The organism is Micromonospora carbonacea (assembly GCF_014205165.1).
GTDB classification, from domain to species: Bacteria; Actinomycetota; Actinomycetes; order Mycobacteriales; family Micromonosporaceae; genus Micromonospora; species Micromonospora carbonacea.
Genome location: NZ_JACHMZ010000001.1, coordinates 6,771,133 through 6,828,454, shown reverse-complemented (window position 1 = coordinate 6,828,454; position 57,322 = coordinate 6,771,133). Strand labels below are relative to the sequence as shown.

The window sequence follows — 57,322 nt, the reverse complement described above, 5'->3', positions numbered from 1 at the left end:
AGTCCGTGGCGGCCGCTATAAAGCCACCTTGGGCACTGGCGGCACCGACCCAGTCTGCGACATCGCGGCGTGGTGCGAGGTGGGCGGCATGGCAGAGGAGCAGAACCGCGTGGGCTATACCGCGCTTAGGCAGCATCGAGCCGTGCCTTAACATGCGATGCGATAGCCTCCATATCGTCCGAGGCTGCCGGATGTTCGGGCGTGTCATCGTCCTGCTCGGGAAGAGCCACACGCACCAAGCCTGGATCGTCCATTAGCGTGGACAGGGCAGTGATCTTTTCACGCAGTCGGATGTTGACGGTCTCGTCGATGCTTCCCTCGCTGAGGAGCAGTGTAAACCGGGTAGTCACGTTGTCCTTGAGTCCAAGCCGGTGGATGCGGTCTTGGCTTTGCAAAAAGTGGCCAGCGTTGAAGGTCCGGTCGAGGTAGATGGCGTGATGGCACCAGTGGTGCAAGCTGATGCCTTCACCGCAAGCAGCTGGGTTGGCAAGCAGGACGTGGCAGTCTCGGTCGTGTCGGAAGCGATCCAGCTCGGCCTCGCGAGTGAGCGTCCCGTTCGGCGCGCTGTCTCGTGTGGGAATTCCTCCGTGCACGATGGCCGGCTGGAAGCTCTTGAGGTGCGTGGCTAGCGATCGGATGTTGCGTACGAAGGTAGACCAGACGATGACTTTTTCGCCACGTTCGCGCGCTTGCTCGAGCAACGCTTTGACATGCTCATACTTCCAAGGAGTTTCATAGTCGCGGTACCGGGCCAGCAAGTCAGCGAGCGGCTCGCTGCCGTCTAGGGCAAGCGGCGGGTGTATGAATCCAAGCTCATCGGCGTCGTCCGAGCCGGCGACCAACAGCATTGGGTTAGTCGCAGCCTCCAGTAGGTACATGATGACCCTGCCTAGCCTGTCGAACTGCCGACGGGTCGGGCGGTCCAGCTCGAAGTCGCCGCGGTAGCGACCTAGCAGCGCACTATAAATGGCCTGCTGGATAGGGCTCATCATCTGCGTAATGACATCGAAGGTGGTGCTGGGCAGGCCAAGGCGTGACTTGGGCGTGCGGACGAAGTAACGTTGGATCGCGGCGCTGGTCTGGCTCAGCACATCGTCGTCGCGGCCCGCGCGTTCGTTGTAAGCGCTCGCTGGCAGGATCCTTTGGTCTTGTCCTGGATAGAGAAAGCGCATGAGGGCGATTAGGTCGAAGGCACCTTGAGGGGCTGGGGTGCCGGTCAGGATGTCGCGGCGCCGAGCGGCGTAGGCGAGGTCAAGCACCGCGCGGCCGTGCACTCCCTGGGCTCCACGCTTCACCCGGTGCGCTTCGTCGAGTATGACGTGGGTGGGTCGGCGGCCGACGTACCCCCGGATGCGGTCGTAGTCGGAGGCGACGCGGTTATAGCTGGTCAGTAGCAGCTCGACGTCGCTGTCGATCGAGACAGCCCCGGCATGGGTCGCGATGCGGGGCGGCCTCTCGAAGCATGCCGCGGCATCCTCACGCCATGCCTCGAAAGCGGCGAGGGGCGCGATGACGAGAAGCTGCTCAACGTCCTTGCGAGCTCGCATCAGAGTGTAATTGGCCAGCGCGACCGTGGTCTTGCCGGCACCGGGGACGGAGAAGTCCGCGCCGTGCGGGAGCCGCTGGATCAACGCGAGGTTCTCCAGCTGGAAGCCGCGCAAGTGGCGGCGGAAGCCCGCTGCGGCTAGCTGGGCCGCTAGCGTGTCGGGCGACGTCGGATGGGATCCGGCAGCGACGTCCTCGCGGCGCCTTTGGTCGCTGATAAGCGAGCGGATCTGCTCCTGCAGCGTGGGGCCCAGCCGAATCGGCTCCGAGAAGACCGTTCGCACCTCACGCAGCGCCGTTAGTTCAGCCAGAAAGACATCGACGCGCACCTCCATGCGGTCGGCCGACCCGCCGACGATTCCTCGGGACATCGATGCCTGCAGGCGGGCCCAGGCCCCAGCGACGGCTGGGGCCTGGCGGGTGACGACGACGAGCGGGCGGCCTTGCTGATAAAGCTCGGCGACAATCACGCCTGGCGGCCCTCGATTTCATTCAGCAGTCCTTTGATTTCGGCGATCTTAAGACCGAAAGGGTGCTCATCCCACTCAGCCTGAGCCCGAGCTTTTGGGAGATCTTTACCGATTCGCTTAAGTGCGTTGATCGCCTTCTCGGCCTGGGAAAATGGGGCCTTGACTGCTGACTGGTCTGCCGCTTCGTCCGCGGCCTCCTCTGCGGCAGCGACGATTGCGCCACGTAGGGAGGTAAGAACCTGACGGGCGGAGACATTGTCCCCGTTGCCGAGGTTTACGTTCTCGTCGGGTGTCCGAGCAGCAATCAAGCTGAGCAGCTCATTCAGCGGCTGCGCGGGTGGGTCTTCGCCAAGCAGGTCGTTCAGCAGGTCGTCGCCCGGATCGGCAGCCTCGGCGGAACGGGCGGCGTCGAGCACCGGCTTGAGCGCGGGATCGCGCTCAATTTCGCGCTGGATAAGCTGTGCCGCGTCTGCACGTCGGAGATGACGCAGCTTGCGGTACTCCACGTTGGCCAATGTGCCGAGGAAGTATGCCGCCCGCACACTGTCGGCCTCGGCTGCGGGTTTGTTTCGAATATGTCCGGTCAGCTCAGTAAAGGCGGACTCATTGTCGGCGAAATCGACGTGCAGGCGAGCACCCTTCGAAAGGTCAACTAGCTGGTGCACCTGTTGAAGCTTATCGTGCAAATCCCTCACTTTCGCAACGTCGCTATGCATGCGACGGGCGACGCGCCCAAAATCCTTGCCCTCGCGGTCGTAAAGTTCCTCGATGAGGAACGCCTCATTAATCCACGAGTACTCTTGCTTGAAGTCGCGCGCGATCTGCAATTCTGCCTCAAGATCGACGAGCTCGTCGATCTGAGCGTCTTCAGGGAGGACAAGGCATTGGACGTAACGCGCTTTCATCCAGTCGTCGTCCTGGTAAAGCGAGCGCAAGGCGGCGGTACGCCGATTTCCATTGATAAGAACGCCCTCGGCAGTGATGATCGCCGGATCCTGCTGACCGCGATCTTTCAGGTCCGCCTTCAGCTCTTTGAAGCCTTCCTGGCTGGTAAGGATGCGGTACTGCGCCTCCTGGGCGACCGGGCCGAGCGGGTCAGCGGTGAACAGATCAGCTTGGCCAGCGCGGTGAATCTCACGGCGCTGCTCGGCCTTGGTGCGATGGTTGAGCGTGGAAAAACGGACCCAAGCAACCTCAACCTCGATCTGCGGCAGCTCCTTCTGCTCGCGTGGCCAGGCCGGAACCAGCACATGACGCGTTGGGTGACGGTTCCGTAGCAGCACCACGCGATCCTGGTCTAGCATCGGATTGAACAACCGGATCATCTCCTGTAGGTGGTTGAACGGCCGATGCCGAATCTAGCCGAGACGGTGGTTCGGACCTCACCGTTCTTGCGTTGGAAACCGACATGCCCCAGATACGCCGGCAAGGCTTGCTGATCAATCCCGAATAGGCCGAGCAGGATGCCGGGAAAGAAGCGCTGCTGCGTGCCCGCCCAGTTCAAGTCGCGTACATTGGGCTTACTGCTGTCGGGCATGATATAAACGCACGGCGGGGGCACCAGCAGCCCGCCAATTTGCACGGCTCGATCCTGCTTCGGGCAACGACGCTTGGGTGTGCCACATAGGTGATTGTGGAAGATGACGCCATCTACAGTCCGGTCGGCCGGGTCGAGGACGCGGCTGCGCATGCGCTGGATGCCCTTAGCGATGTGCTCACCCGGTTCGGCCTTCATACTGTCGCACAGCCACCAGAGGTACGTCTCGCGTGCCCAATCCGGTACCGACCAGCGAATGCTGCTATGCGCGCCGTCCGGGCAGCCCTTCTGAATGATCGCCACGCTGCCGAACCGGGGGACCGTCAGCCGGTAAACAGTGTCGTCTCCGTACTGGGGTTTGGTGACGCTCTCGACCAACCCCGCCTTCAGCAGCGCCTCTAGGATGTCGAGCAGAAATTGGCGACGGCCGGCGTTGCTCGCGCTCATGCTGCCGCGCGCTGCTTCGATCGCCGCGGGCATAGCGTCGCGATATTCCTCGGCCGTCAGCCCGTACCGGGCCAGCACGTCGGCATCTGTGGCCAAGTTCTGGATCAGGTAGTCCACCCTACGTACGGCATCCGGCGAGGGTGCCCCCGCATGCCGACATGGCGCAGCGTCGTCCGGCAACACTGTCGTTAGCCTCCCTGACGTCCGGCCCCGCCAGTTCACCAAGGCCGTTGGGTGATCGCATAGGTGGTCTCGCTCCAGGCACCTTCATGTTGCTGCGCCCGCTCAGCCCGAAAACCCACAGGCGCGGCCTGAGACCCACCGGCGCGATTGCGGGACCGCAGAATACAGTCTGCTGCCGGCAAAGGGCGAGCACTAGGGTGCCCTGGAAGCCCTTCAGCTTAGTGCTTCCAGCTGCTCGCCGAAAGACGGGAGAGCCTCTGGACCGCGGCCGGCGGCTCGCGCGGCAACGTCAGCTTTTCGGCAACAGCACTGTCTTGGGTCGGGGGCTGCGTCGGCGTGCGTTGGCGGGTTGCGGTCCAGCCGTGATGATCGTGGTGAGGTCGTTGACGGAGAAGCGCCGGTAGCTGCCGGGGAAGGTGCGCGGGATAGGCGGCGGGCGGTGGTGCGGCAGAGCCAAATCCGGCACTCGCAGCTGCGCCGCGGCTTCGGCGGTGTGTAGAGGCGCTGCTCGTTTTGGTCACGGGTCGCCGGCGCGGTGGCTGGAGGGGGATGTCGAATACAGAGCCGCGCTCGACGTCGACGTCGTCGTGGTCGACGGCTCATCGCTGCTTGACCACACTGAAGCCTTCGACCTGTGGGACGCACCTCGGCTGGCAAATGCACATCATCGGCTCACACCCACCTACGAGCCCACCCGACAACTCTGGCAGCATGACCACTATCGCCCTGATCGATAACCGTGCCAAACGCCTCAAGCTGAGTTCACGTGGCCCGGCGACAAGGTTAGACCACATAACTGGCGAAGTGCGCAAATCGGACGCCCCGCAAACCTGAACGATTGGGAGCACCTTGCTCGGAGCGGCTGTCGACCCCGTGCGTCACACCCAAGCCGTCTGGATGCCAGTGGCCGGCCTGTGAGGCGGTGCGCGACCCGCTGAGCCCGATGGCTTGTGGATCAACGTAAGGTTTGTAGTGTAAGAGCCGTGACCCAGCTAGTGTTGATCCCTTCCGATGCCAGCGCTACCAAGCCCACCGCCGGGGAATTTTTCGCCGGCATAGGCCTCGTGCGCCTGGGCCTGGAGGATGCCGGCTTCAAGGTCACCTGGTCGAATGACATCGAACCAGACAAGAAGGAGATGTATGAAGGTCACTTCAGTGACCCGGCTGGCGCGCACACCTACGAGCCCGGCGACATAGCGAACGTCAAGGGCGCTCAGATGCCAGACGACCTGGCGTTGGCCTGGGCGTCATTTCCCTGCACCGACCTATCCTTGGCCGGCGCGCGACGCGGCCTCGCTGGCAGCGAGTCGGGAACATTCTGGCATTTCGTGCGAGTGTTGAAGGAGATGGGCGACCGGCGGCCGCCTGTTGTGGTATTGGAGAACGTCGTGGGCTTGGCGACCAGCCACGGCGGGGAGGACTTGGCCGCTGCGATCGGTGCCCTCAATGATCTCGACTATTCGGTGGATGTCCTCGCGCTCGACGCCCGCCGCTTCGTGCCGCAGTCACGCCCGCGGCTGTTCCTCGTCGGCGCGCTCGAGCCCCCAGCCGATGAGCCCGTCCCCAACAGCGAGCTGCGGCCGGACTGGCTGCAAGCGCCGTTCGGCGATCCGAGCTTGCGCACCCACCGCGCCTTACTGCCGGCACCTCCGCCCCCGATGACCACCGGCTTGACCGAGCTCGCGGACAAGGTGCCGCCGAGCAGCGAACTCTGGTGGGATGAGCAGCGTAAGGGAGCCTTCGTCAGCTCCCTGTCTCCCATCCAGGCCGAGCGGCTGGAAGCCCTGCGCAAGAGTCGCGGGATCTCTCGTCGGACCGCGTATCGGCGTACTCGCGGCGGGAAGCCGACCTGGGAGATCCGTCCCGATGACATCTCCGGCTGCTTGCGCACGGCGCGGGGTGGGTCATCCAAGCAGGCCGTGGTCGAAGCTGGGCAGGGCAAGGTCCGGGTGCGGTGGATGACCCCGCGGGAGTACGCGAAGCTGATGGGTGCCGCTGACTACCGCCTTGACGGGCTACGTACGAATCAGGCCCTGTTTGGCTTTGGCGACGCGGTGTGCGTGCCGGTGGTGTCATGGCTCGGCCGCGAGTATCTGATGCCGCTCGTGCGCGGCGAGCTGCGCTCTGCGGAGTCGCCGCGCCTGGCGGTGGTGGGTGTCTAGCATTCCTCGGCCGGCCCGCAACTCGCTGCCGGCCCCTGCGGTCCGCGACTTCCGGGAGATGCTGGACGCGGCGCTCAACGCACGGGATGAGCATGGCCGGCAGTGGTCAGACGCCCGCTGGGGCTGCTACGCGTTCTACGATTACGACGGTGAGCCCATCTACGTGGGCCAGACCAACGAGCGGCTGCGTGTGCGGGTGCGACGGCACCTGACTAACCAGCGCACTGACGCCGTGGCCATGCGCATTCTCGACGTCTTCGAGGTCGCCGAGATGGAACTGTGGCCGCTGTGGGAGTTCGAAGAGGTCGCCGGTAAACGACACCCGGACTACGCGGCAGCCCAGCAGAAGCTCAACGCGGTCGAGTACACCGCGTACCTGAAGGCAATCCGGGAGAGCCGCTTCAAGGCCATCCTCAACGAGAAGATCCCACCAGTCTCACCGACCGTCGACCTGCCCGCCTCCGGCCGGTTCCCGCTCGTCAGCGACGCCACCCGTCGTGAGAGGGGGCATCCGGATATGCGCATCGCCCGCCGCGCCGAAACGATCTCCCGGCTCGCTGCGGTCGCCCATGAGCGCGGTGAGGTCTCCGACGGTCTGCGACGGGTGCTGGTCATCCAAGGCGTCCGGCTGGCCTACATCGCCGCCGTCCGCCTCGCCTACGCCGAGGGCCGACCGACACCTGACCCCTCCGCCATCGACGTCACCGGTCTCGTCGGCAGCGTGCTGTTCGAGCACGGCGACATCCCCGGGCTCTTCGACGCAGACGGGTAGCGGACCGAGACGACGGGCTCATGGACGCGGCGAGGCGAGCATCGGACGGCGTTCAAGACCGTCCTGACTAGGGTAAACGACATGCCAGAACAGTCGTGGGCCTCCAGCCAGGCGACTCGACGCGCCATGCAGGGCAACCGCAGCCGCGACACAGCCCCCGAATTGGCGCTGCGCCGCGCGCTTTATGCCGAGGGACTGCGCTACCGCGTCTGCGCCCAACCGCTCCCGAACCTGCGCCGCAAGATCGACATCGTCTTCCGCCCAGCCCGCGTCGCCGTCGAGGTTTATGGCTGCTTCTGGCACGGCTGCCCCCAGCATCACCGACAGCCGACAGCAAACAACGAATACTGGCGCGAGAAGCTCACCAAAAACATGGACCGCGACCGACGGACCCGCCAAGCCCTCGAGGATGCCGGTTGGCTGCTGATCGTCGTGTGGGAGCACGAGGACGTGAAGGCGGCGGCGCGCCGGATTGCCGAGTTGGTGCGAACTCGCCGGGGATTCACCTTGCTTGGATGAACATCAATGGCAGGGCCTTCCACTCGCTTCGCAACGCCTTCGAGGCGGCCCTCCTCGGAAGGCCCTACTCGGAGGGCTCGATGCCTCAGATCTATTGGCAGTAGTGCCTCCGGTCGAGTGGCAGCCGACAGCCGAGGGCAGGGAACACAGCGTGGGGGTGCGAGGCTATCGCCGCCTGTGTATCAATAATTGGAGTTCTGCGCGACCAGGCGGGTCGGCTTGTCCTCTCCGCAGTCACCCAGGCCTCCCTTGCCGGCAAGGAGGGCGTTCGGTGGTGTCGGTCGCTTCTGGCCAGGAGTAGCCCCGACCCGCACGATGGCTGGAAGGTGGAGGGCGGGGTGTCTCTGCCTCGTTCGGCGGGCCGGGCGTGTCGGCTGCTTGATTTCCGCAACATCAACTGCGGCGTCGACTAGATTCTGTGGCATGGGTTTGCTGGATGACGCGGTGGCGGTGCTGGACGAGCGGGGTGTGCTGGAGTCGCTGGGCGGGTTGATCCGGCAGGTCTACCGGCGGGCCGCGGACCGGCACGAGCCGGAACTCGGTGACGACGCGATGAGTTTCGGCACCACGGTGTGGCGGAACCTGACGAACCTCGGCAAGGCGGCCTTCGACGGGGTCGACGGGGTGCGGGTGCGGGTGGAGGACAACTCCCTGGAGATCCTGTGCGCCGGGTATGTGGTGCGGTTGTACTCGTTGCAGGGTGGGATCGAGTCGATCCGGTGGGAGGGCAGCGAGGCCCGCCTGGGTGGGGCGGTGGAGAACAGTCGCGACGGGCAGTTGGCCTTCGATGACGCCGAGCAGTTCCCGGAGGTCTTCGCCGGTGTGGTGCCCCCGAAGCGGCACCTGCGGGTCGCGCACACCGGTGACATCACCACGGGTGAGGCGACGGCGTACCTCGGGTTGCCCCGTGACAACCGTGAGGGCGGGTCGCCGTGGTTCGAGGTGACGCTCTGGTTCGGCGACGCCGCCACCTCCGGGACGCCGCTGCCGGTCGTCGCCGGCCCGGTCGGGGTGCCGGGGCAGCAGCGGCACGACGAGTTGCCGGTGCCGGAGCTGCCGCTTGGGACGCTGCGGCCTGCTGGCGGCGTCGGCCGTACCCTCGGTGTTGTCGCTGGTCGACGGGCGTGACGGGCGGGGTTCGCCCGCCGGTGCCGGTCACCGCGGCCGTGGCGGGGTTCGAGCCGCACGCGCTGGGGTTGGCGCGGCGGTGGCGGCGGATGCGGAAGAACGAGTTGGCCCGGCAGGTCGGGGTGACGGCGGCGGCGGTCAGCCAGTACGAGCTGGGGCAGGCCCGCCCGTCGGCGGCGGTGCTGGCGCGGTTGGCGTTGGCGTTGGCGATGCCGGTGGAGTTCTTCGCCGCCGGTGTCCCGGCGCCGGCGTCGCCGGGGCGGGCGCACTTCCGTAGCCTGCGGGCCACCAGCCAGGCGGAGCGGGACCAGGCGGAGGCGTTCGGCGAGGTCGCCTGGCGGATGGTCGAGGTCGTGGGCCGGCAGCTACGGCTACCCGAGTTGCGGCTGCCGCAACTGGACTGGCCGGAACCCGCGCGAGCCGAGGACGTCCGCACGGTCGCCGCGGCGGCACGTGCGGAGTTCGGGCTCGACGACGGGCCGGTGCCGCACATGGTGCGGCTGCTGGAGGCGCACGGGGTGATCGTGTTGTCCCTACCCGACGCCTCCGAACGGGTCGACGCGTTCTCACACTGGTACGGCCAACGGCCGTTCGTCTTCCTCAACCCCGCCAAGAACGACAAGGCCCGCTCCCGGATGGACGCCGCCCACGAACTCGGCCACCTCCTGCTACACCACGACGCCGAGCCGGGCAGCCAACTCCTGGAACGGGAGGCCACCGCCTTCGCCTCCGAGTTCCTCGCCCCCAGCACCACCCTCGCCGCCGAACTACCCACCCGGCTCGACTTCGACCGGCTGCACGAACTGAAACGCCGCTGGGGCATCAGCCTGAAAGCCCTCGTCTACCGGGGACACGACCTCGGCATCTACCGGGACCACACCTACCGACGCGGCATGAGCCTGCTCGCCCAGTGGGGCCACCCCGAACCCGGCGACCTCGGCCCCCGCGAACAACCCACCCTCCTCGGCAAGGCCGCCACCCTCCTCAACCAACAACACACCACCATCGAAGACCTCGCCGCCCAAGCCGGCCTACCGGCAACCCTCGCCCGCACCGTGATCGACGCCGCCACCGAACACCTCCCCGAGCTGCGACTCACCCCGACCAGCCCCTGACCGGAGCCGCAGGCGCCGGGCCTCTACCGGTGTTCGACGGCCCATAGGCGGCGGTCGGCGGCGTCGCTTCCGGCTGGCGGTTGGAGAGCTGCGCGGCGGGTTTCGACGAAAGCCGAGTGGTACTCGGCGGACGGCGCTGGCGCAGCACCCGTGCCTGAGGGTAAGGGTCGCGACGGCGGCTCGCGCGTAGCTGAGGAGAGTGGTCTCGGTTCGCGAGGTCATGCTGTCCTTCCGACCGCTGTGCGGTGATCGTGGTTCGTTGCGGCTGGAGGCCGTGGCTCACGCGGCGTGCGCGGTGGTGAGCGTCGCTCCCGGGACCCGGCGCGGCAGCCGCTGCGGGATTCGCGACCGCAGGTGCGTGGCGGTCGCGGCGATTCCGGCGGTGAACCAGCCGACGAAACCACCGGCCTCGCGCACCCGCCGCTGCGGTGCGCATTCGCGGCTGCTGACGGCCGGCTGCCGCAAGGCCGGTGGCTGCGGCGCTGTGGCTCGCGCGGTACGCATCGCTTGTTGCGCCTGCCTGGCGGCCGTGCACAGGCCGGTTCCCTGGTCGGCGCACTGAAGGTTGACGCAACGGTCGTCGGGTCCGGGCTGGTGGGCGGTGAGGACGTCGACGGCCAGCCGCCACAGCAGCGGGTCGGTGACGTCGCTGGGCAGGAGGGCGCGGTGGGACGGCCGGATTCGGCGTCGGTCAGACATCGCGGGTGACCTTCCTTCAGGTTCCGAGGCAGGGGGCGGCGTCCGGCCAGGTCTGGAGTGTTGTGCCTGATGACCGGGTTCGGGCGATGCCCGCCTGATCGACGCTCATCTGTCGATGAAGGTCAAGTCGTCCGTCCGGGGGCGGCGCGGTGAAGCGTCGTGGACGACGCGCGGGGCAGGGCCGGAGCGTCGCGTCTGCCCTCTGGCGTCAACCGTCGTAGAGAGTTGTCGGGATGGGTCGACCGACCGCGCAGTGGTTTCGATGAGGCGCCTCAGCCCGGGCCGTCGGCGTGATCGAATTGTGTCGATGCAGACCGCGCGACGTCGCCGTGGCGGTCGGCGTCGACGGCGTCGATCCGCCGGATCTTGTGGGACTCGACGAGCGAGGGGGCCGGCTTGCTGGGGGCTGAGCGAACACGGGGTACCCCGTGTTCGCTCCTGGCAGGATGGGTGCCCTCCCGATTGGGAGGGTGTCTGGCGGGATAGAGGCGGGTCCGCAGGGGCTGCCAGGGGGCGTACGCGGCACTGACAGCCCAGGTCGGCACTGTGCTGCGAGTGTTCGGCGGTCACGGGTCACGAGCCAGGTAGCGAGCCATTGGGCGGCCCAGGTAACGCCACCGCCATCGCAGAGGCGGGCAGGAGCTTCGCCTCTCGGACGACTGAGTCGCTCGACGAGATCGTCGATGGCGTTGGCGTCCTGCCTCGGCGCGGCCGCCCGCCAGGGCTTGGTGGGCAAGTACGAGCGACAGCCGGCGAGCGTGTGCCTCGGTGAGCATCGTGTCCAGCGAGCTGGCCTGGGCCAGGGGTTGTGGGCCGCCTCGATGATCAGGATAGCGTCGCGGCCCCGATCGACTGCGGTGGTTGCGCGGGCGGTGGTTGGGTCGGACCTGCGCGAGAATCACGGAGCCGAGCGGCAGGCTGGCGTCCTCGCCGAGCACGACTTTGGGGAGGCTGACGAGCAGCATCCCGCCGTCGAGGACCTCGGCCACGTCGAAGCTGAACCTCGTGGGTACCGCGTGGCCGCTACGCGTCGAAGTTGGGCTGCAGGAGAACCCGCAACCGGTGGCGGTGTTGAGCGCCAGCGATGCGGGTAGCGCACGTCAGCCTGGCGAAGGGCATCGCCGTGTCAAAGGCGGAGGTGGGCCAGTCCGTAGCGCCGGACACGCCCGTGTCAACTCCTGTGACAGCGGAGGGTTTCGATGACTGTCGCCGGTGGCGTCGCGGCGAGGGGCGGCGGCGATTCCACCACAGGCGTGTCACAGCCTCTGACAGAACTGCTCAGCCGCCGGTCCCCGCCCCTCCCCCCAGCCTCTGTCATGGGCGGACCCCACAAGAGAGCTAATAGATAGCAATCACTGATTCGGTGCGGGTGGAAGCGGGTTGACCTGCGCTGTGACAGGAGTGACAGAACCTGTCGACGCGCTTCGCGGTGACGCTGGCACCGGCTCGCCCCGCAGCCCCGCGACACAGTCCGGCGACGCTCACAGCGATCTCGCGCGGGGGCCTGTGACAGCGCGGCCGCTCACCGCGTTGGTGTCGCCGGTCGCCGTCGGCCGACCGCGCCGGCTCGCCGGGGCGCATCCATGGCAGCAGCAGGGGCGCCGTCACCGTTGACAGGATCGCCGGGGGGTAGGGCCGCCGCGCCGGTGGATCCGCCTGCCCGGCGACACCTGCGCGCCTCTCACAACGCTGGTCGGAGCGGTGATCGACGCGGACATCGCGGCGAGACCCAAGGCCTGGGACCCGCGCCTTTCCCACTTCTCTTAGTCACGCACGGTAACTGACAGAAGCGGGTCTCCTGTGGTCGTCGCGACGACTGCCGCTGATCGACGCTACGCCCGGCTGGCAGGGGAAAGTCGTACGAACCGGGGCGACTGTCACGCGGATGGCCGCTGTGAGCGGCGGTGAGTTCGGCAAGTGTTCGCCAGGGCCCACAAACCCCGGTTCGGAGGTGTCAGCGCTTCACGGCGCGGCGCGGAGCCGACAGCACATGAGCGAGCACACGCCGCACCACAACCATCGAGCCGATCGCATCGACCCGGCCGACCCCGTACCCATCGACCTGACCGCCGGCGACCCACCGGCATCGGCCACCGCCGGGTGCCCGGCCCGCGCCGACGCCCCCACCCACCCGGAGGGTCACTGGCAGCCTCTCGGAAGGGAACGTCGGTGATGAGCTTTCCCGGCCAGAATCCCCCCGACCGGCCGATGCCTCCGGCGAACGGCGAGCCGCCGGTGTGGACCGCCGACCGGATCCGCGCCCTCGGCACCGTGACCGACCTGACCACCGCCGCGGCAATCTTCGGCCTGTCCCGCGCCACCGCGTACGACCTAGCCAAACGCGGCCAGTTCCCGGTCGCCGTGCTGCGCTTCGGCAGCCGCTACCGGATACCGGTCGCGGCCATCCTCCACGCCCTGCACCTACCGGCCGACGACGACGGTCCCCCTGCCGCCCCGTCACAGGCGACTTGATCCCCGGTGGAAGGCACGCGTGGATCACCCCGTATGGAATCCGCAGCCCACCGGCTGCCACACAAGAGGAGACACCTGACCATGGCGGACGGATCCGTCTTCAAACGCTGCGCCTGCCGCGACAACGACGGCCGCAAACTCGGCAACCGCTGCCCCCAGCTGAGACGAACGGGCGGTTCGTGGCACCCCACCCACGGCCGGTGGGCCTACCAGCTCGAACTGCCCACCCACCCCGGCCAGCGGCGCCGGCAGCTACGCCGCAGCACCTTCGACAGCCGCGACGCCGCCACCGGCGACCGCGACCACGCCAGAGCGCTGCTCGCCCTCGCCGGCGACGACACCGCCCTCGCCTCCGAGATCGCCGACCTGCTCCTCGCCGTCACCTCCGGAGCGCCGCTGCCGGACCGCGACACCATCGCCCGACGGGTCCGGGCCGGCCTGCCGCCCACCGTCGCGACGACCGTCGGCGAGTACCTGCACCAGTGGCTGGCCTCCCGCCGCGGCATCGAACCCAACACCGTGCGCGCCTACGAGTCCCACATCCGCATCCACCTGGTCCCACACCTCGGCGCGATCCCCCTGCAACGGCTACGGGTCGACCACATCGAGGCGATGTTCACCGCGATCACCGACCGCAACACCACCATCGAGATCGCCCGGCAGAGCGACGACCCGCAGATCCGCGCCACCATGCGAGGACGGCGCATCACCGGCCCGGCGACCATGCACCGCATCCGCGCCACCCTGCGCAAGGCACTCAACGACGCGATCCGCAGGAGCAACAACCGGCTCATCGACTTCAACCCCGCCGCGCACGTCGAACTGCCCTCGGGGACCCGCCCCAAAGCCCGCGTCTGGACAGCCAAGGCCGTCGCGACGTGGAAGACCACCGGCGTACGACCCAGCCCGGTCATGGTGTGGAACCCCCAGCAGGCCGGCGAGTTCCTCGACCACGCCGAAAGCCACGACCCCGACCTCTACCCGCTGTTCACGCTCATCCTCCACCGCGGCCTACGCCGCGGTGAGGCCGTCGGTCTCACCGACACCGCCGTCGACTTCGACAACGCCCTGATCACCATCTCCCAGCAACTGTCCACCCACGGCTACACACCGGTGATCAAGAAAGTCAAGTCCGAATCCGGCAACCGCGTCATCTCCCTGGACAGCCACACCCTCGCCGCGCTACGCGCCTACCACGTCCGCCGCGCCCAATGGAAACTCGCCCACGGCCCCACCTGGCCCGACACCGGACTCTTCTTCGTCCGACCCGACGGCCGACCCTGGCACCCCGAAGCCGTCACCTGGCGATTCGAATGCCTCGTCCGCGACGCCGCACTACCCCCGATCCGACTGCACGACCTGCGACACTGCGCCGCCACCTTCCTCAAAGCCGCCGGCGCCGACCTCAAAGACGTCCAAGAGTTACTCGGCCACTCCTCCATCACCATCACCGGCGACACCTACACCACCGTCATCGCCGAACTCGACGTCGAACGCGCCAAAGCCGAAGCCGCCGCCCAACTCGTACCCCGCCGACGCCGACCAGCCGCATAGCCGACAACACCCAGCGGGGGCGTCACCCCACGGCCGACGCCCCCGCCCAGGCCACACCACAACCGACAACCGCAAGATCCGCAGCGTCTGCCGCCCGGAGCGTGAGGAGCGACGGCTGAGGCCATTCCCTCACCGCTGCGGGACCGCAGTCAGCCCCGTTCCACGCCCGCCGAATCGGCACCGAACAGCACGTCTTCGACACCCTCGACGGCACCGCAGACCTGGTCGGGCGGGCTCAATTCCGCCGGCCACGTCTGCCCTCTGCTGATCCAGATGGTGACGAGCCCCGCCCCGCGTCCGCCCTCCACGTCCAGCGTCGGGCTGTCTCCCACGGCCCAGCCACCATCGTCCAGGTCCAAGCCACAACCGCGCGCCGCAGCCTCGAACAGCTCCCGGGCGGGCTTCCTGATCCCCAGCTCTCCCGAGACCGCCCAGGCATCCACGTGCCGATCCAGTCCGGTACGGCGAATCTTGCCGAGCTGATTGTCGGCCTGGCCGTTCGTCACGATGGCCATCCGCCATCCCCGCCGCCGCAACGCCACCAGCATGTCCAGCACACCGGGTCGACAGCTGACCAACTCCGGCATCCGCTGCCGGTAGTCGCCCCACAACCGATCGACGGACGCGGTAAGACCGAACCGCCCCTTCACCTCGCCGAAGAACCAATCCCGCGGCATGAAGCCACCCCCGTCAGTGGCGACCAACCACGCGAAAGCGCCAGCAGGCAGGCCACGTTCCTCACAGAACCCAGCCGCCCAACGGCGAAACGCCTCATCCCGGTCCACCAACGTGTTGTCGAGATCGAAGAGCACCAACCTCTGCACGACCACCGACCCTACCGGGCAACCACACAGCAACTCGCCGACCATGATCCTTACCTGACCGTCACCGATCGATTGCAGCACGGCGGCGTTCAAGGCAAGGCCACAGCGACGGCCTGACTTCGTCTGCTTCCGACCAGGCCAATCCCCGCGGTGATCTTGGTCTTGTGGGCCGGGCTGCAAGGGCTGAACTACTGCGACAAACACCCCGCCGCGGCACCTGGTCGCCTGCGATGAGGGGGTCGACCACCGCGCGCAAGCCCTCGCCCAGGCCGGCGGCGACGCAACGCGCCCCAGCTGCCATCACCGAGCGGGGTGCTCGCGGGTGCTCGTAAGCCCAAGGTCAGAGTCCGACAATTTTCGCATAAAGGGCGACGACGCGAAGTAATGTCGGCCTATTTTCCCAGCTCAGCGGTGGGCCGCCTGGGACTCGAACCCAGAACCTAAGGATTAAAAGTCCTCAGCTCTGCCATTGAGCTAACGGCCCGCTGAGCCACAGATTACCCGAATGCCTCCCCCTCGTCGGGTCCGCCTGCGGGCAGCCCTGGCCGGGCGTGGTCAGCCGTGCTGGAAGCCGTAGACGCCTTCCAGTCCTACGTGACGATCGCCCACAGCGGCTCGCGAGCACCAGCCCAGGGGATCTACGACTGCCTCGTCTCCCCGCGCTGCCCCGCCCAGGGGATCGTCCGGCAGGCGAGGGTGATCGCGCCCCAGGACCCCCAACTACCACTGGACGGGGTGGCCGTCACATCGCTTGTTGGTTGGTCTGGCGGGAAGCCCCACCAGGGTCACACGATCAGGATCAAGAATGATGTTGCCCAGCCTGCCTGCCCCGCCCGGATACCGGACGGGTATCCATCCGCTGCCCGCGTCAACTCATCGGGGAGGATGGCGCAAACTCCACTCGGGGAGGCGATCGCGATCTTGGATCTGTCGTGCGTGTTCTGCTCGGTGACGGCGGGCGTCACCGATCCTGGGGTCTGTCTTGCCGTCAACGACGAGTTCGTCGTCTTTCCGGCCCTGCACCAGCGGCCGGACAACCGGGGGCACATGCTCCTCGTCCCGGCAGATCACTACGGCGGCATCGCCGACGTGCCGCCCGGGAAGGCGATCCCCATGCTGGCCGCGCTCCAGGCAACGACGCAGGCGGTGAAGGCCGCGTTCGGTGCCAGCGGGACGACGGTTCGGCTCAACCTGGGACCTCCCGCTCAAGACATCCCGCATCTCCACTGGCACATCATTCCGCGGTACGTGGGCGACGACTTCAACAGCGCCAAGTCCTCCGAGGTGCCACTGAGCGAACGCTTGCAGCTCACGGCGAAGCTCGGCCAACACCTTGTCACCCGGGCTTCGGCCCCGGGTCCATGAGCGAACGTCGCCGACGAACAGCACCACACCAATTCGCTCTACGGTTGCGTCCACGGAAGTGGTGTACGACTTGCCCGTGTTGGGCGTGTTGCGTAGATGAGAGACGGCCATCGCGTCGATCCTTCAAGACGACCAAGTCAGAGAAGGAAGAGAGAACGCGATGGCCGCTTCAGAGAGTGTGAACCCCGTTGACCTGCTGCGCGAGCAGATCGAGGGCGCGTCGCCGGACGTGTTGCAGGCGATGATCAAAACGTTCGCGCAGGCGGTGATGTCCGCCGAGGCCGACGCGATCTGCGGCGCCGGTTACGGACAGCGCAGCGACGAGCGGGTCAACTCCCGCAACGGCTACCGGCCTCGGGAGTGGGACACCCGGGCCGGCACGATCGACCTGGCGATCCCGAAGCTGCGGCAGGGCTCCTACTTCCCGGACTGGCTGCTGACGCACCGGCGGCGGGCCGAGCAGGCCCTGGTCTCAGTGGTCGCCACGAGCTATCTGCTCGGGGTGTCGACGCGGCGGGTGGAGAAGCTGGTCGAGCAGCTCGGGATCCGGCAGCTGTCGAAGTCGCAGGTCTCGGAGATGGCCGCCCACCTGGACGCCCAAGTCGAGGCGTTCCGCAACCGGCCCCTCGACGCCGCCCACTACACGTTCGTGTGGACCGACGCGTTGACGATGAAGGTCCGCGAGCACGGCCGCACCGTCAACGTCCACGCTCTGGTCGCCGTCGGGGTCAACGCCGACGGCCAACGTGAAGTCCTCGGCGTCGACGTCGCCTCGGACGAAGACGGGGCCGGATGGCTGGCATTCCTGCGGTCCCTGACGGCCCGCGGACTGTCCGGCGTCCAGCTCGTCATCTCCGACGCCCATCGCGGCCTCGTCGCAGCGATCGGCGCCGCGCTGCCCGGCGCCGCCTGGCAACGATGCCGCACCCACTACTTGCGCAACCTGCTCACGAAGGTCCCCAGATCGGCGCAGCCGTGGATCGCCACCCTCGTCCGCACGATCTTCGACCAGCCCGACGCCGACGCCGTCCACGCCCAGTTCCGGCGGGTCGTCGCCACGATCGAAGCGAAGTTCCCCGCTGCGGCCGAACACCTCGACGCCGCCCGCGACGACCTGCTCGCCTTCACCGGCTTCCCCCGCGAGATCTGGCGCCAGATCTGGTCCAACAATCCCCAGGAGCGGTTGAACAAGGAGATCCGCCGCCGCACCGACGTCGTCGGCATCTTTCCCAACCGGGCGGCGATCATCAGACTCGTCGGCGCGGTCCTGGCCGAGCAGACCGACGAGTGGACCGAAAGACGCCGCTACATGGGCCTGGAACTCCTCGCCAAAGCCCGCCTGATCACCGTCGACACCCGCCAACACGACACCGACCAGCCCAACGCAGCACCAATCGCCGCATAGCATCAGACCGGATCACGCGATGGCCGTCTCTTACACCACCAGCGCGGACGTGACCCGCTCTACCCGACCTGCCGGGCAAGCATGAACACACCGGCTACCCGGTGCGGCTGGCGTAGAGAATGGCGCTGAACAGTGAACAGTTGCCGTGCGCCGCTGCTTCAGCATTCCGGTTACGGCAGGTTCACGCAGGTAGGGCACTACGTCTCGCCTCGGGAGCTCCGGGCGCGGATATCGGTGAGGCTGACCGCCGCTTGTTCGGTAGCCTGCTATCCGTGGCCAATTCCGATCTCCGCGTTCGCTTCGCACCCTCCCCGACGGGCATGTTCCACGTGGGCAACGCCCGGTCCGTCCTGTTCAACTGGGTGCTGGCCCGACAGTCGGGCGGGACGATGGTGCTGCGGATCGAGGACACGGACGCGGCGCGGAACCGCCCGGAGTGGGTCCAGGGCATCCTCGACGCGATGGAGTGGCTCGGCATCGGCCCAAGTGAGTACGAGGGTCCGCTGTTCCAGTCCGACTACGCACCGCACCATCGGGAGGCCATCGACCGGCTCCTCGCCGCCGGGCTTGCCTACTACTGCGACTGCGCCCGGGACCAGGTCATCGCGCGGACGGGCAGCGAGCACAAGGGCTACGACGGCTTCTGCCGGGACCGTGGCCTGACCGCCGGAGACGGTCGCGCTCTGCGCTTCCGTACGCCGGACGACGGCTCGACCGTGATCGTCGACCTGGTACGCGGCAAGCCGACCTTCGACAACAAGCTGATCGAGGACTTTGTGATCGCCCGTGGCGACGGGTCGCCGGTGTTCCTGCTGGCGAACGTGGTCGACGACATGGTCATGGGCATCACCCACGTGATCCGGGCGGAGGAACACCTCCCCAACGCGCCGAAGCAGCAACTGCTGTGGGAGGCGCTGGGCGCCGAGCCCCCGGTGTGGGTGCACGCGCCGATCCTGGTCAACGAGAAGCGGCAGAAGCTGTCCAAGCGCCGGGACCGGGTGGCCCTGGAGGACTTCCGCGCCGAGGGGTACCTCGCCGCGGCGATGCGGAACTACCTGATGCTGCTCGGGTGGGCGCCGTCCGGTGACCGCGAGATCCTGCCCTGGGACGACATCGTGGCGGAGTTTCGGCTGGAGGATGTCAACCCTTCTCCGGCGTTCTTCGACGTGAAGAAACTGCGGGCCTTCAACGGGGACTACATCCGGGCGCTGTCGGTGGAGGCGTTCGTCGAGGCGTGTCAGCCCTGGTTGAGCGCCGAGGCCACGCCGTGGCGGGCGGAGGCGTACGACGCGAAGGCGTTCGCTGCGGTCGCCGAACTGGCGCAGACCCGGATAGCGGTGCTTTCCGAGATCGTGCCCATGGTCGACTTTCTGTTCCTCAATGAGCCGGTCACCGACGAGGCTGCGTGGGCGAAGGCCATGAAGGCCGAGGCCCCGGAGCTGCTGGCCGCCGTGGTCGAGGCGTACGAGACGTGCGAGTGGCAGACCGAGGTGCTCAAGTCGACGCTGGAGGTGATCGGCGCGGAGCGCGGGCTCAAGCTCGGCAAGGCCCAGGCACCGGTACGCGTCGCGGTGACCGGCCGCACCGTCGGGCTGCCGCTGTTCGAGTCGATCGAGATCCTCGGACGTGAGCGAACCGTGGCTCGCCTGCGAGCCGCCCTCGACCGCCTGAGCTGACCTCTTCGCGAGCGGCGGATCGATTCCGCCGGTCAACCTGGTCGTCGATCGATCCGCTCCCCGAGCATTCCCCCGGCAGATCCGCCTCCCGCGTGAGGGCGGATCGGAGCGAGATTGGCGTACCCGCATGGATCTTGAAAAGCTGTTGGCCGAGCGGCTGGCGCAGGCGTTCTCGGCCGTGGCCGGCGGGCCGGTCGACCCGGTCGTGCGGCGGTCGCAGCACGCCGACTACCAGTCCGACGCCGCCCTGGCCCTGGCGCGTCGGCTCGGCCGCCCGCCCCGGGACATCGCCGCCGAGGTCCTCGGCCGGGTGGCGCTGGCGGATCTCTGCGCGGCCGTGGAGGTGTCCGGCCCGGGGTTCATCAACCTGACGGTCGCCGACCCGGCTCTCGGCACCCTGCTGTCGAGGATGGCCGCGGACCCCCGGCTCGGCGTCGCGGTGAGCGCCGCTCCCGAGACGGTGGTCGTCGACTACTCGGCGCCGAACGTGGCCAAGGAGATGCACGTCGGGCACCTTCGATCGACCGTCATCGGCGACGCCGCCGTGCGGCTGCTGGAGTGGCTCGGGCACCGGGTGATCAAGGCCAACCACCTGGGCGACTGGGGGACCCCCTTCGGGATGCTCATCGAGCACCTGCTCGACCTGGGCGAGTCGGAGGCCGCCCACGAGCTGTCCGTCGGGGACCTGGACTCGTTCTACAAGGCGGCCAGGGCGAAGTTCGACGCCGACGACGCGTTCAAGGAGCGGGCCCGGCGGCGGGTGGTCGCCCTGCAGGGCGGCGACGAGCTGACCCTGCGGTTGTGGCGGCTGCTGGTCGCCGAGTCGGAGAAGTACTTCCTGACCGTCTACGACCAGCTCGGTGTCCTGCTCACCGAGCAGGACTTCCACGGTGAGAGCTACTACAACGACATGCTCGCCCCGGTGACCGAGGAGCTGGACCGGCTCGGGCTGCTGCGGGACAGTGGCGACGCCGCCTGCGTCTTCCCGGAGGGCTTCACCGGCCGCGACGGGCAGCCACTGCCGATCATCGTGCGCAAGCGCGACGGCGGGTACGGCTACGCGGCCACCGACCTCGCGGCGATCCGGCACCGGACCCGGGACCTCGGCGCGACCCGGCTGCTCTACGTGGTGGGCCTGCCGCAACGCCAGCACTTCGAGATGGTGTACGCGGTCGCCCGGCACGCCGGCTGGCTGAGCCCGCCCGCACGGGCCGAACACATCGGCTTCGGCTCGATCCTCGGCCCGGACGGCAAGATGCTACGCAGCCGGGCCGGCGGCTCGATCAAGCTCGTCGGACTGCTCGACGAGGCCGTGACCAGGGCCGCCGAACTGGCCCGGCAGAAGAACCCCGACCTGCCCGAGGCGGCCGTCGCCGACGTCGCCCGCGCGGTCGGCATCGGCGCCATCAAGTACACCGACCTGTCCACCGACCGGATCAAGGACTACGTCTTCGACTGGCAACGGATGCTCTCCCTCGACGGCAACACCGCCCCGTACCTCCAGTACGCCCACGCCCGGATCCGGTCCATCTTCCGCCGCGCCAGCATCGAGCAGCTCACCGCGGCACCGATCTCGATCACGCACCCCGCCGAGCACGCCCTCGCCCTCGAACTGGTCAACTTCGGCACCGTCGTCAGCGGTGTCGAACAGACCCTGGAGTTCCACCGACTCGCCGGCTACCTGCATACCCTCGCCGCCACCTTCAGCGGCTTCTACGAACGCTGCCCCGTCCTGCGCGCCGCCAGCGAGGTACGCGACAGCCGGCTGGCCCTGTGCGACCTCACCGCCCGGGTCCTGCACCGAGGCCTGCACCTGCTCGGCATCACCACTCCGGAACGCATGTAGCCGATCGTCGGCCCAACCATGTTTGCTCGCCGGCCGGCAGGTCTACTCCCGAGCCAACCCCGCACCGAATCGCAACTTCCGCAGACAGGCGCGGGACCGGGTGCCGAATGGCGGTGCGAGGCGGCCGAAGTTGGTGCCGAGTATCTCGTCGCTGAGCCGGAAGACCTCAGGTGCCCATGGTCCGACCCGGCCACCGCCTGGGAGCCGGGCGGTGGCAAGGGCCGTGGTCAGCAGCCAACCTCGTGGAGACGGGGTGATGACGAGACTTCCGTCTGCGTCGTTGCCTGCGGCGGGGACCAGCCGGTCGCCATCCCAGCGAACCCATGCCTTCCGAGGGGCTCTCTCGTCTGCGGACGTGGCCGCACCGAAGATCGTGCAGGTGCTGCCGATGGAGAACACGCCCTCCGCGAGTTGCGCGACCGCGCCGGTGTCGGGTTCGTTTCCTTCCCGCGCGAGCAGGTTGACCGCGTGCAGCAGGACTCGGCGGTCCGACGCTGTCGCTTCCATGGCGGAGGTGAGCCGAGCGTTCAAGTCGGTGGGCTGAAACCCCGTGCGGGTGAGGATGCCGTCGACGGAGAAGCCGCCACGGTAGCCGAGGCGATCGCGCAGACCAACCCCGATCCGTTCGGTCTGACTGACAAGGTCGACCGTATCGCCGAGCATCGGAACGGCGCCGGCGCACAGGAAGGTCCCCTGCTCGGGGCGGGGAAGCGTCACAAGTTCCATGGGCGGAAACGGGATGACCGTGGTGGCGAGGGTCAGCCCGTGCAGGCGTACCGGGATTCCTTCGAGAAGTGGCATCAGCCGGACGCGCCAGGTTCCGGGTTCGGGGGTGGGGATGGTCGTCGGTGGTGGGCCGTCGCGCCACCACCAGATGCCGTCGCCGCCAGCCGATGGTGCGGCACCCCTGGGCTGGAAGGAGCAGACGACTCCGGCTCCCTGGTCGACGCTCGCCCCGAGCATCGCGAGGTCAGCGGTACCGTCACGGACGATCGACGGTGCGCGGGGTATCCCGGCGGCGTCCCAGAGCGTGTCGACCACGGTCTTGTCCTCGAACAGCCGCCACGCGGGCTGTCTGACGCCGAACCGTCGCCGGCCCCCAGCTTCGAGCGGATCGAGCGGGTCGGGCAGGACGAGCGTCGCGATGCGGTCGGGGTCGAAGGCGTCGGCCGGCCCGGCGAGCCAGCCGGAGCCGTCGAGTCCGCCGACCGCGCGATGTTGCCATGCGAGGTGGTCGGACGCGCCGCGCAGCGTCCGGGGTCGGACGTCGGATGGTGCGTCGTCCAAGGCGATGGCGAGGCACCGGGCCGGGCCGAGCAGTGCCTGCCAGGCTTCCGCGTCGTCGGCGCGTCCGCACACGACGATCAGTTTGCCGTCGGGTAGTAGCCGGTTGATCAGTAGGCCGGGCCTGCTCATCGGCGTCGCCGCCATGGCCGGTCTGTTCGGTGCAGGATCAGGTTCGCTGGTGTCTCGTGGACGAGTTCGTAGGTTTCCTGGCCGAGGTGGCGGTGGATCGTCTGCGGGTGTCGGTCGGGGTGGTCATCGTCGAACTCGATGACGACGACGCTCGGTCGGTGCCGGGTGTGGTCGAAGGAGTCCCAGACGTCGAGTTCGGCGCCTTCGACGTCGATGCTGAGCAGGTCGATCTGGTCGATGCACCACTGGTCGAGGAGGTCTTCCAGGGTCCGGCAGGCGACGAGGATCTCCTGGTAGTCGGTGCCGCGCCGTTGTAGGCCGGACCAGGAGGGCTTGTGGGCGTACATGCCGAATGGCCAGAGTCCGGGGGTGGCGGACACGGCGCAGGTGTCCACGGCGCAGCAGCGGTGCCGAAGGCGCTGGTGGTTGCGAGGGTCGGCGTCCACGCAGAGTCCGCGCCAGCCGCGGTTCTCGAAGTAGAGGCTGTTGCTGCCGCGTATGCCGTCGCCAGCGCCGATGTCGACGAACACTCCGTGGGCCGGGAGGTGGTAGTTCTCGGCGAGCCAGCGGTCCTCGCCCCACTGCGAGTGGTATGGCGCGGGTTGGGTGTAGGGCAGCACCGCCGTCATCCCCTCCACCGTTCGATCATGTCCGGGTCGCGGGCGCTGGCGCCGAGCATGAGGGTCTTCATCGCGGTGTCCCGTGGTTCGGGTGGGCGGGGCTGTAGCCGAGCACGAGCAGCCGGCGTGGGTGACCGGAGGTGTTGGGTCCGCTGGCGTGGACCAGGGCGGCGTCCCAGATCAGGACCGTGCCGGGCGCGGCGACCAGGGTCACGGCCGTCGTGTCGGGGGCGGCGGCGTCGGGTACGACGGGCCCCTGGTTGTCCGTCGGGATCATCTCGATGGCGCGGCGGTGGCTGCCGGGCCAGACCCGCAGCGCGCCGGCCTTCTCGGTGCAGGGGTCGAGGCAGACGGCGACGGTGAGCACCCGTGGGTAGCCACGTGTCGCGTAGTAGGCGGCGTCGGTGTGCTTGCGGACCTCCTCGCCCAGCACCGGCAGTGCCGCCCAGCCTGCGGTGACGTCGACGGTTTGCTTGTACATCAGCTTGTTGTCCATCAGCGTCGGGGGCGCACCGAGGAGGTCGGCGACGACGGTGCGCAACGCAGGGGCGTCGGCCACCGACGTGGCGGCGGGGGACAGGTCGACCACGGGCTTGACCTTGAGGATGTACGGCTTGCCGCTGGCTAGGCGCCACCAGGTGACGCGCGGGTCGAGCGTCCTGGAGGCCACCATCCGGGCAAGTCGGTCACCGAGAATCTCGTCGGCCTTGACGCGGAGGCCCTGGATGGCAGCGGGCGGGATCAGGTCCGGCAGGACGAGGTAGCCGTGCGAGGCGAACCGGTCGATCTGCTGCGCGGTGACCGCCGGCGCGATCGGGGTGGTCATCGAGTGCGGCCTTTCGTGGCGATCGGGATCAGGAAGTCGCGGCTGGGTTTGGTCCAGTGCGGTGGGGTCTGCTCGGCCGGCATGGTGTGCGGGTGGGTGGTCCACTCCGTGAAGTGCCGGTCGAGGACGGCGCGGCGGGCCGGGCTGATCGCGGTGCCGCTGTGGAAGAAGCTGAACCGGCCACCGGGGCGCAGGCAGGGAATTGCGACGTTGGCGACGAACTCGGCGAAGTCCGGATCGGCGTGGCCGTCCGGCGGCCAGGTGTCGTACATGATCGCGTCGAAGGCCTCGATTGGCAGCGTCACGAGCTGCCATGGGTCGATGTACACCCGCATGGGCGCGTCGAAGGCTTCGACCAGCCGCGTCCGAGCGGCCAGAGCCACGCCGGGATGCGGTTCGATCGCGGTGTACGAGCCGACCTCTCGCTTCGACAGTTGCGCGGCGAACACGCCGAGGCCGAGTCCCACCTCCAACACGTCGGGACGGCTGAAGCCCTCGGTGAGGCGGGCGACGTGCTCGCGCATCAGGTCGGCTTCGGCGAAGAACATGACGTACTGCGAGCCGATGCGGAGGCCTTCCGCGTCGATGACCGCAGGCTGATCAAGGAGGGCGGCGAGGTGTCGTTGGTGCACCTCGGACAGGATCTTCGTCGTCACAGGGCAACCCCGTCCCGGAACCGGGTCAGTGGCTCGGCGGCGAGGAACCGGGCGGCGAAGGCCGGGGCCCCGGCGATGGCGCGCCGCACCACCCCGTCGATCCCGGCCACGGTGGCGGCGTCGACCTCGCGGTCCACCGAGACCAGGACGTGGGCGGGAGCGCCGAGTTGGCCGCCGTTGCGGGCGGCGATGGTGACTTCGGCGTACGCCGACGTTTCGGCCAGCACCCGCTCGGCGGCCTCGGCGGCGAGCGCGGTGTAGATCTTGCCGGCGTGGTGCACCGGGTTCTTGCCGGCCGGCGCCTCACCGCTGGCCGGGCGGAGCGGCTCGATGACGCCGCTGTACCGGTTGCCACGGCCGACCGCGCCGCAGTCGCCCTTGCCGAGTGAGGTGCCAAACGGTGCCAGGTAGCCGCGGCCGGGGACGTCCTTGGTGTTGAGATGCAGCGACAGGCCGGTGACGTGCCGGGCTCGGGGCTCCTGGTCGAGCAGGGACTTCAGCTCGGCGGAGACGACGCTCTGCGCGTCGGCGAGCGCGGTCCGGTACGCCGGCCAGGAGCCGACCAGTTCGGGATGGAACGGCACGGCGGCCGTGACCTCCAACGCCGAGCCGATTCGGACCACCATGACCTTCACGTCGGTCCCGGCAGCCGGCACGGCCTGTCGAAACTCCTCGGCGGTGAGCCGGCGTTCCAGTCGGATCGCGAGATCGGCGGCGAGGCCACGCCGGCTGGTGCCGACGCAGACGACGGTGTCGTTGGCGACGGACTCGGTCGCGAGCACGGCGTTGATGTCCAGCGCCGCGTCCGGGCGGTAGAACCTCCGGTCGTGGTCGACGGCGGTGCCGCGTGTGTTGTTGATGTGCAGGCGGAGGTGTTCGAGGATGCGGCGCTCGCCGAGAGCGGCCGGGAGGACGTCGAGGACGACCGCCCGGAAGATCTCCTCGATCGGCACCTGCGTGGCCCCAACCTGGTCGGTGATCTTTCCGAAGAGGTAGCAGTCGGCGGGCTTGAGGATGTCGAAGCCACCGAAGCGGACGTCGGCGGCGGCGCCGACGAGGTTCACCTTGTCGACCCAGTGGTTGGGGATCGCGCCGAACTCGCGCAGGCACCAGGACGAGTATCGCCGGGAGAAGGCGTCGGCGACGAGGTCGGCGAGGCTGTCCGGGTGGCCGACGCCCTTGCGTTCGGCGACGTCGAACGGCTGGTCGTCCGGGTCGACGCAGGCATGACGGATCGCGATCTGCATGAGGATGCCCTTCGGGTCAGAGGTCGTCCGGGTCGACGCCCTGTTCGGGGCGGACGGGAGGATCGACGAGGTAGGACAGGCACTGCGACAGGACCAGCACCCGCTTGGCGGGACACGGCTCGTTCACGTGCGCGGGGCGGAAGGTGCCGTCGTAGAGGTTCCCGTAGCTGGTGGGCACGGAGGCGCACCGGCGTACGTCACCGGTGACGGTGACCTTGAACGAGGTGACACCGGCGGTGCACGCCTGGCCCCGGAAGGAGAGCATCCCGTCGAGGTAGGGCCGGTTGAAGACGTACTCGCCGGAGTTCGCCAGCACCAGTGCCTTCTGCTCGTCGGTGTAACCCTCCGGGTAACGGACGCCCTCGTACACGCCCTTGAACACCTTGGCCCGGACGTGGTCCACACCCAGCTCGCGCAGCCGGTCCAGGTCGGCGGCGAAGCGACCGAGCAGCGGCGGGTAGAGCACGTACAGGGCGGTCACGTCGAAACCCGCGCGCCGAAGGATCAGGTAGTTGCGGGCGTAGGCGTCGAGTTCCAGCCCGCGCAGCTCGCGCTCGGGCTGGTGGATCGCGGCGACGATCTTCGCCACCCGGTCCGCCGGGACACGCTCGGCGAAGGCCGCCACGTCGTCGGAGGCGAGGTTGGTGTTGATGCTGATGAAGTGGTTGCCGGCCAGGCCCCGGCACAGCTCGACGAAGCCGGGGAACATGAACGGCTCGCCGCCGGACATGTGCACCAGGCAGACCTTGCCCAGCTCGTCGAAGCGCCGGACCACCAGCTCCGGGGTCGGCTCGTCGAGGTGCTTGCGGTTGAGCACGTAGCGGATCTGCGGGTGGCAGTACTCGCAGAAGAAGTTGCACCTGTTGGTCAGGTGCCAGTCGAACTCCCACTCCCACGGCGCGCGGGCCTGGGTCATCGCTGAGGTACGCATCCTTGGCCTCCGTCGGACTCGGACGGATCCGCAGTCGGACAACTGCTTGCGACTCAGTCCAGCAGCCACCGCGCCCAATCGACCGCAAACGATGCCGTGAACAGCGGGAACGTCGCCGACCTTCGCGTGAACCCCGTGAACTTCACCGTCCGCCGCCGTTTCGGGGTAGGCGCTTCGTGAAGGGACGACTACCGTGCGACTGCGAGGCGACAGCGGGAGGTGTCAATGGTCCACACGCCGATATCCCTCGCGGACGCGCTGCGCCTTGCCGAGTGGGGACCCCGCCAGCTGGTGAACGCGATCAACGGCCACCTGTCCCGGCAGGGCCGCGACAAGTACCGGCTCGACCCGACGGCGGCGTACTCCTGGCTGCGTCGAGGTTTCCGGCCACGCCCGCCGATCCCTGACGTGGCGGCGGCCGTGCTGTCCGAACAGCTCGGCTTCGCCGTCACAGCCGCCCAACTCTGGCCGGGACGTGACGGCGGCGGAGAGGCGTGTCAACGCCGGCTGAACTTTGACCCCTGTGTTCCGGTCGAATGTTGACCCCCTTGCTGGTTGTTGATGTTCAGTCGTTGGTCTTGGTGGCTGCGGGGACGCGGCCGAGGTCGCGGTCTTTGAGCCGGTAGCTGTCGCCCTTCATCGAGATGACCTCGGCGTGGTGGACGAGGCGGTCGATCATGGCTGCGGCGACTACGTCGTCGCCGAACACTTCGCCCCACCGGCCGAAGGGTTTGTTGCTGGTGACGATCAGGCTGGCTCGTTCGTAGCGGTTGGAGACGAGCTGGAAGAACAGGTTCGCCGCTTCGGCTTCGAAGGGGATGTAGCCGACCTCGTCGACGATCAGCAGCGGGATCCGGCCGAGCTTCACGAGCTCGTCTTGCAGGCGGCCGGCGTGGTGGGCGTCAGCGAGGCGGGACACCCATTGGGCGGCGGTGGCGAACGCGACCCGGTGCCCGGCCTGACAGGCCCGGATCCCCAGGCCGATGGACAGATGGGTCTTGCCGGTGCCGGGAGGGCCCAAGAAGACGACGTTCTCCTTCGACGCCACGAAGTCGAGGGTGCCCAGGTGGGCGATCGTCTCCCGCTTCAGGGACCGTTGGTGGTCGAAGTCGAACTCCTCCAGGCTCTTGCGGGCCGGGAACCTCGCTGCGCGGATGCGGCCCTCACCGCCGTGGGCTTCGCGGGCGGCGACTTCGCGTTGCAGGCAGGCGGCGAGGAACTCCTCATGCGTCCACGACTCGGCCCGGGCCCGCTCCGCCAGGCGTTCGACGGAGGCGGCCAGGGACGGCGCCTTCAGTGCGCGGGTGAGGAACGCGATCTCCGAGGCGACGTTGCGGCTGGTCTTGGCGGCCATCACGCAGCCACCTCAACGTCCAGGCCGAACAGGCGGTCGTAGTCACTCAGCGGCCGGCGTTCGACCTGGGCGTCGACCGCGGTCGTCGGCTTGTGTTGGGCGGCGACGCGCAGGTCCGCGGCGGCTTGCCGGTGGGCGGGGTCGGTGATGCTCTGATGCTTGGCCCAGCAGCGGTCATGCCGGGCCACCGTCCGGCCGTCGCAGAACACCGCCACCTGGTCGCCGTCGGCGGTGACCTCGACCCGTCGCCCGACCACGGATGGGTGCACCGAGTAGTCGTTGCCGTCCACGCGAACGTAGTGATCGCGGGGCAGCCGAGTGGTCTGCCGCCAGCCGACCACCGGCGCGACCGGCGGCAGCGGCAGCATCACCTGCAGGTCGGCGTCCCACCGCTCAGCCGGCCGGCAGCCCAGCATCCGATGCTGGCGGTTGTTCGCCCGCACCAACCACTCGGACATCTGGACGTTGAAGTCCTGCGGTGAGGCGAATCGGCGTCCGGGCAGGAACGAGGTCTCCAGATAGCCGTTGGCCCGCTCGACCAGGCCCTTGGCCTCCGGGTCCGCCGGCCGGCACTGGATCACCTTGATACCGAGGGTCCCGCGGAAGGCGTTCATCGCCTCCGTCAGCTGAGGCCTGCCGCCCCGCCACTGCCCGACGGCGGACTCGTTGTCCCACACCAAAGCCTTCGGCACCCGGCCCCACCCGGAGATCAGCGTCCAGTGCCCGACCAGCAGGTCCGCCGACTGCCGCGACGGGATCATCACCGCCGACAGCCACCGCGAATACCCGGACACCATCACCAGCACCGGCGGCCGACCGACCTGCCCGAAGCCCAACGGCACGTCCGCTGGCGGGAACCACAGATCGCACTGCGCCAGCTCACCGGGCAGATACTCCGTCCGCTGCGCCGGGTCGGGTCGGCGGAACAACGGCCGCAGCTGCTGCACCCGATCAGCGAACACCGTCTTGCCGCGGGTCCACCCGACCCGTTCCATGATCACCGTCGTCGGCATGTCCGGGAACTCGGCCAACAACGCCCTGATCTGCGGCTCGACCGCGTCCACGATCGAACCCTTCGCCGCCCGCTGATAGCGAGGCGGCTCATGACTGGCCAAGGCCTTGCGCACCGTGTTCCGCGAGACACCCAGCCGCCGACAGATAGCCTTGATCGCCATCCGCTCCGCCCGGTGCAACCGACGGATCTCCGCCCAGTCCTCCACGCTCAGCACCTCCCGATGCTTCCGAAAGGGGTCAAGATTCAGCCGGAACCACGGGGTCAGTTTTCAGGCGGAGCCGACAAGGCGGCCCGTGACGCGGCCGGCAGCCTCGACGGCATCTCCTGCGTCGACGACCTGATCGGCCGGCTCAGCGATCTCAGCGCCACCGCCACGACACCACACACTTCGTTCGTCGGCTCCTCCGGCCCCGACCTGACCATGGCGGTGCTCGACCAACTCCGTGGCGCCGTTTTCACGCCACGCGACCACGCAGGCCGCGAGCGCGTCCTGCCTGAACAGGTCGAACTCATCTCCTCACACGTCTCCGCGCTACGACGCCTCGACGACCGGCACGGCGGCGGAGCCCTGAGCTTGCGGTACGTCACCGCCGAGATGAGAAGCGTGCTCGACCTGTTCCAGTACGCGAACTACGAGCCGAGAGTCGGCCGACAACTGCTCACCATCGTGGCCGACCTCGCCCAACTGCTCGGGTGGCTCCAGTTCGACTCCGGGCGCTACGGCCCCGCCGAGCGTTTCCTGCTGCTGAGCATCGGTGTCTGCCGCGCCGTCAAGGCCACCGACCGGGCTGCCAACGCCATCGGCATGCTCAGCTACGTCTCCGCCTTCGCCGGTCACGGCAACCAGGCGCTCCTGCTCGCCGAGGCCGCCGAACGAGAATCCGGCAGGGGCGATCCGGTGCTGCGTGCCCGCCTGCTCGGCAGGGAAGCCACCGCCGCCGCGGCCGACGGTGACCTGGCCCGTTTCCGGCGCAGCTCCGAGGAGGCGACGCGGCTGCTGACCGAACGCCAACGACGAGACACCCCGTCCTTCCTGTATTACCTTGCCCCCGCGCAGCTCGCCGCAGAGGCCGGCCAAGGGCTCGTCGCCCTCGCCGAACGGGCCACCTCCAACCGGAAACGCCTGCTCGGAGAGGCGATCGATACGCTCAGCGGCGCAGTCGGCTCGCTCGCGTCGGTCGGGACAGACCCACAGGCCACCGCCTACCCACGCTCGGCGCTGCTGCACACGACCTTCCTCGCGCGGGCGCACCTGCTCAACGGCGATCTCCGAGAGTCGGTCGACGCGATGCGCACCGCCGTCGGGCTGCTCTCCCAGGTCCAGTCGCCGCGAGGCCGCACCTACCTGCGATCGCTGCGCCCTGCCCTGGCCCGCCGAGCACGATCGGGTGTCGTTGCCGAGTTCCTTCCGCAGCTCGATGAGGCATTATCGCGTACATGACGATGAGGTCCCATCGCCCGCCGTCGTCGATCCACAAGATCGGCGAGGTGGAGGTGATCGCGCGCGCCTACGACCATCCGGACGCGGTACGGCTGTTAGCGGCCTTCTACCAGGAGCAGGTCGAACGCTACGGGTTCGCCGATCCCGTCGAGGCGGATCCGGCCGAGTACGCCCACCCCCACGGGCACTTCGTCGTCGCCTACCACCGAGGTGCCCCCGCTGGCTGCGGCGGCTACCGCTGGTACGAGCGGACAGCCGGCACCATCGAGATCAAGAAGCTCTACGCGCTTCCCGACGCCCGCGGACTCAGCATCGGGTCGACCATTCTGAGTTCGCTGGAGGAGCACGCCGGTGCTCGCGGCGCTCGCCGGATCATCCTGGAGACCGGCGTACGCAACCACGCCGCGATCCGGCTGTTCCACGCCATCGGATATCGCCCGATCGCCCGCTACGTTGCCATCCGCGATCCGAAGATCAACCGCGCCTTTGCCAAGTCGCTGGTCACCAGCGTCGAGGACGTCAACCGGAACGCTCTGCAAGGAAGCGCCTGATGAGCGCCGCCTCCCACTCGGGGGCGATGCCGTGCTCCGCGAAACGCTCGTGTGCGACGGGCTGGCCGCCGCCGGCGAGCCACTCCCACGTGTCGAGCACCGTCTCCGCCAATGGCCGTGTCCGTAGTCCAGTCGCCACCGCGCGGTCGACGCTCATGCCCCACGGCGCAGCCGCGTTCCGCCACAGCGGCAGCTCAGTCCACTGCGTCACGCCTTGGGCGACCAACCAGTCCTCGTCGACCCAGACCAGCTCGGCAGGCTCGACCGCGTCGTCAGCGACGACCTGCGCGCACGCGCGCAGCATGTCACCGTACGTCTCCCCGCCGGGAGGCGCCGCGACGTTGAAGACGCCGCGCGCTCCAGCCTCGACCTGGTAGAGCAGGAAGCGAGACAGATCTCGTACGTCGACCGGCTGGATCGAACGGTCCGGCGAGGGTGCCAGAACCCGACCACCGCGCCGCATCCGCCCCAGCCACCACGGCAGCCGTCCCACGTACTCGTAGCGGCCCAGAACGACGTGCGGACGCAAGATCAGCAGGCGATCGTCGCCGAAGGCACGGCGACAGGCCACTTCACACCCGACCTTCAGTGGGCCGTACGCGTCCGGATCCCAGGCACGCGTACCCGGGTCCAGATCCGGATCGCCGTCCCACAGCGCCGAGCCCTCGTCCACCGGGGCGTGCGGCCAATCCCGGTACGCCGAGATCGTCGACACGTACACCAGCCGGTCGGCAACATGGGCCAGGATCTCTGCCGAGGCGCTCACCACCGCCGGAACACTGCCCGCCGCATCGACCACGACGTCCCACGGCCCCTGTCGGGCCAGCCGCCGAAGGTCATCGAGGTTCTCGCGGTCCCCATAAAGCACCTGCGCATCGGAGTGCGTTGCGCCAGACAGACCGCGATGGAAGACCGTCACCTCCAGCCCCCGCTCGACCGCGTCCTCTACGACGACACGCCCGACGAACCACGAGCCACCCAGCACCAGCATCCGCACGTGTCTATCCTGCCCGCCGTTACCCTCCGGCTGGTATCGACAGCGCTACCCGCTCTTCTGGCTCGCGCTTGCGGTAACGCAGCTACAGGGAGATGTCGTTGATGCCGTAGTTGTCCCACCAGGCGTGGCGGTGTCTGCGCAGGGTGCCGGCGATGCGGGTGAGGAGCAGCCAGTTGCCGTTCAACACCAGCGCGGCGTCCTCCGGCCGGCCGGCGAGCACGCGGGCCACCGCCGTGGCCATGTCGGGCACCGACCTACCGGACGGGTCGTCCTTCGGCATGTGGAAGACGACGTTCACATGCCGGTCGGGTTCCCACTCCCACTGGGTGCCGTCGTCGTCTTCGGCGTCGAAGTAGCCATCGCTGCCGCCGTAGATGCTGACCGTGTATCCGGACGTGTCCTGCAGGTCCGCGCCGAGCAGTCGTGGACAGCCGGGCAGGGTCGACTCCTCGAATCCTGCCGGTGCGACGAGTTCGGCCACCCGTTCCAGCGGGATGTCTCCCGCCAGTGTCAATCGGTACTCGATAGCCACGTGCCGCCCGCCTTCTCAGTCTCGCCGTACGAGTTGAATGATCTCACCGCTGCGGGTCACCGCAGCGAGCTCTTTGAGCTGGTGGATCGGCCAGTCGTCGAACTGCTTCTGGAGAGCGGTGAGGTCACCGCGCCAGTCCCGTAGGTTCAGCACCACCCGTTGGGTCTGCTGGCTGGCCACCTTCCCCGACACCTCCGTCCAGATGCCGCGCACGGCCTTCGCCGGATTCGGTGCGTAGCAGTCGAAGACGTGGCCTTCGATCAGATAGTCGGGGTCCTTGTCCGGCTTCCCGACGTCGCCGGTGTTCAGCCGCGCCTCGGCGATCTCCCGCTTCGTAGGGTTCTGGTGGACCCGGTAGCCCCGCTCGGCGACTGTGTCGGCGCACGCGTTCTCCAACTCCAGCGACCGCCGCACGCTCTCGTCCTCCTGCGGCGGGATCCGCGTACGCGGTCCTGTCGGTGACCCGCCGGGGACACCGGTGGGTTGCCTGGTCCACGGGGCGGGGCCACGCCCAGCGAAGCCGTCACCGTCGAGGCCGGTAGCTGGACCAGCCGGGGTGCTGGTCGGGGACGGGGTCGGGCCGGTCGGTGTGGGACCGCCGGCCCCGGTCAGTTTCCCGAGGAGCCGAGCTGTCGCGCCTCGGCGATCGCCGCCTCGACATGTTGCCGGGCGGTGCCGGTGCGTTGGACCACCAGGACCAGGACTTGCCTGATGCCGTCGAGGGACTGGAGCAGCGGACCGGGCTGCCCGCCCTGAAGGATCATGGCAACGAGCTGCTGTGCCTCACCGACTTGGGCGATGACGCCGGCCGTGGCGTCGCGCGCGCTGCCCACCGCGGCCTGAACAGGGGCCAACCCGGCGATCGTCTCCTGCGAGGTGGCCTCGCGCGGCACGGCCGCGGTGGCCTTCGTCGCCTCCCCGATCGAAGCGGAAACACTGGCCAGGCCGCCCTGGATTTCCGCGATGGCGCTGCCGACCCGCGTCAGCCCCGCCGCCACCGCGACGAAACCGGCACCCGCAGCCCGCAGCGCCACCTCCTGCGCCTGATCGCGGGCAGCAGCCACCAGACCCTGCGCACGCTCGACACCCGTCGAGAGCGCACGCAACTCACCGGTGATCTTCTCGATATGCGACACGAAGCCGACTCTCCGATCGAAGACAGAAACCGCATTCGACCCGAAACTACCGGGTGCCCTCACGACCACCAGCCGCCACCGCTGGCGAATAGGCAACGGGGTATTGCGGCTGGCCGTGTGCTGCCACAATCGTAGTCTCATGTGGAGGGTGCGATGACCGGGGTGGAGTTGATCCTGGCAGCTTTGGCGGCTGCAGCGACTGCGGGTGCCACCAGCGCGGTGCAGGACGCTTACGTTGGGCTGAAGGACCTGCTGGCCAGGCGATTGCACGGTCGTGAGCAGGCGGTACGGCGGCTGGACGGGCGGGTCACCGACCCGGGGGTGTGGCGGGCTCGTCTCGGTGAGGACCTACAGGCTGTCGGCGCAGACGCCGATGAACAGATTCTCACAGCAGCGCGGGCGGTGCTGGCACAGGCGGACCCCACAGGAGCCCGAGCCGGCGTCTACAACGTGGCCGCGAACCATGGAGCGGTGGGGCAGTTCTACGCACCGGTGACGTTTCAGCAGGGGGCGTCGGTCCCCCCAGTCTCACCGGGGACGGTGTAGGGCCTTCCGTTCCCGGTGCCGACGCCCCATGGGTTGCGGTCACGGCCAACTCTGGTGCCGCCGGGGTGTTCTATGCGCCGGTGACAATCAACGGCCGTGCCCCGGTGAAGTGGCCGCATCAGGTTGGAGTGGTGCCGGCAGAGGCACACTGTAGGCAGGAACGCGCGGCCGACCGAATTCTCGAGACGGCGGTGGCCAGCCACGGTGCGGTGGTGTGTCAGGTGGTGGCTGGGCTCGGCGGGGTCGGCAAGACTCAGCTCGCCGCTGGCTTGGCCCATCGCCTGTCGGGAAGCGGCGGCCTAGATCTGCTGGTGTGGGTGTCCGCGACATCGCGCTCGGCGGTGGTCACCAGCTACGCTCAGGCCTTCGCTGACACCACCGGCGTTGATGGCCCCAGCTCGGACCATGCTGCCGGTCGGTTCCTGGCCTGGCTGGCCACCAGCCAATGCCGATGGTTGATCGTCCTGGACGACGTCACCGACCCCAACGACCTACGCGGTCTATGGCCACCGAACACCAGGTCGGGACGCACCGTGGTGACCACTCGCAGCACCGACAGCGCCCTGATCGCCGGCCGACGCCGTATCGACGTGAACGTCTTCACCTCCGACGAGGCCGCCACCTACCTGGCCGCGAAGCTCGGCTGCCACCCGTTCCGGCTCGATGAGGCCGTCGGCCTGGCCGACGACCTCGGGCATCTACCCCTGGCGTTGGCGCAGGCCGCCGCGTACATCCTGGACCGCACGAACATGACCTGCGCCGGCTATCGCCGCCGTCTCGTCGACCGCCGTCGGCGCCTGGCCGAACTGGCTCCCCGTGCTTTGCCGGACGACTATCCCCACACCGTTGCCGCCACCTGGTCGCTATCCATCGACCGGGCCGACACCTTGTCCCCGACCGGCCTAGCGCGACCGGTGCTGGAACTCGCCGCCCTACTGGACGGGAACGGGATTCTCGTCACCGTGTTCACTTCTCGTGCCGTCCGGGCCTACCTAGAGATACGTACCGGTAAACCGGTCGAGGACGGTGACGTCACCGACGCCCTGGACAACCTTGTCCAACTCAGTCTCGCAACGATCACCCCAGGTGCCGGCACCGTCCGGGTTCATGCACTCCTACAACGGGTCGTCCGGGAAGCCTGCAGCGATCACATCGACGTTCTGGCTGTGACCGCAGCCAACGCCCTGCACGAGATCTGGCCGAAGATCGAACGCGACCGGGAGCACTCCCAAACCCTGCGCGCCAATACCGCCGCCTTGGGTGCCTACACGGGCCACTTGCTGTGGACTCACGGCGCCTACCAGGTCCTGTTCGACGCTGGCCGTAGCCTTGGTGTTACCGGCCAGGCCGCCGCCGCGGCCGAGTATTTCCACACCCTGTACAACACCGCCAACGGGCACCTCGGCCCTGACCACCCGACCACCCTGAGCAGCCGTCACTATCTTGCCTCCTGGCGTGGTGAGGCTGGAGATCCAGCTAGCGCCGCTGCGGCCTGCGAGAAGCTTCTCGCCGATCGGCTACGGGTGCTCGGCCCCGACGACCCGGGCACTCTGAGCACCCGTCACGCCCTCACCTACTGGCGCGGTCGGGCTGGAAATCCGGCGGGTGCCGTAGTCGGTTTTACGGAACTGCTCTCCGACCAGATGCGAGTTCTCGGAGCCGACCACCCGCATACCCTGCTTACTCGCCTCGACCTGGCCTACTGGCGTGGTCAGGCTGGCGATCCGGCAGGTGCCGTCGCCGCCTACGAGGCACTGCTTCCCGACCTCATCCGGATCCACGAAAACAATCACCTGGATACCCTGACCGCCCGCCGCAATCTCGCCTTCTGGCGTGGTCAGGCTGGCGATCCGGCAGGTGCCGCCGCCGCCTACGAGGCACTGCTTCCCGACTTCATCCGGGTTCTTGGAAGCGATCACCCGGATACCCTGACCGCCCGCCTCGACCTTGCCTCCTGGCGTAGTGAGAGTGGGGATTTGGCGGGCGCTGTCGCGGCCCACGAAGACCTGCTCAGCGATCGAGAGCGGATTCTCGGAGCCGACCACCAAGCGGTCCTGACAACCCGTAACGACCTCGCCCACTGGCGTGGTCAGGCCGGCGATCCGGCAGGTGCCGTCGCCGCCTACGAGGCACTGCTTCCCGACCTCCTGCGGGTCCTCGGAAGCGATCACCCGGATACCCTGACCGCCCGCCGCAATCTCGCCTCCTGGCGTGGTGAGACTGGGGATCTGGTGGGTGCCGTCACCGCCTTCGAGGATTTACTCCCCGATCTCCTCCGGGTCCTTGAAGCCGACCACCCGAACATCCCACTCGTCCGCGACAGCCTTGAATTCTGGCGCGAGGCCCTGTATTGAGGAACTGCTGGCCGACTGGTTGCGGGTTCCTCGCTCCGACCACCCCAATACTCCACGCACCCCCGCGACACCTCGTCCACTGGCGCACCACCCGGCTACGACGGGTGGGGACCGCACACAACTCCATGCGTAAGGAGCGATCCGGACCGCGATTGGCCTAAGAGGTCCTAACTTAATGAGTTGGGCGTAACCGACTGGATGTGAGGGTCGTTCCGTCTGAACGTGAGGAGGGGTGAGCAGCCGCCGTGGATCGTCTCGGACGAGTTGTGGGCCGAGATCGCGCCGCTGTTGCCACCCCGCCCACCACGCCGCAGCCGGTACCCGGGGCGTAAGCCGTTGGATGACCGGAAGGTGTTGTGCGGGATCCTGTTCGTGCTCTACACCGCGATCCCCTGGGAGTACCTGCCCCAGGAACTCGGGTTCGGCTGCGGGATGACCTGCTGGCGCCGGTTGCGGGACTGGAACCAGGCTGGGGTGTGGCAGCGGTTGCACGAGCTGCTGCTGGCCCGGCTGCGCGGCGCGGGGCAGTTGGACCTGTCGAGGGCGGTGATCGACGGCTCCCACATCCGGGCGCTCAAGGGCGGCCCAAAACCGGTCCGAGCCCGGTCGACCGCCGCAAGCCTGGCTCGAAACACCACGTCATCACCGACGCCGGCGGCATCCCCCTCGCGGTCACACTGACCGGCGGGAACAGGCACGACTCCACCCAGACCACCGCCCTGCTCGACGCCATCCCCGCGATCGGCGGCCGGCCAGGGCCACCGAGGCGTCGCCCCGACCGGCTGTACGCCGATCGGGGCTACGACTACGACAGCCACCGCCAACAAGTCCGGGCCCGCGGCGTCACCCCGGTCATCGCCCGACGCGGCACACCCCACGGCTCCGGCCTCGGCACCCAACGCTGGGTCGTGGAACGCACCATCGCCTGGCTGCACTGGTTCCGCCGCCTGCGCATCCGCTGGGAAATCCGCGACGACATCCACGAAGCCTTCCTCAGCCTCGCCTGCGCCCTCATCTGCTGGCGCCAACTCCAACGCACCCAGAGTTAGGAGTTCTAAGTCCCCCGACGCCGACGACGACCTGCCCGAACATGGCTTCCCGCACCCGATGCCCAACTGCCGCTGCTCGATCCAGCCAGGGCTGACGACACCAGATCGTCGGGTGCTCCACGGGTGCTCGTATGTCGCCGACACGGACGGATTCACGGCGCGGATCCTGGACGTCGACCTCGACCACCGTCGTTCACCACGCCTCACCGGGTACACCTGGCGTGGAACAGCGCGAACGCGGCTGGACAGCACAGCAGGAATCCGGACCAAAGGACTCGACCTGGCCACTTGGCCGCAGCGGAGGAGTTTCATCCGCTTCTGGTTACTTTTAATCCTTAGGTTCTGGGTTCGAGTCCCAGGCGGCCCACCGTTGAGCTGGGACAATAGCCCGACATCATTGTTCGGCCGCCGCCCTTTATGCGAGTATTGTCGGATTCTGCGCCTTGGTGTGAGCACCCGCGAGCACTCGGCTCGGTGATGGCGGCAGGGTCACGGTGCCGTCGCCGCCCGGCTCGGGCGGGGCTTGGTGCCGTCAGGGCCATTCATGCGCTGGGCTCTTGAGGGCCGAGGGTGGCATTCGGCCTCTTGACCGCGTTGGTCGCCCTCTTCACCGCATGTGACCAGGTGCCCTGAAGGGGTGTTGTCGCGGGAGTTCGGCCCTCACGGCCCGCCCTGTGCGGAGTCAGCGCTGCGGCCAGTTCGACCTGGCCCGCGCGGGCTGTTCGTCCCCGCCCGGCGCGAGCGCCGGCTGGGTGGCGCTTCCGGCTGCGCGGCGGTGGGCGGCTCGTCGGCCCCGCTCGTTGCTCGCCCCCACCGCCCGCCTGTCCGGCGCGGCCCACCGTCGGGGACGGCGGCTCGGTCGGTCGGGGTGCTGGTCGGGGACGGGGTCGGGCCGGTCGGCGTGGGACCGCCGGCCCCGGTCAGTTTCCCGAGGAGCCGAGCTGTCGCGCCTCGGCGATCGCCGCCTCGACATGTTGCCGGGCGGTGCCGGTGCGTTGGACCACCAGGACCAGGACTTGCCTGATGCCGTCGAGGGACTGGAGCAGCGGACCGGGCTGCCCGCCCTGAAGGATCATGGCAACGAGCTGCTGTGCCTCACCGACTTGGGCGATGACGCCGGCCGTGACGTCGCGCGCGCTGCCCACCGCGGCCTGAACAGGGGCCAACCCGGCGATCGTCTCCTGCGAGGTGGCCTCGCGCGGCACGGCCGCGGTGGCCTTCGTCGCCTCCCCGATCGAAGCGGAAACACTGGCCAGGCCGCCCTGGATTTCCGCGATGGCGCTGCCGACCCGCGTCAGCCCCGCCGCCACCGCGACGAAACCGGCACCCGCAGCCCGCAGCGCCACCTCCTGCGCCTGATCGCGGGCAGCAGCCACCAGACCCTGCGCACGCTCGACACCCGTCGAGAGCGCACGCAACTCACCGGTGATCTTCTCGATATGCGACACGGAGCCGACTCTCCGATCGAAGACAGAAACCGCATTCGACCCGAAACTACCGGCACGCCACCACGACCACCAGCCGCCACCGATGGACCGGCAGGCGCTCCCCGTCCTCGACGCGGATGGACTCACCGCGCTGGACCTCGATCTCGCCCTGACGGGCGTCGCGTTGATCGTGCCGTAGCGGGGGTGCAGCCGAAGCGGGAGCGGTTGGAGAGTCCGGCAGCCTCGTCAGCAGACCTGCGCAGGCATCCTCCTGGCTGTGGTGCCGGTTACCGGCGGCGGCAGGGGGACGGCTTCTCTCGGTCGGAACAGGGCCTCGTCTCGCCGTGCTGGCGACAAGACGGGGCGGGTAGCTTCCGGCGGGGCCCGGCTGGCCACGCCTGCCGGAGGGCCGCCAGCGTCCGGAGTATTCCGGGATCGGTGTCTCCGGGCGAGTCGCTGCATCGAGAGCGCTGGAAGGGAGTGTGCGCTGCCGGCCGTGGCCGGCAGCGCACACGTAACGCAATCGCAGTAACTGCGTTAAGTAGTCAAAGCTCTCAGAAAGTCATCGAGTTGATCAGCGGTTCCATGACGTGCGCCCCAGTGGAAGTGACCCACTTATACCAGAACGATGAATACACTAGGACTGTCTCCGTCTCGGGCATGTGCAAAGCGAAGTTATGTGCTAACTCCGAGTGAAGTGCCGATAGCTTGGTGGCGATGCCTGCGATGGCCAGCGCTATCAGCATTGGTGCGATCATGAGGGTGGACGTTATCGCCTCAGGGGGCAGTAAGTCGATCCGTCGGGAGGTGGCCGATCGCCTGTCCGAAATAACCGCATGGCGCTGTTTGTGTGGTATGCCTTATTGCTTGATTTGTGGGTCTCTGTTGAGAAATAGATGAAAATCTGCTGCTTTGTGGCACTTGCCGAAGGCTCGGAGCTGTTGACTGAATGCGTTAGGCTGATCGAAGCCTGAAACGCCAAACGTCTATGTGAATCCTGATTCGGGGGGCGCGTGTGGAGGATCAGGTAGTCCTTGCTGTCGCCACGGCGTTGTCGACCAAGGGGGCGGAGGCGCTTGCGGCCGGCGCCCGCAGCGCGATCGGCTCGCTGTTCCAACTGGTCCGTGCCCGGTTCGGGGCGGAAACGCAGGAATCGGCTGTTCTTGATGCCGCGATCGAGCATCCGCAGGAGCGTTGGCGACAGGCCGCGCTCGCGTCGGCACTGGCTGACGTGATGGCCCGGGATCCCGACTTCGCCGCTGCCCTCGACGAAGAGTGGCGCAGGCTGTCGCGGGCGGGCGTCGTCGCCGTTCAGGGCCAGGTGGTGAACCACTTCAGCGGGACGGCCGGGAAGGTCGTCCAGGCGCGTGACGTGCAGGGAGACATCATTTTCTAGGCCTGCCGTCAATGGGCTTTCGGCGAGTCGTATTGGGGGCGCGGCGATTGGGAGCGGATTTCCGCGGGGTCGGGGAAACGGTGTCGTCCGCCACGTCCAACGAGCAGTCTGGTCACGTTTCCGGTGCCAGCATCCAGGCTGGGGTGATCCACGGGGGTGTGCATTTCAACGGCGTTCCCGCGGATCGTTTTCCGATTCCCCGGCAACTGCCTGCCCCGTCGCGGAACTTCACCGCCCGGCTGAGTGAGTTGTCAGCACTGGACGGCCTTCTCGCAGAGGGCGGAAACAGCATCGCCGTGCTGTGCGGGCCCGGCGGCGTGGGTAAGTCGGCGCTGGCGAGACAGTGGGCCCACGGCAATCGGGACCGGTTCGTGGACGGTCAGCTCTATGCCGATCTGCGGGGGTTCAGCGGCGACCAGCCATTGGACCCGGGGGTGGCGCTGGGGGCCTTCCTCCGGGCCCTCGGGGTGGCGCCGGACCGCATCCCCGTGGACCTGGCCGAGCAGGTCGCCCTCTACCGCTCGGTGACCGCGGACAGGTCCCTGCTGGTGCTGCTCGACGACGCGTTCTCGGCGGGCCAGGTCAGGCACCTGCTGCCGGCCTCGACGTCCGCGGCGGTCGTGGTGACCAGCCGGCGTCGGTTGACCGGGTTGCTGCCCGACGGAGCCCGCCTGCTCGACGTGGGTCCGTTGCCGGCCGAACAGGCGGTGAAGCTGCTGGGGCGGGCGGTGGGCCCGGAACGGATCCTGCGGGAGCCCGGGCCGGCCGAGGAACTGGCGGGGCTCTGCGGTGGGTTGCCCATCGCGCTCGTCGTGGCGGCCGGCCTGCTCGCCTTCCGTCCCAAGCTGACGGTGCGACGGATGGCCGCCGAGTTGACCGACGAGACGCAGCGGCTGGCCCGGCTCTCGACGGTGGACGGTTCGCCGATCAGGGCGATGTTCCAGTGCTCGTACCGGGCGCTGACGCCGGAGGCGTCGGTGTTGTACCGCAGGCTGGCCCTGCACCCGGGGACGGAGTTCGGGGTGGACCTGGTCGCGGCGGTGGCCGGCGCGGGGGCCGGCGGCGCGGCCCGGGTGGCGGCGTTGGTGGGTGAGCTGCTGGACGCGAGCCTGCTGGACGAGGTGTCCGAGGACCGCTTCCGGCTCCACGACATCCTTCGGCTCTGCGCCCGCGAGGTGTCGGAGCAGCGCGACCCGGAGGCCGACCGGCAGGCGGTGGTACGCACGATGCTGGAGTTCTACCTCGCCGCCGCGCGCCGGGCGGACCTGGTGGTGACCCCCTACCGGCGGCGGCTGCCGTACACCTTCCTGCGGCCCCTGGAGGGGCCACCCGAGTTCGCCGACCGCGCCGCCGCCCTCGCCTGGCTGGATCGGGAGCGGGGCAACCTGATGGCGGCGGGCCGGGTCGCCTTCGGCCTGGGGCGCCACGAGCTGGCCTGGCAGCTCAGCGACGTGATGTGGCCCCTGCTCCTCTACGTGAAGAGCTACCGGGACCGGCTGGAGATCGATGATCTTGGTGTTCGGGCGGCCCGCGCCTGGGGAAACGTGTGGGCCGAGGCGGACATGCTCAAGCGGTTGGCGCGGGCCTGCAGCCGGGTCGGCGCGTACGACGCGGCCGAGCAGCACGGGCGGGCGGCGGTCGACCGGTACCGCCAGGCGGGCGACGCCCAGGGGGTCGTCGACGCAGAGGAGGGCCTGGCCACCCTCTACGCCGACACCGACCGGGAAGAACAGGCGGCGGAGGCGTACGCCCGGGTGCTCGCCGGGCGGCGGGCGCTGCCGGACGTACGGAGCGTGGGCCTGTCCTGCCTCAACCTGGGCATGCTGCTCACCCGGACCGGTCGACCCGCCGACGCGCTACCGCTGTTGACGGAGGCCGGGGAGATCTTCGCCGGGCTGTCCGACGTCGACCCGTACAACGCCGTGCGGGTGCTGTCCGGGCTGGCCGCCGCCCATCTCGGCCTCGGTGACCTGGCCGCCGCAGAGAGCTGTGCCGCCGAGGCGGTGCGCCGGATGGCCGACCTCGGGTCGGACAACGAGCGGGCAGAGGCGGTGGTGTTGCTCGGCCGCATCGCGCGGCGGCGCGGCGACGACGAGGCCGCACGGCAGCACTACCGGGAGGCCGCCGGCGTCTTCGACCGGCTCGGCTCTCCCCGGCTGCCCGACGTGCTCCGCCTGCTCGACGAGGCGGGCGGCGGCGCGGGCGAGGCGTAGCGCGTCCGGTGCGGTTCGTCGGTGATGGAGGGTTCCGGCGGCCCAGCGGGTGTGCAGCAGCCGGGCCGTCGCGGCGAGCAGCCCGACGGTCAGCCGGCCGGCCGGGGCCAACCGGCCGAGATCCAGCGGCGGGCCGTTGCGTATGCCGACGGTGACGTCGCCCGCCGGGGTGCCGACGACGGCGAGGGCGATCCCGGGGCAGGCCGTGAGCAGGCTCGCGCCGATCCGGGTCGGATCGCCGCCGGTGACGGTCACCACGACGTCGGCGAGCCGTGCCGCGCGGGGCAGCGGCGGGCCACCCGGCGGCAGCGCGACGACGACGGGCTCGGCTGCGGCGCTCATGCCCGGCCGTCCAACGGCACCGGCATCGGCACCGGGGCGGTCTGCCGGTGCCGGCCCGGCTCGGCAAGCTGGAGCAGCCGGTACATGGTGCGTCGCAACAGCACGCCGGCTTCCCCCGGCCGGGCGGTCAGCGCGGCCATCACCGCCTGCGGGTCGACCGTCGCGGCCGGGGCGAGCTGGGGTGGCAGCGGCCGGTTCGGGTCCAGGTGGGTCGCGTTGGTGGCGAGCAGGTGCTGGGCCGTGCCGGCGGCGGGCATCGACCGGGGTGCGGGCAGCAGCAGGGTCGGGCGTCCGATGGCGGCGGCGTAGGCGGTGACGGAGCCGTGGTCGCCGATGACGTGGTCGGCGGCGACCACGGGGCCGCGCCAGTCGACGGTCGGATCGGGCAGCAGCAGCCCGCCCTCGCGGCAGTCCCGGAGCCAGGCCCGGATCTGGCGGTGCCCGTGCGCGTCCCACACCGCCGGGTGCAGGAGCGCGGCGATCCGGTACCGCTGCTCCGGCAGCTGAGTCATCAGCTGCGGTAGCAGGTCCGGCCAGCGTCCGAAGACGCCGTCCCGACCCCAGGTGGAGGAGACGACGACGAGTTCCTGCCGGTCGTCCAGACCCAGTTCCCGCCGGTAGTCCCGGCGGTGGGGGAGGCTGGCGACGAGCCGGTCGACGCAGGGGTCGCCGACGACCACCGCGGCATCGACCGCCTCGGGGCACTGCCGGCGCAGCACCTCCAGCTCGCCGTCGTGGGAGAGGGCGAGGGCCGTCGGGAGCACCCGCCCGCCGTGGGTCAGCCGCTGCGCGTCGAGGCCGTACACGGGCGGCTCCGCGAGCACCGGTCCGCCGAACGGCGCGGGGCGCACCCGTTTGCTGTGCCCCGCCCCGTGGGCCATCAGCAGCAGGGGCGCGTGCACCTGGTGCAGCCCGCCGTAGGCGGCGGCGAGGCCGAGGTCGAACCGCTCCCGGACGGCCTGGTGCCAGGGCACCACGAGCGCGCCGAGCCGGTCGAGGAACCGCCGCACGTACGGGTTGAAGACGTCCGGCGCCACCGTGAAGACCAGTTGCACCCGGGGGTCGCTCTCGACGAGCTCGATCACGTCCAGCAGCCGCTGGCAGCTCGTGATGGTGTGGGCGACGACGAGCACCGTACGGCAGCCGGATCGACTCACCCAGCGGTTCGCGTCGATCCCGATCGGGCTGGCCGACCATTCTGATGACGTCATTTGCTTCCCCTCCGGTGCGCTGTCTGGACGGGAATCAGCGTCGAGTGGCCGGTTGCGGATCACCTTGTCGGTCGCCTTGCAGTGGGCTTGCAGGAAGCTGGGAAGGGGAATGTCTGATTTTGGACTCTGTGGAGAAAGGTCTGTGGCTTTCGGTTGACCGGATCAAGAATTGATAGGTGAACGTCAATCAAGATCTAGTGGGGGGCGAGAGCTGATGGAGTTCACGATTCTGGGTCCCACCGAACTCACGGTCGACGGTCGGGCGATCCCGCTGGGGGCGGCAAAACAGCGTGGCCTGCTCGCCGTCCTTCTCTATCACGTCGGCGATCCCGTGCGGGTCGAGACCATCGTGGAGTTTCTCTGGCAGGATTCCGCTGTCCATGCCCGACGCCCGCTGCTCTACACGCTGGCCAGCAGGTTGCGGTCGACCCTGCGGCTGGTCGGCCTCCAGGATGCCCTGGTGCGGGTGCCCGGCACGGGCGCGTACCGGTTGGCGGTGGATCCGGAGCTGGTCGATTACCACCGGTTCCTGCGATTGACCGCCGAGGCGCGACAGGCAATTGATCGACATCAGCATGATCGGGGAATTGCTCTGCTCACCAGGGCAATCGAGATGTGGCGGGACGACCCGCTCGCCGACCTGCGCGGCGCGCGTTGCGAACACCTGCGGCGGGATATGCGGGAGAAGCAATTCAGGGCGGAGAAACTTCTGGCGGAGAGTGAGTTGGCCACCGGCCGGCACGAGCGGGCGTTGACCCGGCTCGAACCATTGCTGATCGAGAACCCGATCGACGAGGGGCTGGCCCGATTGTGGGCCGCCGCACTGCATGCGGCCGGTCGTACCCACGATGCGCGGGACTTTGTCGCCGCCTACCGGCGGCGCTATCGCCGGGCGATGCGAACCGATCCGGCGCTGGACCTGGCGGCTCTCGAAACCGCCGCGCCGGCGCGGAGCCAACCCGCCGCTGCGGACACAGCCGTGTCGATGCCCCGGCAGCTGCCGAACGACGTACCCGACTACACCGGGCACGCTGCACTGCTCGACGAACTGGACGCTCTCGCCGCCGGCGACGGCATCGCGAAGGCGGTCGTGCTGACCGGGATGCCCGGGGTCGGCAAGACGACCCTCGCCGGGCACTGGGGGCATCGACGGCAGAGCTGGTTCCCGGACGGGCAGCTCTACCTGAACGCGGAGGCGCACGGACCGGCCCCGCCGGTCCGCCCGCAGGAGGCGCTGCACCGCTTCCTCGTCGCCCTCGGCGTCCCGGCCGAGCGGGTGCCCGCCGAGTCCGAACGACGCCTCGAGCTGTACCACCGCCTGATGAGCGGGCGGCGGATGCTCGTCGTGCTCGACAACGTCGTCGACTCCGACCAGGCGCGGCAGCTCCTGCCCCGCTCCGAGGCCAGCTTCACGGTCGTGATCAGCCGCAACCGGCTCCCCGGGCTGAGCGTCCGGCACGGCATCCGCAGCCTCACCATCGCGCCGCTGTCGCACCTCGAACGACAGCGCATGCTCGGCCGGATCGTCGGAGCACGACGCACCGGCGCGGAGCCCGCGGCGCTGGAGACGCTGGCCAGACTGTCGGGCGGACTGCCGCTCGCGCTGCGGGTGATCGGCGAGCACGTGGGCTCCCGGCCCGACAGGCGGCTCGGCGACCTGGCCGACGAACTGGCCGGTCGGCTGCTCGACGTCGAGGGCGACGACACCGACGAGATGACCCTGCGGACCGTCTTCGCCTGGTCGGTCAACGCGCTCGACCCGATGCCCGCGCGGCTCTTCCTCGCGCTCGGCCTCTTCCCGGGCAGCACCATCGGGGCCGAGGCCGCCGCGGCGATGCTGGCGGTGGACGTCGCCGGAGCCGAGCGGGCCCTCGACCGGCTCGCCCGCGCCCACCTGGTCGACCACGACACCGTCCGCCGCTACCGGATGCACGACCTGTTGCGCCAGTACGCCGCCGACCGGGCCGGGGAGGACGTGCCACCCGAGCAGCGCCGCGCGACGCTCCGCCGGCTGCTGGACTGGTACCTGCACACGGCCGTCACCGCCGTTGGCCTGCTGGCGCCGGGCCGGCCGGCCGTTCCCGACCTGCCCGAGCCGGGCGGGGTGACGCCGATGACGTTCGTCTCCGACTGTGCCGCCCTGCGCTGGTGCGAGGTGGAACGGACCAACCTGCTCGCCATGGTCCGTCGCGCGGCGGCCGAGGGCTTCCACCGGCACGCCTGGCAGATCGTCGACACCGTCCACGAGGTCTTCGACCGGTCCGGCGACCAGGAGGACACGCGGGAGATCTTGCGAACCGCCCTCGACGCCGCGACTGCCGACGGTCATCACCTGGGCCGGGCCGGCACCCTCGTCAACCTCGGCGCCAGCTACTTCACCACCCACGACTACCATCGCGCCGGCCGCCTGTTCACCGAGGCCCTGCGCCTCGCCCGGGAGAACGGCTGCGCCGACCTGCAGCGGGCCTGTCGGCACAACCTCGCCTCCGTACAACTGCGCACCGGGTCGATCCGCACCGCCATCGACACGTTCCACGAGGTGCTGACCGACTGCCGCGCGGTCGGGGAGGCCCCCGGGGAGGCGTACGCCCTCCACAACCTCGGCGATGCGCACCACCAGCTCGGGCACCGCGACGAGGCGCGTGCGTTCTACCGGCAGGCCCTTGTCGTCTGGGACCGGGTCGGCTCGCTGCGTGGACGAAGCCTCACCCACGTCCGGCTCGCCGAACTCAGCCTCGAGGCGGGCCAACCCGAGGTCGCCCTCGCCCAGGGCCGGGTCGCCCTCGGGCTGCACGACCGGGTCACCGACGACAGCATCCGGTGCGACGCCCTCACCATCTCGGCCGAGGCCCAGTTGCGTCTCGGGCGGCACCGCGACGCGCTGGCCGACGCCGCCCTGGCGCGGGCCGTCGGCGACGAACTGGCCGACCCGCTGCGGCAGGCGCGCGCCCTGGTCGTGTCGGCGGAGGCCCTCAGCGCGGCCGGCGACCACGACGGCGCCCTCGTCCGGGGCCGGGAAGCCCTCGGCCTCCTCGACGACACGGACCACCCGCAGCGGCAGGCCGTCCGGGACCGGCTCGCCATGTACCACGACCACCCGGGACGGAGGGAGGAGCGGTCGGCGTGAGCCTCCCGGGCGGCGGCCCGGATGCCGTCGGCCGGGCGCGTCGAACGGGCATGTCGAACGGGCGCGTCGAACGGCCCGGCGACGTCGTTGCCGGGGAGCTACGCCGCCGACGGCCGGTGCCGTGCCGGTCGCCTGGTCACCCGCCCGCCGGCGCGGGACCGGTCGGGCGGGGACGGGAGGGCTCGGGGAACACCGCGGGCGTGCCCGTCACCGGGTCGGGCACGACCCGGCAGCGCAGCCCGAACACGTCGGCGACGAGGTCCGGGGTGAGCACCGCCGACGGGGGACCGGTCCTGGCGACGTGGCCGTCGCTCAGCACCACCAGGTCGGTGGCGTAGCGGGCCGCCTGGTTGAGGTCGTGCAGGACGGCGACCACGGTCCGGCCGCCGGCGTGCAGGTCGGCGAGCAGGTCGAGCACTTCGTACTGGTGGGCGATGTCGAGGTAGGTGGTCGGTTCGTCGAGCAGCAGGATCGGGGTGTCCTGCGCCAGCAGCATGGCCAGCCAGGCGCGTTGCCGCTGGCCTCCGGAGAGCTCCGCGAGCGCCCGGTCGCCGAACTCGGCGGTCCCGGTGGCGGCCAGCGCCGCGGTGACCGCCCGCTCGTCCTGCGCCGTCCAGCGGCTCAACGCCGACCGGTGCGGGTGCCGTCCGCGCAGCACCAGATCGGTGACGGTCATCCCGGCCGGCGCCTCGACGCCCTGGGGGAGCAGCCCGACGGTGCGGGCGTACTGCCGCCGGCTGTAGCCCCAGGCGTCGCGGCCGAGGACGGCGACGCGGCCTCCGCTCGGCCGCAACACGCGGGCGACGGTGCGCAGCAGGGTCGACTTGCCGCACCCGTTCGGTCCGATGAAGACGGTGAAGCTTCCCTCGGCGACCCGCAGGGTGACGTCCCGGCAGACGGTGCGGCGGTCGTAGCCGACGGTGACCGAGTCCAGCTCGATCGCGGGTGGGGCGGTCATGGTTGCCTCCGGGGCGGCGGATGCGGTGCGGGACGGGGGCCGGCTCACCAGGACCGCCCCCGCCAGGTCCAGGCCAGGACGAGGGCCAGGTAGCCGCCGCCGAGGACGCCGGTGACCGCGCCGACGGGCAGTTGTTGCCCGGGGACGAGCCGTTGGGCGAGCTGGTCGGCGGCGAGCAGCAGGGCGGCGCCGAGCGCCGCGCTCGTGGTCACCAGGGGCGCGGCGACGCGGGTGAGCCGGCGGGCCAGGTGGGGGGCGGCCAGGGCGACGAAGCCGACCGGCCCGGCGCCGGCGACGCCGACGGCGGTGAGCGCGACCGCGAGGGCCGTGGCGGTGAGGCGCTGCCGGCGCACGGGTACGCCGAGGCTGAGGGCCTTGTCGCCGCCGTTCTCGACGAGTCGCAGCCCCCGGGCCACCAGCACGGCGGGCGGCAGCAGCACGGCGAGTGCGCCGAGCAGCAGCGGCAGGTGGTGGCCGCTGCCGTTGAGGCTGCCGACGAGCCACACGGCGGCGTTCTGCGCGTCGGTCACCTCGGCGCGGGTCAGCAGGTACGCGTTGACGGAGGTGAGCAGGGCGGACAGGCCGATCCCGACGAGGATGAGGCGCTGTCCGGTCCCGCCGAGCAGGAGCGCCGCTCCGGCCACGGCGGCGCCGCCGAGCACCGCGCCCACCGCCGGGGTGAGCCGGTCGTCGCGCAGGACCAGCAGGACGACGAGCGCGCCGGTGGCCGCGCCGACGGTGAAGCCGACGATGTCGGGGCTGCCGAGGGGGTTTCGGCTGGCGCTCTGGAAGAGGGCGCCGGCCGCGCCGAGGGCCGCCCCGACGACGAGCGCGGTGCCGATCCGGGGCAGCCGCAGCTCGAAGAGGACGAACCGCAGGCCGGGGCTGCCGCCCCCGGTCAGCGCCGGCCACAGTTCGGGCAGCGGGGTGGCGTACCGGCCGCTGGCCAGGGCGGCGACGGCCACGCCGGCGCTGAGCGCGAGCGCGACGAGGCAGGCGAGGGCGGCGCGGCGGGTCTGCCGACGGAGCGCGCGTCGGCCCGGCCCGCTGGTGGGGACGGTGATCATGGTCGGGGGATCCTCCGGGCGCGGACCAGGGCGATGAACACGGGGGCGCCGATGGCGCCCATGACGATCGCGACCTCGATCTCACCGGGGCGGGCCAGGAGCCGGCCGAGCACGTCGGCGGTGACCAGCAGGATCGGGCCGAGCAGGCTGCTGTAGGCGACGACCCAACCGAGCCGGGGGCCGCAGATCGCGCGGGCGGCGTGGGGGACGGCGAGCCCGAGGAAGCCGATGGGACCGGCCACGGCGGTCGCGCCGCCGCAGAGCAGGGTGGTGGCGGCCAACGCGAGCGCCCGGGTGTGCCCGGGGCTGACGCCCAGGGCCGCGCCACTGTCGTCGCCGAAGCGCAGCACGTCCAGCGGCCGGATCACGGCCACGGTGACGGCCAGACCGGCGAGCAGCGCGGGTGCCGCCGTGAGCAGGGCGGACAGCGGCTGGTCGGCGAGGCTGCCGACGGCCCAGAACCGGTACCGGTCGAACGCGGTCTGGTTCAGCAGGGTGACCCCGGCGACGACGCCGGTCAGGCAGGCGCCGACGGCCGCGCCGGCCAGGACCAGCCGGCCGTCCTCGGCCGTGCCCGGGCCCCGGGTGCCGCCGACGACGGTGACCAGGCCGGCGGCGACGCCCGCGCCGAGCAGGGCGAGCATGAGGTGGCCGCGTTGGCCGGTCACCCCGGCGAGGATGCCGACCACCACCGCGGCGGCGGCGCCGGCGTTGACGCCCAGCAACCCGGGGTCGGCGAGGGGGTTGCGGGTCAGCGCCTGCATGAGGACGCCGGCCAGCGCCAGGGCCGCTCCGACGCAGATCGCGATCGCCGTACGGGGTAGCCGGACCTCCCAGACGACGAGGCTCGCCTCGCTGTCGCCCTGGGCGACGAGTTCCCGTAGCACGGTGCCGGGCGTCAGCGGCAGGGCGCCGACGACGAGGCTGGCGACGATCGATGCCAGCAGGGCGAGGGCACAGGCGAGCAGCCCGGCGGCGAGCAGGCGCGGGCGGCGTAAGCCGGTGGGGGTGGCTACCGACACTGTGACTCACTTCATGGTGGAACGTTCCATCGCTGGCTAAGGTAAACCTACCCTAAGCCCCATGGGAATCTCGTTTCGCCGCCCCTCAGAGGATCGAATGCCATGTCACACGCCCGCCCACGCCGGCTGAGAACACTCCTGACCGCCGCCACACTGGCGCTCGTCACGCTCGTGGCCAGCGGTTGCGCCGGAGAGGAGGCGGGCCCGGCCGACACGGCGTCCGGATCGGCCGGCGCCGCGTTCCCCACCACGCTCACCCACGCCTTCGGCACGACCACCATCGCCGCCAAGCCCGCGCGGATCGTGGTGGTGGGCCTCAAGGAGCAGGACTACTTCCTCGCCCTCGGCGAGGTGCCCGTCGCGATCCGCGACTGGTACGGCAACATGCCGAACGCGACCTGGCCGTGGGCCCGGGAGCGGCTCGGCGGGGCCAAGCCGGAGGTGCTGGCCCGCGCCGAACTCGACTACGAACAGATCGCCGCGCTGCGCCCCGACGTCATCGTCGGGCTCTCCTCCGGCATGTCCCGCCAGGAGTACGACCTGCTCGCGAAGATCGCCCCCACCGTCGCCCAGCCGGCGGGGGACGGCAGTTGGGCGGTGACCTGGCAGCAGATGACCCGGGCCGCCGGGCAGATCACCGGCCGCACCGCCGAGGCCGAGACGCTCGTCGCCGACCTGGAGAAGCGGATCGCCTCCGTCGCCGGCGCGCAGCCCCGCCTCAAGGGCGCCCGCACCGCGTTCGCCTCCACGTACGAAGGCCAGTACTACCTGTTCAGCCCCGAGACCACCGCGTCGAAGGTCCTGCTCGACCTCGGGCTGACCATGGCGCCCGAGGTGACCATGCTCACCGACAACGCGAACCAGTCCGCCACCATCAGCCGCGAACGGTTCGACCTGGTGGACGTGGACGTCGCCGTCTGGTCCGAGGCGGCCACCGACCCCGGCGTGACCACCCTGCTCGGCGACCCGCTCTACACCCGGCTGGACGTCCGCGCCCAGCGCCGCGAGGTCTTCCTCGGCACCGAGGCCAACGGCGCGCTGGCGTTCTCCTCCGTGCTGAGCCTGCCCTACGTGCTCGACAAGATCGTCCCCGCGCTCGCCGCCGCGGTCGACGGCGACCCGGCCACCGACTCGGAGTTCAGCGCGAAATGACCGACACGCTCACCCGGCCCGGCTTCTGGACCGCCACCGTGCACGAGGTCCGGCGGCTGACCCCGCACCTGCAACGGGTCGTCCTCGGCGGCCCCGACCTCGCCCGCTTCCCCGCCCTGGGCCTGCCGGACGAGTCGGTGACGCTCTACTTCCCCCGCCCCGGCGAGCCGGCCCCGCCGCCGATGACCCTGCGCGGCGACGTGTGGGGCTACCACGACGAGCAGCACCCGCCCACCGGTCGCAACTACTCCGTCCGGTCCGTCGACCCGGTCGGGGCGCGGCTCACCGTCGACTTCGCCCTGCACGACCACGGCTTCGCGACGTCCTGGGCGCAGCGGGCCGAGACCGGCGTCGGTCTCCTGCTGTGGCGTTGCCGCGCCTGGTTCCGCCCGCCGGCGGACACCCGGTGGCTGGTGCTCGCCGCCGACCTCGCCGGGCTGCCGGCCGCGACCCGCATCGTCGCGGAACGGACGCCCGGCGTACCGGTGCGGGTGCTGGTGGACCTGCCGGACCTGGCCGACGCCCGGGACCTGCTCGCCGCCGCCGGCGGCGACCCCACGGTGCAGATCGACGTGCGGGTCGGGGTCGGCAACGGCCACGGCCCGGGCAGCCTCGTCGACCGGCTGCGGGAGACGGCCCTGCCCGACGGCCCCGGCTACGTCTGGGTCGCGGGGGAGGCCGGCGAGTGCCGCCAGGCCCGGTCCGTGCTGCGCACCGTGCACCGCCTGCCCCGCGACCGCGCCGTCTGCGTCGGCTACTGGCGCACCGACGCGGCCGACTGGGAACACCGGTACGCCCGCTTCCGTCCCCTCCTCGACCAGGTCTACCAGGACGCCCTCGCGGCCGGGCTCAACCCGGTGGAAGCCGGTGACCGGATGGAGGAGGCACTGGAACGGATGACCCGGTGACCGGCTCGGGCCCCCGGGTGGAATCCCGCCACCACAGGCGCACCGGGTGCTCGTAGACCCCACCCGGACCGCCGCCGACCAGGTCGTCGAGCAGGTCGGCGCAGCGGCGTCCGGCGTCCAACGGCGACAGGTCAAGCGCGGTGATCGGCGGTTGCCCCAGCCGCAGGGCGCTCGACTCGGTGGCGCTCGCCAGCAGGACGTCCCGCCCGACCCGGCGGCCCAGCCGGTGCAGCACCTGCACGGCCAGCGGCGCGGTGTCCACCGAGGCGCACACCAGGGCGTCCACCCCCGGCCGGGCGAGCACCTGTTCGACCGCCCGGGACACCTCCGCCGGCGACGGCACCCACGGATGCTGCGCCGTGACGGCGGCGACGCCGTGCCGGGCGCACCAGTCGCGGTGTCCCGCCGCGAGCTGGGCCGCCCAGTCGCCGGTCTCCGGCGGCACCACCAGGGCGGGGCACCGGGCGCCGGCGGCGGCCATCCGGTCCAGCAACCCGGTCAGCGCCCGGCGGTGGTCCGCCCAGAGCACGACCTCCGGGCGCATCCCGTCCGGGGGACGTTCGAAGCACACGACCGGCATGCCGCCCCGCATCAGGACCGGCACGAACTCGTCGTCCTGGTGCGGGTCGGCCACGATCACCCCGTCGAGCGCCCGCGGCGACCGGCGTTCGGAGGCGGTCAGGATGGTGACGTCCCGGTCGCGGGCGGCGGCGCGCTCCATGATGCCGAAGACGAACCGCATGTAGAACTCCGAAGTGGACGGCACGCCGGGAACGTAGACCCCGATGGTGCCGGTGCGGCCACCCCGCAACTGCCGGGCCGCGCGGTTCGGGACGTAGCCCAGCTCGTCCATCGCCGCGCGGACCCGCTCCCGGGTCGCCTCGGAGACCCGGCCGGAACGCGACAGCACATTGGAGACGGTGGACTTGCCGACACCCGCCCGGCGCGCGACGTCGTGCAGCGTGACCGGACGGGGCATCAGCCCAGTCTAGGGAACCGGGCGCCGGCCGGGACACGGCACCACCACACCCCCCACGGAAGACGGTGACCCTCATGTCCAAGCACCATCCGGCCCCGCCGCGTGCGACGTCGCCCGTCGGCAACGACCATCGGCGACGACCCGCCGTGCTCGGTGCGGCGGGCGACGGGTGGGTCGGGTTCGACCTGCCCGGCGTCGGGATCGGCACCGCCGAGTATTCCGACGGTCCGACCGGCGTCACCGTCCTGAGCATCCCCGGCGGCGCGCGTACGGCCGTGGACAAGCGGGGCGGGGCCGTCGGTGTCAGCGGCGGGTTCCCGTACCACCATGCGTTGTGCTTCGCCGGCGGGTCGAGCTTCGGTCTCGCCGCCGCCTCCGGCGTCTACGACGAACTGCTCCGCCGCACCGGCTACGCGACCGACTTCGGCAGCCTGCCGGTGGTCTCCGGGGCCGTCGTCTACGACTTCACCCCCCGGGACAACGCCGTCTACCCGGACGCCCAGCTCGGTGCGGACGGGCTGCGCGCGGTACGCGCCGACGGCGTGGCCGTGGGCAGGGTCGGCGCCGGGGTCGGCGCGACCGTCGGCAAGGTCGACAACTCCCGCGCCGAGTGGGGCGGGCAGGGTGCGGCCTTCGCCCGGATCGGCGCGGCCCGGTTGCTGGTGCTGACGGTGGTGAACGCGATGGGCGTGATCGTCGACCGCGCCGGCGACGTCGTGCGGGGCAACCTCGACCCGGCGACCGGCCGGCGTCGCCACCCGGCCGAGGACTACGCCGAGCTGCTCGCGGCGGCCACGCCGGACCTCGCGCCGGTCGGCGGCAACACGACCCTGACCGCCGTGGTAACCAACGTCCGGATGAGCGACACCGAGCTCGCCCAGTTCGCCACCCAGGTGCACAGCTCCATGCACCGGGCGATCCAGCCCTTCCACACCATCGCCGACGGCGACACCCTGTTCGCCCTGACGACCGACGAGGTGACGGTGCCCGCCCCGTCGCTGCGGCTGGGCACGGTCGCCGCCGAACTGGCCTGGGACGCCGTCCTCGCCAGCGTCGCCGGCCCGTGACGGGGTGCCGCCGCGCCGGCCGGGACGGCCCCGGTGCCGCCGCTCAGCGGGCCAGGGACACCAGCGTGCGCGGTCGCGCGGCGACCCGGGGCCGCCGGCAGAAGTACACGAACGCCGGCGGCACGTTGGCCCACACGGTGCGGCCGGTCACGACCTCCTCGAACCGGTCGCCCAGCGCCTGCCGCAGTCGCCGGGCGGCCGGGGCCCAGCGGGCGAACGTGTAGCCGAACGTGGTGAACGCCCCGTCCGGGGCGAGCGCGTCGGTGACGGCGTGCAGCAGCTCGTCCTGCTGGCCCCCGGCGAAGGCCGCCCACGGCAGCCCGCTCACGATCACGTCCGCCCGGCGGGGTCCCCGCCGCGACAGCACCGCGCCGAGGTCGCGGGCGTCGGCCACGGCGACGTCGACCCCGGGGTACCGGTCGGCCAGCAGGCCCGCGAACCGCTCGTTGACCTCGACCGCGAGGTGGTGACCCCGGCCGGCGAGCCGGCGCTGGATGGCGGCCGTGAACGCGCCGGTGCCGGGGCCGAGTTCGACCACCAGCGGCTCACCGGCGTCGGGCACGGGCGCGGTGACCAGATCGGCCAGTGGCTGGCCGCTGGGGGCGACGGCGGCGACGGTGAGCGGGTCGCGGAGGAACTCGCGCAGGAACTCCGCCCGGTTGTTGCCGCTCATCGCCCGGCCTGCTGACCGGCGAGCTGCGGCTGGTCCGACCCGGCCGGGGTGAGGAGCCGGGCGAGCCAGTCGGTGCGGGCGCGGCGGGCCTGGGCCGAGATGCGCGCCTGCGGGTACAGGGCGTCGAAGCCGTGGAAACCGCCGGCCCAGACGTGCAGCTCGGCCTGCCCGCCGGCGGCCCAGATGCGGGCGGCGTAGGCGACGGCCTCGTCGCGGAACACCTCGGCGGTGCCGGCGTCGACGTAGGTGTCCGGCAGGCCGGACAGGTCGTCGGCCGTCGCGGGGGAGACGTGCCCGGGCACGTCGTCGTCGGCCAGGTCGCCGAGCACCGACCGCCAGCCGAACTCGTTCATCTCGCGCGTCCACACGCCGGGTTCGCCGGAGTACTGGCGGCTGGAGGTGGTGTCGTTGTGGTGGTCGAGCATGGGGCAGATCAGCACCTGGGCGGCGATGCCCGGGCCGCCGCGGTCGCGGGCCAGCAGGGCGACCCCGGCGGTGAGACCGCCACCGGCGCTGACCCCGGCGACGATGATCCGGTCCGGGTCGACGCCCAGCTCGTCGGCGTGCGCGGCCACCCAGAGCAGGCCGTGGTAGCAGTCGTCGATCAGGTTGGTGCCGGTGGCCTCGGGGGCCAGCCGGTAGTCCACGGAGACCACGACGGCGCCGAACAGGTCGAGCCACTCCAGGGGGATGTCGATCTGGGAGAAGCGGTCGCCCATCACCATGCCGCCCCCGTGCATCCAGTAGACGCACGGGGCCGGCCCGGTGCGGTCCCGGCCGGCGGGGCTGAAGACGGACAGCGGGATGTCCGCGCCGTCCGGGCCGGCGATGCGGACCTCGCGCCGGTCGATCGCCCGGCCGTCGAGCAGCGGCTCCACGGGCATCGACGAGAACTGCCGGATCTGCGGGAGCACCTCGCGGTTGAGTTCGGGCACGAGCGGCATGTCGGCGAGGAGGGCGCGCAGCTCGGGGTCGACGGGGGGACGTGTCAGTGCCATGAGGGGTTTCCTGTCGTGTTCGAGGTGGACGAACGGGAGGGGCGGTGGACGGACGGGCGGGTCTCAGATGGCGGCCTTGCCGCCGACCGGCACCTCGTCGAGGTACGTCGACTCGCCGTCGAGCAGCGGCTGGAGCTGGGCCACCAGGGCCTGCGCCGCGTCCGTGGCGAAGAACCGGTGGTGCGCCTCCTCGGTCGTCCAGCCCTCGGTGACGTGGACGACGTCGGCGTCGGCGGCGGACCGGCCGACCAGGAAGACGACGCAGTCGTCGTTGGTGAGCGACGGCGAGGCGAGCAGGAAGTCGACCAGCTCGTCGCCCTTGCCGGGGCGGGCGGTCATGGTGGCGTGGAAGCCGTAGCTGACGGTCATCGGGCACTCTCCTCGGCGGCGGC

General features: G+C 70.0%; 50 protein-coding genes and 1 tRNA gene (1 of these 51 cut by a window edge). 23 read left to right on the top strand and 28 right to left on the bottom strand.

The window, feature by feature from the left end:
- The 4 genes in view from HDA31_RS28580 to HDA31_RS28565 are tightly spaced (each overlapping or abutting the next) and all read right to left on the bottom strand, a layout consistent with a single transcriptional unit that may run on beyond the window.
- Nucleotides 1-136: the 5' end (the start) of a protein NO VEIN domain-containing protein gene (locus tag HDA31_RS28580; RefSeq protein ID WP_178062877.1), read on the bottom strand. It extends 767 nt beyond the left edge of the window; the window shows 136 of its 903 coding nt (coding positions 1-136); its start codon is at nt 134-136; its stop codon lies beyond the left edge, outside the window.
- Nucleotides 126-2,015 (bottom strand): DEAD/DEAH box helicase, encoded by a 1,890-nt coding sequence (locus HDA31_RS28575; protein WP_178062878.1) that lies wholly within the window; start codon nt 2,013-2,015, stop codon nt 126-128. Before HDA31_RS28575 ends, HDA31_RS28580 begins: the two co-directional genes overlap by 11 nt.
- Entirely contained in the window at nt 2,012-3,340 is a 1,329-nt protein-coding gene (locus tag HDA31_RS28570; protein WP_178062879.1) for a ParB N-terminal domain-containing protein, read from the bottom strand. Before HDA31_RS28570 ends, HDA31_RS28575 begins: the two co-directional genes overlap by 4 nt.
- Nucleotides 3,337-4,116: a hypothetical protein gene (locus tag HDA31_RS28565; protein ID WP_178062880.1), complete on the bottom strand. Its 780-nt coding sequence runs from the start codon at nt 4,114-4,116 to the stop codon at nt 3,337-3,339. Before HDA31_RS28565 ends, HDA31_RS28570 begins: the two co-directional genes overlap by 4 nt.
- Nucleotides 4,117-5,165: 1,049 nt before the next feature.
- Here HDA31_RS28565 and HDA31_RS28560 point away from each other — a divergent pair.
- The 5 genes from HDA31_RS28560 to HDA31_RS28540 all read left to right on the top strand — a co-directional run bounded on the left by HDA31_RS28560 (nt 5,166) and on the right by HDA31_RS28540 (nt 9,878).
- Nucleotides 5,166-6,344: a DNA cytosine methyltransferase gene (locus HDA31_RS28560; RefSeq protein WP_178062881.1), complete on the top strand. Its 1,179-nt coding sequence runs from the start codon at nt 5,166-5,168 to the stop codon at nt 6,342-6,344.
- A 58-nt stretch (nt 6,345-6,402) separates the two neighbouring features.
- Nucleotides 6,403-7,116 (top strand): GIY-YIG nuclease family protein, encoded by a 714-nt coding sequence (locus HDA31_RS28555; protein ID WP_178062882.1) that lies wholly within the window; start codon nt 6,403-6,405, stop codon nt 7,114-7,116.
- A gap of 81 nt (nt 7,117-7,197) precedes the next feature.
- Entirely contained in the window at nt 7,198-7,635 is a 438-nt protein-coding gene (locus HDA31_RS28550) for a very short patch repair endonuclease (protein ID WP_178062883.1), read from the top strand.
- Between the two features lie 423 nt (nt 7,636-8,058).
- Complete coding sequence (locus HDA31_RS28545; protein ID WP_178062884.1) at nt 8,059-8,763, top strand: hypothetical protein; 705 nt, start codon at nt 8,059-8,061, stop codon at nt 8,761-8,763.
- A gap of 20 nt (nt 8,764-8,783) precedes the next feature.
- Nucleotides 8,784-9,878 (top strand): XRE family transcriptional regulator, encoded by a 1,095-nt coding sequence (locus HDA31_RS28540; protein WP_219824981.1) that lies wholly within the window; start codon nt 8,784-8,786, stop codon nt 9,876-9,878.
- A gap of 279 nt (nt 9,879-10,157) precedes the next feature.
- On the opposite strand, the gene HDA31_RS28535 is transcribed toward HDA31_RS28540, so the two are convergent.
- Nucleotides 10,158-10,577 carry a hypothetical protein gene (locus HDA31_RS28535; RefSeq protein WP_178062885.1) on the bottom strand — a complete coding sequence of 140 codons (420 nt, stop codon included), beginning with the start codon at nt 10,575-10,577 and terminating at the stop codon, nt 10,158-10,160.
- Nucleotides 10,578-12,749: 2,172 nt separating this feature from the next.
- On the opposite strand from HDA31_RS28535, the gene HDA31_RS28530 reads away from it, so the two are divergent.
- Together HDA31_RS28530 and HDA31_RS28525 are read left to right on the top strand one after the other, a co-directional pair.
- Complete coding sequence (locus HDA31_RS28530) at nt 12,750-13,049, top strand: helix-turn-helix domain-containing protein (RefSeq protein ID WP_376701419.1); 300 nt, start codon at nt 12,750-12,752, stop codon at nt 13,047-13,049.
- Between the two features lie 81 nt (nt 13,050-13,130).
- On the top strand, nt 13,131-14,603 hold the full coding sequence (locus tag HDA31_RS28525) for a tyrosine-type recombinase/integrase (RefSeq protein ID WP_178062886.1): 1,473 nt from the start codon (nt 13,131-13,133) through the stop codon (nt 14,601-14,603).
- 149 nt (nt 14,604-14,752) lie between these two features.
- Here HDA31_RS28525 and HDA31_RS28520 read toward each other — a convergent pair whose 3' ends face one another.
- Both HDA31_RS28520 and HDA31_RS28515 read right to left on the bottom strand, forming a co-directional pair.
- Complete coding sequence (locus HDA31_RS28520; RefSeq protein WP_219824982.1) at nt 14,753-15,508, bottom strand: HAD family hydrolase; 756 nt, start codon at nt 15,506-15,508, stop codon at nt 14,753-14,755.
- 331 nt (nt 15,509-15,839) lie between these two features.
- A tRNA-Lys gene (locus HDA31_RS28515) sits at nt 15,840-15,911 on the bottom strand.
- A 77-nt stretch (nt 15,912-15,988) separates the two neighbouring features.
- Between HDA31_RS28515 and HDA31_RS28510 the strand changes: the two genes are divergently transcribed.
- The 4 genes from HDA31_RS28510 (at nt 15,989) to argS (ending at nt 21,719) form a co-directional block, all read left to right on the top strand.
- Nucleotides 15,989-16,792: an HIT family protein gene (locus tag HDA31_RS28510; RefSeq protein WP_178062887.1), complete on the top strand. Its 804-nt coding sequence runs from the start codon at nt 15,989-15,991 to the stop codon at nt 16,790-16,792.
- Between the two features lie 160 nt (nt 16,793-16,952).
- On the top strand, nt 16,953-18,197 hold the full coding sequence (locus tag HDA31_RS28505; protein WP_178062888.1) for an IS256 family transposase: 1,245 nt from the start codon (nt 16,953-16,955) through the stop codon (nt 18,195-18,197).
- Nucleotides 18,198-18,469: 272 nt separating this feature from the next.
- Nucleotides 18,470-19,873 (top strand): glutamate--tRNA ligase, encoded by a 1,404-nt coding sequence (gltX, locus tag HDA31_RS28500; RefSeq protein ID WP_178062889.1) that lies wholly within the window; start codon nt 18,470-18,472, stop codon nt 19,871-19,873.
- Nucleotides 19,874-20,000: 127 nt separating this feature from the next.
- Nucleotides 20,001-21,719, top strand: coding sequence for an arginine--tRNA ligase (argS, locus tag HDA31_RS28495; RefSeq protein ID WP_178062890.1), 1,719 nt, complete (start codon nt 20,001-20,003; stop codon nt 21,717-21,719).
- 42 nt (nt 21,720-21,761) lie between these two features.
- On the opposite strand, the gene HDA31_RS28490 is transcribed toward argS, so the two are convergent.
- From HDA31_RS28490 to HDA31_RS28465, 6 genes are read right to left on the bottom strand one after another with little or no spacing between them, the layout of a single operon-like run.
- On the bottom strand, nt 21,762-23,150 hold the full coding sequence (locus HDA31_RS28490) for a hypothetical protein (protein ID WP_178062891.1): 1,389 nt from the start codon (nt 23,148-23,150) through the stop codon (nt 21,762-21,764).
- On the bottom strand, nt 23,132-23,764 hold the full coding sequence (locus HDA31_RS28485) for an FkbM family methyltransferase (protein WP_221487871.1): 633 nt from the start codon (nt 23,762-23,764) through the stop codon (nt 23,132-23,134). Before HDA31_RS28485 ends, HDA31_RS28490 begins: the two co-directional genes overlap by 19 nt.
- A 58-nt stretch (nt 23,765-23,822) precedes the next feature.
- Nucleotides 23,823-24,581, bottom strand: coding sequence for a phytanoyl-CoA dioxygenase family protein (locus HDA31_RS28480; protein WP_178062892.1), 759 nt, complete (start codon nt 24,579-24,581; stop codon nt 23,823-23,825).
- Nucleotides 24,578-25,237, bottom strand: coding sequence for a class I SAM-dependent methyltransferase (locus HDA31_RS28475; RefSeq protein WP_178062893.1), 660 nt, complete (start codon nt 25,235-25,237; stop codon nt 24,578-24,580). The genes HDA31_RS28480 and HDA31_RS28475 overlap by 4 nt, the downstream gene beginning before the upstream one ends.
- The gene (locus tag HDA31_RS28470; RefSeq protein WP_178062894.1) at nt 25,234-26,484 is read right to left on the bottom strand and encodes a methionine adenosyltransferase; all 1,251 of its coding nucleotides are present in this window, start codon (nt 26,482-26,484) and stop codon (nt 25,234-25,236) included. The genes HDA31_RS28475 and HDA31_RS28470 overlap by 4 nt, the downstream gene beginning before the upstream one ends.
- 16 nt (nt 26,485-26,500) lie before the next feature.
- Nucleotides 26,501-27,400 carry a radical SAM protein gene (locus HDA31_RS28465; protein WP_178067016.1) on the bottom strand — a complete coding sequence of 300 codons (900 nt, stop codon included), beginning with the start codon at nt 27,398-27,400 and terminating at the stop codon, nt 26,501-26,503.
- Nucleotides 27,401-27,640: 240 nt separating this feature from the next.
- Between HDA31_RS28465 and HDA31_RS28460 the strand changes: the two genes are divergently transcribed.
- A complete protein-coding gene (locus tag HDA31_RS28460; protein ID WP_246384260.1) occupies nt 27,641-27,958 on the top strand; it encodes a hypothetical protein in 318 nt (105 codons plus the stop codon).
- A gap of 22 nt (nt 27,959-27,980) precedes the next feature.
- On the opposite strand, the gene istB is transcribed toward HDA31_RS28460, so the two are convergent.
- Both istB and istA read right to left on the bottom strand, forming a co-directional pair.
- Entirely contained in the window at nt 27,981-28,769 is a 789-nt protein-coding gene (istB, locus tag HDA31_RS28455) for an IS21-like element helper ATPase IstB (protein WP_178062895.1), read from the bottom strand.
- Nucleotides 28,769-29,998: an IS21 family transposase gene (gene istA / locus HDA31_RS28450; RefSeq protein ID WP_178062896.1), complete on the bottom strand. Its 1,230-nt coding sequence runs from the start codon at nt 29,996-29,998 to the stop codon at nt 28,769-28,771. Before istA ends, istB begins: the two co-directional genes overlap by 1 nt.
- 6 nt (nt 29,999-30,004) lie before the next feature.
- Here istA and HDA31_RS28445 point away from each other — a divergent pair, with 6 nt between their 5' ends.
- Together HDA31_RS28445 and HDA31_RS28440 are read left to right on the top strand one after the other, a co-directional pair.
- Entirely contained in the window at nt 30,005-31,225 is a 1,221-nt protein-coding gene (locus HDA31_RS28445; protein WP_178062897.1) for an NsdA family TPR-like regulatory protein, read from the top strand.
- A complete protein-coding gene (locus HDA31_RS28440) occupies nt 31,222-31,776 on the top strand; it encodes a GNAT family N-acetyltransferase (RefSeq protein WP_246384261.1) in 555 nt (184 codons plus the stop codon). The genes HDA31_RS28445 and HDA31_RS28440 overlap by 4 nt, the downstream gene beginning before the upstream one ends.
- Here HDA31_RS28440 and HDA31_RS28435 read toward each other — a convergent pair.
- From HDA31_RS28435 to HDA31_RS28420, 4 genes are all read right to left on the bottom strand, one after another.
- Nucleotides 31,745-32,767, bottom strand: coding sequence for an NAD-dependent epimerase/dehydratase family protein (locus HDA31_RS28435; protein ID WP_178067018.1), 1,023 nt, complete (start codon nt 32,765-32,767; stop codon nt 31,745-31,747). The two genes, HDA31_RS28440 and HDA31_RS28435, sit on opposite strands and share 32 nt — an antisense overlap.
- 88 nt (nt 32,768-32,855) lie before the next feature.
- Nucleotides 32,856-33,305, bottom strand: coding sequence for a SitI3 family protein (locus tag HDA31_RS28430; protein WP_178062898.1), 450 nt, complete (start codon nt 33,303-33,305; stop codon nt 32,856-32,858).
- A 15-nt stretch (nt 33,306-33,320) separates the two neighbouring features.
- The gene (locus tag HDA31_RS28425; RefSeq protein ID WP_246384262.1) at nt 33,321-33,719 is read right to left on the bottom strand and encodes a CdiA C-terminal domain-containing protein; all 399 of its coding nucleotides are present in this window, start codon (nt 33,717-33,719) and stop codon (nt 33,321-33,323) included.
- 194 nt (nt 33,720-33,913) lie between these two features.
- On the bottom strand, nt 33,914-34,441 hold the full coding sequence (locus HDA31_RS28420) for a DUF6244 family protein (protein WP_178062899.1): 528 nt from the start codon (nt 34,439-34,441) through the stop codon (nt 33,914-33,916).
- A 153-nt stretch (nt 34,442-34,594) separates the two neighbouring features.
- On the opposite strand from HDA31_RS28420, the gene HDA31_RS28415 reads away from it, so the two are divergent.
- From HDA31_RS28415 to HDA31_RS28405, 3 genes are all read left to right on the top strand, one after another.
- Nucleotides 34,595-34,987, top strand: coding sequence for a Het-E N-terminal domain-containing protein (locus tag HDA31_RS28415; protein WP_178062900.1), 393 nt, complete (start codon nt 34,595-34,597; stop codon nt 34,985-34,987).
- Nucleotides 34,988-35,052: 65 nt separating this feature from the next.
- Entirely contained in the window at nt 35,053-37,341 is a 2,289-nt protein-coding gene (locus HDA31_RS33245) for a tetratricopeptide repeat protein (protein WP_221486710.1), read from the top strand.
- Nucleotides 37,342-37,590: 249 nt separating this feature from the next.
- Nucleotides 37,591-38,390 (top strand): IS5 family transposase gene (locus HDA31_RS28405; protein WP_219825068.1). Its coding sequence is split into 2 segments (ribosomal slippage): nt 37,591-37,927 and nt 37,927-38,390, totalling 801 coding nucleotides; the frame shifts between segments, so codons are not numbered across the junction.
- A 920-nt stretch (nt 38,391-39,310) separates the two neighbouring features.
- Here HDA31_RS28405 and HDA31_RS28400 read toward each other — a convergent pair.
- Nucleotides 39,311-39,838 (bottom strand): DUF6244 family protein, encoded by a 528-nt coding sequence (locus HDA31_RS28400; RefSeq protein ID WP_178062902.1) that lies wholly within the window; start codon nt 39,836-39,838, stop codon nt 39,311-39,313.
- 994 nt (nt 39,839-40,832) lie between these two features.
- Between HDA31_RS28400 and HDA31_RS28395 the strand changes: the two genes are divergently transcribed.
- Both HDA31_RS28395 and HDA31_RS28390 read left to right on the top strand, forming a co-directional pair.
- Complete coding sequence (locus HDA31_RS28395; protein WP_178062903.1) at nt 40,833-41,213, top strand: hypothetical protein; 381 nt, start codon at nt 40,833-40,835, stop codon at nt 41,211-41,213.
- Between the two features lie 371 nt (nt 41,214-41,584).
- A complete protein-coding gene (locus tag HDA31_RS28390) occupies nt 41,585-43,426 on the top strand; it encodes a tetratricopeptide repeat protein (RefSeq protein ID WP_178062904.1) in 1,842 nt (613 codons plus the stop codon).
- 338 nt (nt 43,427-43,764) lie between these two features.
- Here the strand turns inward: HDA31_RS28390 and HDA31_RS28385 are convergent, their stop codons facing one another.
- Entirely contained in the window at nt 43,765-44,979 is a 1,215-nt protein-coding gene (locus tag HDA31_RS28385) for a hypothetical protein (RefSeq protein WP_178062905.1), read from the bottom strand.
- 214 nt (nt 44,980-45,193) lie between these two features.
- Between HDA31_RS28385 and HDA31_RS28380 the strand changes: the two genes are divergently transcribed.
- Nucleotides 45,194-48,106 carry an AfsR/SARP family transcriptional regulator gene (locus HDA31_RS28380; RefSeq protein WP_178062906.1) on the top strand — a complete coding sequence of 971 codons (2,913 nt, stop codon included), beginning with the start codon at nt 45,194-45,196 and terminating at the stop codon, nt 48,104-48,106.
- Nucleotides 48,107-48,242: 136 nt separating this feature from the next.
- On the opposite strand, the gene HDA31_RS28375 is transcribed toward HDA31_RS28380, so the two are convergent.
- From HDA31_RS28375 to HDA31_RS28365, 3 genes are read right to left on the bottom strand one after another with little or no spacing between them, the layout of a single operon-like run.
- Nucleotides 48,243-49,064 (bottom strand): ABC transporter ATP-binding protein, encoded by an 822-nt coding sequence (locus tag HDA31_RS28375; RefSeq protein WP_178062907.1) that lies wholly within the window; start codon nt 49,062-49,064, stop codon nt 48,243-48,245.
- Between the two features lie 44 nt (nt 49,065-49,108).
- Nucleotides 49,109-50,131, bottom strand: a complete 1,023-nt coding sequence (locus tag HDA31_RS28370) for a FecCD family ABC transporter permease (protein ID WP_178062908.1) — start codon at nt 50,129-50,131, stop codon at nt 49,109-49,111.
- Entirely contained in the window at nt 50,128-51,153 is a 1,026-nt protein-coding gene (locus HDA31_RS28365; protein ID WP_178062909.1) for a FecCD family ABC transporter permease, read from the bottom strand. The genes HDA31_RS28370 and HDA31_RS28365 overlap by 4 nt, the downstream gene beginning before the upstream one ends.
- Nucleotides 51,154-51,255: 102 nt before the next feature.
- Here HDA31_RS28365 and HDA31_RS28360 point away from each other — a divergent pair, with 102 nt between their 5' ends.
- Complete coding sequence (locus HDA31_RS28360) at nt 51,256-52,305, top strand: iron-siderophore ABC transporter substrate-binding protein (RefSeq protein ID WP_178062910.1); 1,050 nt, start codon at nt 51,256-51,258, stop codon at nt 52,303-52,305.
- Nucleotides 52,302-53,213, top strand: coding sequence for a siderophore-interacting protein (locus HDA31_RS28355; protein ID WP_178062911.1), 912 nt, complete (start codon nt 52,302-52,304; stop codon nt 53,211-53,213). The genes HDA31_RS28360 and HDA31_RS28355 overlap by 4 nt, the downstream gene beginning before the upstream one ends.
- Here HDA31_RS28355 and HDA31_RS28350 read toward each other — a convergent pair.
- Nucleotides 53,155-54,192: a LacI family DNA-binding transcriptional regulator gene (locus HDA31_RS28350; protein ID WP_178062912.1), complete on the bottom strand. Its 1,038-nt coding sequence runs from the start codon at nt 54,190-54,192 to the stop codon at nt 53,155-53,157. The genes HDA31_RS28355 and HDA31_RS28350 overlap by 59 nt on opposite strands.
- Before the next feature lie 74 nt (nt 54,193-54,266).
- On the opposite strand from HDA31_RS28350, the gene HDA31_RS28345 reads away from it, so the two are divergent.
- The gene (locus HDA31_RS28345) at nt 54,267-55,259 is read left to right on the top strand and encodes a P1 family peptidase (protein ID WP_178062913.1); all 993 of its coding nucleotides are present in this window, start codon (nt 54,267-54,269) and stop codon (nt 55,257-55,259) included.
- 43 nt (nt 55,260-55,302) lie between these two features.
- On the opposite strand, the gene HDA31_RS28340 is transcribed toward HDA31_RS28345, so the two are convergent.
- From HDA31_RS28340 to HDA31_RS28330, 3 genes are all read right to left on the bottom strand, one after another.
- Nucleotides 55,303-55,932, bottom strand: a complete 630-nt coding sequence (locus HDA31_RS28340) for a class I SAM-dependent methyltransferase (protein ID WP_178062914.1) — start codon at nt 55,930-55,932, stop codon at nt 55,303-55,305.
- Nucleotides 55,929-56,930, bottom strand: coding sequence for an alpha/beta hydrolase (locus HDA31_RS28335; protein ID WP_178062915.1), 1,002 nt, complete (start codon nt 56,928-56,930; stop codon nt 55,929-55,931). The genes HDA31_RS28340 and HDA31_RS28335 overlap by 4 nt, the downstream gene beginning before the upstream one ends.
- A gap of 63 nt (nt 56,931-56,993) precedes the next feature.
- Nucleotides 56,994-57,299 (bottom strand): putative quinol monooxygenase, encoded by a 306-nt coding sequence (locus HDA31_RS28330; RefSeq protein ID WP_074475517.1) that lies wholly within the window; start codon nt 57,297-57,299, stop codon nt 56,994-56,996.
- Nucleotides 57,300-57,322 lie beyond the last annotated feature (23 nt).

Excerpts from the sequence above, each read along its gene's own strand:
- HDA31_RS28355 (WP_178062911.1), top strand. The coding sequence starts at position 52,302 with ATGACCGACACGCTCACCCGGCCCGGCTTCTGGACCGCCACCGTGCAC.
- HDA31_RS28435 (WP_178067018.1), bottom strand. The coding sequence starts at position 32,767 with ATGCTGGTGCTGGGTGGCTCGTGGTTCGTCGGGCGTGTCGTCGTAGAG.
- HDA31_RS28385 (WP_178062905.1), bottom strand. The coding sequence starts at position 44,979 with ATGACGTCATCAGAATGGTCGGCCAGCCCGATCGGGATCGACGCGAAC.
- HDA31_RS28415 (WP_178062900.1), top strand. The coding sequence starts at position 34,595 with ATGACCGGGGTGGAGTTGATCCTGGCAGCTTTGGCGGCTGCAGCGACT.
- HDA31_RS28350 (WP_178062912.1), bottom strand. The coding sequence starts at position 54,192 with ATGCCCCGTCCGGTCACGCTGCACGACGTCGCGCGCCGGGCGGGTGTC.
- HDA31_RS28470 (WP_178062894.1), bottom strand. The coding sequence starts at position 26,484 with ATGCAGATCGCGATCCGTCATGCCTGCGTCGACCCGGACGACCAGCCG.
- HDA31_RS28485 (WP_221487871.1), bottom strand. The coding sequence starts at position 23,764 with ATGACGGCGGTGCTGCCCTACACCCAACCCGCGCCATACCACTCGCAG.
- HDA31_RS28370 (WP_178062908.1), bottom strand. The coding sequence starts at position 50,131 with ATGATCACCGTCCCCACCAGCGGGCCGGGCCGACGCGCGCTCCGTCGG.
- HDA31_RS28490 (WP_178062891.1), bottom strand. The coding sequence starts at position 23,150 with ATGGCGGCGACGCCGATGAGCAGGCCCGGCCTACTGATCAACCGGCTA.
- HDA31_RS28440 (WP_246384261.1), top strand. The coding sequence starts at position 31,222 with ATGACGATGAGGTCCCATCGCCCGCCGTCGTCGATCCACAAGATCGGC.
- HDA31_RS28335 (WP_178062915.1), bottom strand. The coding sequence starts at position 56,930 with ATGGCACTGACACGTCCCCCCGTCGACCCCGAGCTGCGCGCCCTCCTC.
- HDA31_RS28480 (WP_178062892.1), bottom strand. The coding sequence starts at position 24,581 with ATGACCACCCCGATCGCGCCGGCGGTCACCGCGCAGCAGATCGACCGG.
- HDA31_RS28570 (WP_178062879.1), bottom strand. The coding sequence starts at position 3,340 with ATGATCCGGTTGTTCAATCCGATGCTAGACCAGGATCGCGTGGTGCTG.
- HDA31_RS28505 (WP_178062888.1), top strand. The coding sequence starts at position 16,953 with ATGGCCGCTTCAGAGAGTGTGAACCCCGTTGACCTGCTGCGCGAGCAG.
- HDA31_RS28535 (WP_178062885.1), bottom strand. The coding sequence starts at position 10,577 with ATGTCTGACCGACGCCGAATCCGGCCGTCCCACCGCGCCCTCCTGCCC.
- HDA31_RS28525 (WP_178062886.1), top strand. The coding sequence starts at position 13,131 with ATGGCGGACGGATCCGTCTTCAAACGCTGCGCCTGCCGCGACAACGAC.
- HDA31_RS28555 (WP_178062882.1), top strand. The coding sequence starts at position 6,403 with ATGCTGGACGCGGCGCTCAACGCACGGGATGAGCATGGCCGGCAGTGG.
- HDA31_RS28380 (WP_178062906.1), top strand. The coding sequence starts at position 45,194 with ATGGAGTTCACGATTCTGGGTCCCACCGAACTCACGGTCGACGGTCGG.
- HDA31_RS28345 (WP_178062913.1), top strand. The coding sequence starts at position 54,267 with ATGTCCAAGCACCATCCGGCCCCGCCGCGTGCGACGTCGCCCGTCGGC.
- HDA31_RS28530 (WP_376701419.1), top strand. The coding sequence starts at position 12,750 with ATGAGCTTTCCCGGCCAGAATCCCCCCGACCGGCCGATGCCTCCGGCG.
- istB (WP_178062895.1), bottom strand. The coding sequence starts at position 28,769 with ATGGCCGCCAAGACCAGCCGCAACGTCGCCTCGGAGATCGCGTTCCTC.
- HDA31_RS28550 (WP_178062883.1), top strand. The coding sequence starts at position 7,198 with ATGCCAGAACAGTCGTGGGCCTCCAGCCAGGCGACTCGACGCGCCATG.
- HDA31_RS28445 (WP_178062897.1), top strand. The coding sequence starts at position 30,005 with ATGCTTCCGAAAGGGGTCAAGATTCAGCCGGAACCACGGGGTCAGTTT.
- HDA31_RS28360 (WP_178062910.1), top strand. The coding sequence starts at position 51,256 with ATGTCACACGCCCGCCCACGCCGGCTGAGAACACTCCTGACCGCCGCC.
- HDA31_RS28375 (WP_178062907.1), bottom strand. The coding sequence starts at position 49,064 with ATGACCGCCCCACCCGCGATCGAGCTGGACTCGGTCACCGTCGGCTAC.
- HDA31_RS28330 (WP_074475517.1), bottom strand. The coding sequence starts at position 57,299 with ATGACCGTCAGCTACGGCTTCCACGCCACCATGACCGCCCGCCCCGGC.
- HDA31_RS28465 (WP_178067016.1), bottom strand. The coding sequence starts at position 27,400 with ATGACCCAGGCCCGCGCGCCGTGGGAGTGGGAGTTCGACTGGCACCTG.
- HDA31_RS28460 (WP_246384260.1), top strand. The coding sequence starts at position 27,641 with ATGGTCCACACGCCGATATCCCTCGCGGACGCGCTGCGCCTTGCCGAG.
- argS (WP_178062890.1), top strand. The coding sequence starts at position 20,001 with ATGGATCTTGAAAAGCTGTTGGCCGAGCGGCTGGCGCAGGCGTTCTCG.
- HDA31_RS28340 (WP_178062914.1), bottom strand. The coding sequence starts at position 55,932 with ATGAGCGGCAACAACCGGGCGGAGTTCCTGCGCGAGTTCCTCCGCGAC.
- HDA31_RS28545 (WP_178062884.1), top strand. The coding sequence starts at position 8,059 with ATGGGTTTGCTGGATGACGCGGTGGCGGTGCTGGACGAGCGGGGTGTG.